Raw genomic sequence first — 55,651 nt, 5'->3', positions numbered from 1 at the left:
CCCCGGCCGTCTCCGGGGCGCCGTCGGAGGTGAGGACGAGCAGGACGCTGTGGCGGGTGGGTTCGTGGCGGGCCTGCAGGTCGTCGAGGAACGCGGCGTGGGCCAGGGCCGCGCGGCGCAGCCCCGCAGGGAGTCGCGGGACGTCGCGGCGCAGCCGCCGGGCGTGCGGGGCCAGGTCCGTGGGGCGCCGCCGGACGAGGATCTGGACGGGTTCGGCCAGGGAGTCGAGCAGGGCGGCGAACGTGGCCAGGGCCCGGCCCTGCTCCTCCCCGGAGAGGAGGTGGAGCGGGACGCTGGTGCAGGCGAGGACGACGGCGGACCTGCCGCCCAGGTCCACCACCCCGTCGGCGCCGACCGCGGGCAATGCCTCGTCCGCCCGCCGCGTGCGGGGGGCGGTCCTCCAACGCAGGGCCGACCAGGCGAGGCGGTCGAGGCCGACGCCGTCCCTGCGGCCGCACGCCAGGGCCCAGGCGGGGCCGAGCAGTACGGCCGCCGCGGTCCCCAGCAGCCACGCCGGCAGGTGTCCGGATCCGGCGGAGAACACGGCCCAGGAGGCCAGTGCCGCGGGGGCCATGAGCAGCAGTTGGCGCGCGGTGAGGTTCCACAGCACGGGTTCGGGGCGGTCGATGTCGGCGGGCACGCGTGCCCGCCAGGTGGAGGCGTCCTGCTCCATGGGGCCGTCCTTCGGTGTCGGTTCAGGTTTTGCGCCGCGGCCGGTGCCGGGGCGGAACGGGTCGGCGGTGCCCGGGCTCGGCCCGGGGCCGTGCCGGCCGGGCGCCGGGGTCCGGAGGGGTCCGCCCGCGCCGCGGCTCGGCGCCGCGGTCCCGTGGCGGCTCCGGCCGGATGGCGGAGGCGTCGGCCCCGGTCGCGGGCGGTGTGCCCGGGCGGCGCGGGACGGCCCGGGGCGTCCCTCCCCGTCTGTCCGGCGGTCCTGCGGGCGGCGGGGCCGGGGCGTTGCGGTGCCTCCGGTGCGCGGCCGCGTCCGCAGGCCCTCCCCGTCCCCGTGGCGGGGCGTGCGCGGGACCCGGTGCGCTCCGGGAGGTGGGGGCGGCGGCCGGCCGGTGCGGCGCGGAGGACGCGGAGCCGGGGGAGGATCCGGAGTCCGGGGTGCCGAAGCGCCAGGTGCGCACGCGCCTGGGGAGGGCGGGGACGCTCGCCTCGGCGCGCGGGCGGCGCTCGACCGCCCGCAGGAGCGCGCCGGTCCGGCCGCCCGTGCTCCGGGCCGCGGCGGCGAGCACCCCTCCCCCTCCGGTGGCGGCCGTGACCCCGACCAGGACCGCGGTCGAGGCCAGGGACCTGGCGGCGTCCGCCGCCGGAGACCTTCCGGCCGGCGGGGACCACACGGCCCTGTAGGCCCACACGGGGATGCGGATCTGGACGTAGACGAGCACCAGGAGCAGGAAGAGGTCGAAGAGGTCGGCCTCGCCGCGCACGATGTGCACGACCCCGAACAGCGCACGGGTGTCGCCCTCGAAGAAGACGCGGGTCAGCGCCACGAACGCGATCGCCTGGGCGACCGGGACGAGGCACACCGCCGCCAGGGTCCGCCACCACATCTGCGCGACCCGGTTGGTCTGCGGCAGCCCGTGGAACATCAGCATGAGCGGGCCGCCGACCATCAGCAGGATCACGATGACCACGCGGACGATCTCCACGATCACCCACAGCACGAGCAGGACCACGAGGACCAGCAGGAACAGCACCACCGCCGAGGTCTCGTCGGCGAGGAAGGGGGTGGACCTGCTGCTCAGGTGGCGGGCGGCGGCGCCGGCGTCGATGCCGTCGTCGCCGACGGCCCGGGCGACGGCGGTGGAGGCCTCCGCCGCCAGGCCCACCACGTTCAGCGACGCGTTGGAGGCGACGAACCCCACCACCAGGCGCGGCAGGACCTCCCTGGCCCCGTACTGGGCCTGGACGCTGTGGTGCGCCATGAGGACGAACCCGGCCGCGAGGACGAGGAGCAGGTAGAGGGCGTTGGCCGTGGCGGACACGCCCTCCCACACGGCGGTCACCCCCGCGGTCGGCCCGGGAGTCGCGAACAGCTTTCCGGCGACCCAGCCCAGCAGGGGGTCCAGGACACCGACGGCCAGCCCGTGGAACCACTGGGTGATGTGGCAGGAGACCTCGAGGGCGCCGCAGTCGAAGACCTCCGCGTAGGTCTCCTCCGTGGCGGCGTCCCCGTGCTCCTCCGGCTCCCCCGGCCTCACCGGCGCCCCCGTCACGAGTCGTAGCCGTTGACGTAGTCCAGGGCCAGGAGGATCACCTCGCCGGAGAAGGCGACGAGGTAGCCCATGCCCGCGCCGGCGAAGGCGCGCTTGGACTTGTCGATCTCCCCCGGCTCGCCGCCCGCCAGGATCCAGCGCAGACCGGCGACCACGGTGAACAGGACGGCGAAGGAGACGGCGATGCTCTGCCCCACCCGGGTCAGGCGCCGGACGACCTCGTTGATGTGGACGGTGTAGGCCTCCACCTCGGCCGCGGCCGGGTCGCCGCCGAGGGCGACGAGCGCCAGGGCCGCTCCCGCCGCGAGGACGCAGGTCCGTGCCGCCGACAGGTGCCGCGTCCGTTTCGTACCGCGCGGATCCCCCATCCCGCCCCCTTCCGCTCGCCTACTGGGAAAGAAGCCGGTGGAGGGGCGGGATTGGACCGGGTAAAGGCGTTCCTTTACCCGGTCCGGACCCTCAGGCCGGCGCCGGGACCGGCGAGCGGGCGGCGACCCGGCCGGAGCGGACCGCGTCCGCCAGGCGCTTCTCGGCGCGGGAGCGCCGCTTGGCGAGCTTCCAGTACGCGGTCCCCCGCTCTCTCGCCAACCGGGCCAGCGGGACGCCCTCCAGCCGGGTGAGGCCGATGACGTACACCTCCGACTCGCTGAGCACGCCCTGGCGGACGGCGTCCCGGAGCACCAGGTCGGGGCTCCCCGGCGGTCGGGGCGCGAGGGCGCCCCGCTCGGGCCCCGCCCCCGCCACCGGGTGGGCGAGGGCGTCACGGCGCGCCCGCAGGCCGGCCCGCTGGGCGCGGCAGCGCAGCATCCACGGCAGCCGGTACCAGCCGGTGTCGATCTCGTGGACGGCGGCGATGAAACCCGCCAGGACCTCCCCCTGGACGTCCTCGGCCGCGCGGCCGTCCAGGCCCTCGCACAGCCGCCGCGCGCACGCCTTCAACCCGGGCACGGCCAGGCCGATGGCGGCGACCATCCACTCCTCCGACAGGCGGGCGTCGGTGATCACCCGCCGCCAGACGGCGTCGCGCACCTGGCGCGCGACCGCGCCCGAGAGCAGGGCCTCGCGCACCTCCAGCAGCGTCGCGGGGCGCGGATCGGTGAACGGTTCGAGCAGGGCGGCGAGTTCTCGCGGGTCCAGGTCCGAACGCAGGAACTCGCGTTCGGCGGTGTGCAGCGGTCCGGTCCACATGGTGTGTCTCCCTCGGTGGGCGGTCGGGACCAGGCCACGAAAGGAGGGGCCGCCCACGCGGGGCCGGCACCGGTCCCGCCGGGCGCACGCGCAGCGCGCACAGCGGGCCGGCCGACCGCTGACACGGGGCCGACCGGGGGCGCACAGAGCCGCGTCGGGCGCCCGTACGGCGGTGAGGCGGCCGGGCCCCGGAACCGCCTCGGTGCGGGGGCTGGGGGCGGGGCGGCCGGGACCGCGCCCGCCGACGGCGGCCGGGGCGACCGGAGTTGGGCAGAACGTGGCCGGGTCTCCCGGAACCCGGGCCCGGGGAGTCACGGTCGCCCCCGCCTGGCCGGCCCCGTCCGGCCCGGGGCGTGCGGGACCCGGGGTGTTTGCCGTACCCGGACGGTCCATGGAACCGGCGGGGACCGCGACCGGGTAAGCCTGGTCCCATGGAAAACCACGACGACCGCATCCGGGTGCGCGGAGCCCGCATCCACAACCTGAAGAACGTGGACGCGGAGCTGCCCCGCGACGCGCTGGTGGCCTTCACCGGCGTCTCGGGGTCGGGCAAGTCCTCGCTGGCCTTCGGGACGCTGTACGCCGAGTCCCAGCACCGGTACCTGGAGTCCGTGGCGCCGTACGCGCGGCGCCTGCTCCAGCAGCTCCCGGCCCCGGAGGTGGACGACATCACCGGCATGCCCCCGGCCGTGGCCCTGGCCCAGCCGCGCACCGCGCCGTCGGTCCGGTCCACCGTGGGCACCCTCACCACGGTCTCCAACACGCTGCGCATGTTGTTCTCCCGCGCCGGGACCTACCCGCCCGGCGCGGACCGCCTGGACTCCGACTCCTTCTCCCCCAACACCGTGGCCGGGGCCTGCCCCGTCTGTCACGGGGAGGGGGTCGAGCACGAGGTCACCGAGGAGTCGCTGGTGCCCGACCCCTCGCTGAGCATCGCCGACGGCGCCGTCGCCTCCTGGCCGGGGGCCTGGCAGGGCAAGAACCTGCGCGACATCCTCGACACCCTCGGGTACGACATCCACCGACCCTGGCGGGAGCTGCCCCGGGAGGAGCGCGAGTGGATCCTGTTCACCGAGGAGCAGCCGGTGGTGACCGTCCACCCGGTCCGGGAGGCGGGCCGCGTGCACCGCAGCTACCAGGGCGAGTACAGCAGCGCCCGGCGGCTGGTGCTCAAGGCGTACGCCTCCTCGGCCAGCGAGGCGCGGCGCCGCCGGGCGGCGGGGTTCATGGTCGACCGGACCTGTCCCGAGTGCGGCGGGAGGCGGCTGCGCCGGGAGGCACTGCGGGTCACCTTCGCGGGCCGCACCATCACCGAGGTGGCGGGGCTGCCCCTGACCGAGCTGGCCGCCCTGCTGCGCCCCTGGCGGGAGGACGCCGGCGCCGCCGGGGCGCTGGCCGGGGAGATCACCGGCCGGGTCGAGGTGCTGGAGGAGCTGGGCCTGGGCTACCTGAGCGTGGACCGCCCGGCCCCGACCCTGTCCACCGGCGAGTTCCAGCGGATCCGGCTGGCCACCCAGCTGGGCACGGGCCTGTTCGGCGTGGTCTACGTCCTGGACGAGCCCTCGGCGGGCCTGCACCCGGCCGACTGCGAGGCGCTGTCGGGGATCCTGCGGCGCCTGCGGGACGGGGGCAACACCGTGTGCTTCGTCGAGCACGACCTGGACATCGTGCACGGGACCGACTGGATCGTGGACGTGGGCCCGGAGGCGGGCGAGCGCGGCGGGAGGGTCCTCTACAGCGGTCCGGTGGCGGGGCTGCGCGACGTCCCCGAGTCGGTGACCCGCCGCTACCTGTTCCACGACGCCCTGCCGGAGAGGCGCCCCCACACGCCCCGCGGACACCTGGAACTGCGCGGGGTCACCCGCAACAACCTCAGGGAGCTGGACGCCGACGTCCCCCTGGGGGTGTTCACCGCCGTCACCGGGGTCTCCGGTTCGGGCAAGTCCACCCTGCTGGCGGCGGTCGCGGACCGCGCCGCCGGGCACGGGCGGGTGGTGTGGGTCAGCCAGCAGCCGATCGGGCGGACCCCGCGCTCCAACCTGGCCACCTACACCGGGCTCTTCGACACGGTGCGCAAGCTCTTCGCCGCCACCGAGGAGGCGCGGGCCCTGGGCTACGGGCCGGGCCGGTTCTCCTTCAACGTCGTGGGCGGGCGCTGCCCGACCTGTGAGGGGGAGGGGTTCGTGTCGGTGGAGCTGCTGTTCCTGCCCACCGCCTACGCCCCGTGCCCGGCCTGCGGCGGGTCCCGCTACAACGAGGACACCCTCCGGGTGCGGTACCGGGGGCGCACCGTCGCGGACGTGCTGGCCATGTCGGTCGAGGAGGCGGAGGGCTTCTTCACCGGGGAGCCGTCGGTGCGGCGGTCGCTGCAGACCCTGGCCGGGGTCGGGCTGGGCTACCTGCGCCTGGGCCAGCCGGCCACCGAGCTCTCCGGCGGCGAGGCCCAGCGGATCAAACTGGCCACCGAGCTCCAGCGCCGCCGGGTCGCCGACTCCGTCTACCTGCTCGACGAGCCCACCACCGGGCTCCACCCGTACGACACCGACGTGCTGATGGGCCGCCTGCACGACCTGGTCGGGGCCGGTGCCACCGTCGTGGCGGCCGAGCACGACATGCGGGTCGTGGCCACCGCCGACCACGTCATCGACCTGGGCCCGGGCGGCGGCTCCGAGGGCGGCCGGATCGTCGCCCAGGGGGATCCGTCGAGGATCGCCGCCGCCCCGGACAGCCGGACCGGCGCCTATCTGAAGGGACTGCTCTGATGCGCCGCGCGCTCTACCTGCCGCCGTTCGGGGAGCTCGCCCACCCGGGCGTGCTCGCCGATCTCGCCGTCCTGGCCGAGGAGGCCGGTCTCGACGGCGTCTTCCTGTGGGACCACGTGGTACGCCCGCTCAACCCCGGTCTGCCCGTCTGCGACCCCTGGATCGCGCTCGCCGCCATGGCCTCGCGCACCGGGCGGATCACCCTGGGCACCCGGGTCACCCCGCTCTCCCGCCGCCGGCCGCAGGTGGTGGCACGGCAGTCGGTCGCCCTCGACCAGCTCAGCGGTGGGCGCTTCGTCCTCGGCGTGGGCCTGGGCGGGGACAACGGCGGTGAGCTGGGACGCCTGGGGGAGGTCACCGCCGCACGTGACAGGGCGAAGATGCTCGACGAGGGCCTGGACCTGCTGCGGCGGCTCTGGAGCGGCGAGGAGGTCCACCACGAGGGTCCGCACTACAGGGTGGACGGGCTGCGCTTCCTCCCGCCGCCGGTACGCCGGACGGGCATCCGCGTGTGGGTCGCGGCCCGGTCCGCGAAGGAGGCCCCGCTGCGCCGCGCGGCCCGGTTCGACGGCCTGTGCCCGGAGGTCCCGCCGGAGGAGCTCCGCGAGATGCTGGCCGTCGTCGCGGAGCACCGGGGCGGCCTGGAGGGTTTCGAGGTCGCCGCGGGAGGCCCGCCCGGTGAGGACCCGGAACCCTACCGGGAGGCCGGGGCGACGTGGTGGCTGCACCAGTTCCCCGAGGTGACCGCGCGCCGCGAGGTGGAGGAGGTCGTCGCGGGGGCCGCGCCCGGCGGAGCGGCCTGACGCCCGCCTCCCGACCGGTCCCGGAAAGGGGAATGCACACGGCATTTCCCTTTCCAAGGACACCGCGTTTCCCGGGGAATGCCCTTCCATTGCCTTCTTTGCCGCCACCCCGGACATTTTTTGCCACCCGTCCATCATTCCCGGCGTGGCCGACACCACCTGCGGGAACGCTGCCCCCATGCCGAAAAGCGCAGTCACCGGTCCGGCCGCGGACGAGGGTACCCCCGTGGACGTCGCAGCCCTCCGGAAGGAGTTGCGCCGCCGCATGGACGGGGAGGCGCGGTTCGGCCCGGGCAGCCCGGCCGTCTGCTCCACGGACGCCTCCGCCTACCACCGGGTGCCCCTCGGGGTGGTGGTGCCCCGCGACGCCGGGGCCGCGCGGGTCGGGCCCGCCTCCGGGGAGCTGGAGGAGCCCCTCCCGGCCGCCGTGTCCGGCACGGCGGCCGACGCCCGGTACCGCGCACGGCGGCGGGCCTGACCGGCGCCCGCGCGCCACCGGTCCGCACGGTCGCGGCACCTGTCCCACCACCAGGAAGACGAGGGAACCCATGGCGGTCAAGGTCTCGGACCACGTCCTGCAGCGGTTGCGCGAATGGGGCGTCGAACACGTCTTCTCCTACGCCGGCGACGGCATCAACGGCCTGCTCGCCGCCTGGGGGCGGGCGGAGGACGAACCGAAGTTCATTCAGGCCCGGCACGAGGAGATGGCCGCCTTCGAGGCGGTCGGCTACGCGAAGTTCTCCGGCAGGGTCGGCGTCTGCGCGGCGACCTCGGGGCCCGGCGCCGTCCACCTGCTCAACGGCCTCTACGACGCCAAGCTCGACCACGTCCCCGTCGTGGCGATCGTGGGGCAGACCGACAGGAGCGCCATGGGCGGCTCCTACCAGCAGGAGATCGACCTCCTGAGCCTCTACAAGGACGTGGCCTCGGACTACTGCGCGATGGTGACCGTCCCCGAGCAGCTGCCCAACGTCCTCGACAGGGCGATGCGCACCGCGTACGCGAGGAGGACGGTGACCGCCGTCATCATCCCCGCCGACGTGCAGGAAATGGACTACTCGCCGCCGACCCACGAGTTCAAGATGGTGCCGTCCAGCCTCGGCCTCTCCTCCCCCGTCCCCGTCCCGAGGCCCGCGGACCTCTCCCGGGCCGCGCAGGTGCTCAACGCGGGGAAACGGATCGCCGTCCTGGTCGGCCAGGGGGCCGCGGGCGCACGCGCCGAGGTCGTCGCGCTCGCGGAGCGCCTGGACGCCGGGGTGGCCAAGGCCCTGCTGGGCAAGGACGTCCTGCCCGACGACCTGCCGTACGTGACGGGCTCGATCGGCCTCCTGGGCACCCGGGCCTCCTACGAGCTCATGCGGGACTGCGACACCCTGCTGGTGGTGGGGTCCAGCTTCCCGTACTCGCAGTTCCTCCCCGGGTTCGACCAGGCGCGCGCTGTGCAGATCGACATCGACCCGCACATGATCGGCCTGCGCTACCCGTTCGAGGTCAACCTCGTCGGGGACGCGAAGGAGACCCTCGCCGCCCTGCTCCCCCAGCTCAAACGCGACAGGAAGCGCAAGGCCTGGCGCAGGAAGGTCGAGAAGGACACGGCACGCTGGTGGGAGGTCATGCAGCGCCGGGCCGCCGTGGAGGCCGATCCCCTCAACCCCGAGTACGTCGTGCACGCCCTGGACGCGCTCCTGCCGGACGACGTGATCCTGACGGCCGACTCGGGTTCGGCGGCGAACTGGTACGCACGCCACCTCCGGATCCGCGGAACCATGCGGGGGTCCCTGTCGGGCACGCTCGCGACCATGGGGCCGGGGGTCCCCTACGCCATCGGCGCCAAGTTCGCCCACCCGGACCGGCCCGCCGTGGCGCTCGTGGGCGACGGGGCCATGCAGATGAACGGCATGGCCGAGCTCGTCACCGCGGCCAAGTACCGGCAGGAGTGGAAGGACCCCAGGCTGGTCGTGGCCGTCCTCAACAACCACGACCTCAACCAGGTCACGTGGGAAATGCGCGCCATGTCCGGCGCACCGCAGTTCCTGCCCTCGCAGTCCCTGCCCGACGTGCCCTACGCCGACTTCGCGCGCCTGATCGGCCTCGACGGGGTGCGCGTGGAGAGGCCGGAGGACGTCCTGGGCGCCTGGCACAGGGCGCTGGGCGCGGACCGGCCCTTCGTCATCGACTTCCGCACCGACCCCGACGTCCCCCCGATCCCGCCGCACGCCACCCTCGAACAGATCGAGGCCGCGGCCTCGGCGGTCCTCCAGGGAGACAGCGAGAGCGCCGGCATCGTCAGGCAGGGGGTCAAGGCCAAGATCCAGGACTTCCTCCCGGGCCGGGGGCGCCACCACAAGCGCGGCTGAACGGCCGGAGGGCCGGCCGGGTGCGGGGGACCGCCGTGCCGGACGCGGCGCCCGGGACGAGGAGACCATGAGGAACGTACACGGGAGGCCCGAGCCGCAGACCCTGCGGGACTACGCGCTGCTCGCGGACGGCGAGCGCGGGGCCCTCATCGGCCTGCACGGGGAGATCGTCTGGATGTGCGCCCCGCGCTGGGACTCCGGCGCCGTCTTCGGCGACCTCGTCGGAGGGCCCGGCCACTACACGGTCACCCCGCGGGGGCGTTTCGTCGGCGGCGGCCACTACGAGCCCGGCACACTGGTCTGGCGCAGCCGCTGGACCACCGCGGCGGGCATCACCGAGTGCCGTGAGGCGCTGGCGTTCCCGGGGGACCCGCACCGGGCCGTGCTGCTGCGGCGCATCACAGCCGTGCAGGGGGACGCCCGTCTCGACCTGCGGCTCGAACCCGCGGCCGACTTCGGCCGGAGCGGCGCGCCCTCGTTCCACCTGGAGGAGGGCGTGTGGACGGCGCGGTCCGGCGACCTGCGCCTGCGGTGGAGCGGGGCGCCCTCCGCGCACCCCGTGCCACGCGGCGGGGAGCCCGCCGGCCTCGCGGCCGAGGTCTCCCTCTCGGCCGGCGAACACCACGACCTGGTGCTGGAGATCTCCGACGGCCCCCTCGGCGCCGTGGTGGACGCCTCCCGCGCCTGGGAGGCGACGACGGCCGAGTGGTCCAGGACGGTCCCCGCCCTGGACCACGGCCTCGCCCCGCGGGACTCCCGACACGCCTACGCGGTCCTGCGGGGGCTGACCAGCAGCACAGGGGGGATGGTGGCCGCGGCCACCACCAGCCTCCCCGAGCGCGCCAGAACCGGGCGCAACTACGACTACCGGTACGTCTGGATCCGGGACCAGTGCTACGCGGGCCTGGCCGCGGCCGCGGCCGGGAGCTTCCCCCTCCTGGACTGCGCGGTGGATTTCGTCTCGGCTCGGCTTCTCGAGGACGGCCCGCACCTGGCCCCGGCCTACACCGTCGCCGGGGAACGGATACCCGACCAGGAGACGCTCGGCCTGGAGGGGTACCCGGGCGGTTTCGACCGCGTCGGCAACTGGGTGAACCGGCAGTTCCAGCTCGACGCCTTCGGTGAGGCGCTGATCCTGCTGGCCACCGCCCACCGGCACGGTCGGCTGGAACCGGAGGGCTGGCTCGCCGCGGACGCGGCGGTCGGCGCCGTCGCCCGGTACAGGAGGAGGCCGGACGCCGGCATCTGGGAGATCGGCGACAGGGCGTGGACCCACAGCAGGCTCATCTGCGCGGCCGGGCTCCGGGCCCTGGCCGGTGCGGCCCCCACCGCGGGCCGCGTGAACGAGTGGACGCGCCTGGCCGACTCCATGGTCGCCGAGACGGCCGCCACCAGCCTGCACCCCGGCGGCCGGTGGCAGCGCAGCCCCGAGGACCCGGGCCTGGACGCCTCCCTGCTCCTGCCCCCGCTCCGGGGCGCCCTGCCGGCCGGGGACCCGCGGACGGTGAACACCCTCCGGGCCTTCGTCCGCGAACTCACCCACGACCACTACGCGTACCGCTTCCGGCACGACGGGCGCCCGTTGGAGGAGGTCGAGGGGGCCTTCCTCCTGTGCGGGTTCGTGACGGCCCTGGCCGAGCACCAGCAGGGCGAGCACGGCGAGGCGCTGCGCTGGTTCGAGCGCAACCGCGCCGCCTGCGGGCCGCCCGGGCTGTTCGCCGAGGAGTACGACATCGGCCAGCGCCAGATGCGGGGGAACCTCCCGCAGGCGTTCGTGCACGCGCTGATGCTGGAGTCCGCCGTCCGGCTGGCCGCCCCCGCCGGGTCCGACCGGGTGTTCCACTGAGGGGGTGCTCCCGCGCGCCTGCCCGGCACTCCGGACGGCCAGGGGACGCAGAGGGCCCGGGACGGGGCCGGGCGGTGTCGGGAACCGGGTCAGCGGGTGGCCGGGGGCTCCTCGGTGGAGAGCCGCTCCTGGTCGGCCGCCCAGGAGGCCAGCAGCTTGAGCCCGTCGGCCGCCGGTGAGTCGGCCGGCGCGGTGTAGACGTTCAGCTGCAGGCCCGGCTCGGCGGGGAGTTCCATCGCCTCGAAGTCGAGTTCGAGCAGGCCGACGGCCGGGTGGAAGAGCCGTTTGCGCCCGGAGCGGTGGAAGCGCACGTCCTGGGAGGCCCACCTCTGCCGGAACAGCTCGCTGCGGGTCGAGAGTTCGCCGACCAGGGCGATGAGCGACTTGTCGTGCGGGTTGCGGCCCGCCTCCAGGCGCAGCATCGCGGCCGCGTCGCGGACGATCTGGTCGTAGTCGACGAAGAACTCCCGGGCCGCCTCCGGCTGGAGGTAGACGAACCGGGCGGTGTTCGCCGGACGCCGCGGGTCCGCGAGCACGGGGGCGTAGAGGGCCCGGGCGAGCCGGTTCATGGCAAGCACGTCGTGGCGGCCGTTGCGGATCCAGGCCGGGGCGTCGGTGATCGCGTCGAGGACCTGTCGCAGCGCCGGTCGGACGGTCGCGGGGGCGCTCCGCCCGCGGCGCCCGCTCCGCGCGCCCGATTCCCGCGCGAGGGAGAAGAGGTGTTCGCGTTCGGCCTCGTCCAGCTGCAGCGCCGAGGCCAGGGCCTCGAGCACGCCCTCGGAGGCGCCGGCCAGGCTGCCGCGCTCCATGCGCACGTAGTAGTCCACCGAGACCCCGGCGAGCATCGCCACCTCCTCGCGGCGCAGCCCCTTGACCCGGCGGTTGCCCCCGTACGCCGGGAGGCCCGCCTGCCGCGGGGTGATGCGCGCCCGCCGCGAACTCAGGAATTCGCGGATCTCGCTGCGCAGGTCCATCGTTGCCATGCCCCCACGGTAGGCGCACCGCCCGCGGCGTGGGAGGTACTGCCGTTACCCGGAACGGCCGCGGGACGGGGACCCGCCCGGCCGGGGACGCGCCGGTCCGGCCGCCGGATCCGGTGCGTGGGGGGCACTGCGGGTACCCGGATCACCAGGTACTCCTCCGCAGGTCACCCCTGATCTAGCGTGGCGTACATGAGCATTCCGAGCGTCACTCTCAACAACGGCGTGGAAATGCCGGTCCTCGGTTTCGGCGTCTACCAGACCCCGCCGGAGCAGACGATCACGGCCGTGGAGACCGCCCTGTCCACGGGCTACCGGCACATCGACACCGCCGCGGCCTACGGGAACGAGCGCGAGGTGGGCGAGGCGGTGCGCCGCTCCGGTCTGGCGCGCGACGAGGTCTTCCTCGAGACCAAGGTCTGGATCACCGACTACGGCTACGACGAGACCCTGCACGCCTTCGACAAGTCCGCCGGCAAGCTCGGCGTCGAGCAGCTGGACATGCTGATCCTGCACCAGGCGCTGCCCGGCGAGTTCGAGCTGACCGTCCAGGCCTACAAGGCCCTGGAGAAGCTCTACGCCGACGGCAGGGTGCGCGCGATCGGCGTCTCCAACTTCATGCCCGACCACCTCGACCGGCTGCTCTCCGGGGCCGGGATCGTGCCCGCGGTCAACCAGATCGAGGTCCACCCCTACTTCCGGCAGTCGGAGCTGCTGGAGTACGACGGCGAGCGCGGCATCCTCAACCAGGCCTGGTCGCCGATCGGGGGCATCACGTTCTACCGCGACGGGTCGAAGGGCTCCACCCTGGAGGACCCGGTGATCGGGCAGATCGCGGACGCGCACGGCAAGACACCCGCACAGGTGATGCTGCGCTGGCACATCCAGCAGGGCCGCCAGGTCATCCCCAAGTCGGTGACGCCGTCCCGGATCGCGGAGAACTTCGACGTGTTCGACTTCGAGCTCACCGGCGAGCAGCTCGCCGCCGTCGACGCGCTGGACACCGGCATCCGCGGCGGCCCCGAGGCCGCCGACATCACCCGCGAGAACTTCGGCATCGAGATCCCCGAGGCCTGAGGAGGCCGCCATGCACACGCGCACGCTCGGACAGGGCCTCGAGGTCTCCGCCGTCGGCCTCGGCTGCATGGGCATGTCCCAGAGCTACGGGCCCAACCCGGGGGACCGCGACGAGATGGTCGGCGTGATCCGGCACGCCGTGGAGGAGGAGGGCGTCACCTTCTTCGACACCGCCGAGGTCTACGGGCCCTACGCCAACGAGGAACTCGTCGGCGAGGCGCTGGCGCCCCTGCGCGACCGGGTCGTGATCGCCACCAAGTTCGGCTGGGACATCCGGGACGGCAGGATGGTCGGGACCGACTCCCGGCCCGAGCAGATCAGACGGGTCGCGGACGCGTCGCTGCGGCGGCTGGGCACCGACGTGATCGACCTCTTCTACCAGCACCGGGTCGACCCCGACGTGCCGATCGAGGACGTCGCGGGGACGGTCGGCGAACTCGTCGCGGCCGGCAAGGTCCGCCACTTCGGGCTGTCCGAGGCGGGCGCCGGGACAATCCGGCGGGCCCACGCGGTCCACCCCGTCACGGCGGTGCAGAGCGAGTACTCGCTGTGGACCCGCGACCCCGAACCGGAGGTGCTACCGGCCTGCGGCGAACTCGGCATCGGGTTCGTCCCGTTCAGCCCGCTCGGCAAGGGCTTCCTGACGGGGACCGTGGGTTCCTCGACCGAGTTCGCCGAGGGCGACATCCGCTCCACCATCCCCCGGTTCGACGCCGGCAACATCGACGCCAACGGGGCACTGGTGGGACACGTCAGCGCCCTCGCCGAGGCGAAGGGGGCCACGCCGGGGCAGGTCGCGCTCGCCTGGCTGCTCGCCCAGCACCCGTGGATCGTGCCGATCCCCGGCACGCGCCGCCGGGGCCGGGTGGCGGAGAACTCCGGGGCCACCCGGATCGCGCTCTCCGCCGACGAGGTCGCCGACCTGGACGCACTCGCCGCACGGGTGGGCGTCCGGGGCGACCGATACAACGCCCGGGGGATGGCGATGGTCGGCCTCTGACGCGCCGGCGGTCGGGCCGGCCGGGAGTCCCGATCGGCCCGACCGCCGCGCGGTGGACGGTCCGGGCGGCGCGGCGCCCCGGCGGGCCCCGTGGCCGGGTCCGGACACCTCTTGCCCTCGCGCGCCGCCGTCCGCCTCCGGTAGCGTCGGCCTGGTCACCCTTCGGGCGAACGGGAAGGCGCGAGCGAAGATCGAGGCACTGGCCCTGAGCGTTCTGGCTTCGTCTTTCCGGAGCCGTCACAGCTGGCGGAGCCTGCCCGGAAACTCGCCCTCCAGCTCGGCCCCGGCACGCTCCTCCAGTTCCTCCTGGTCATCGCCGTGGGCCTGTTCACCTGCAAGGTCGCCGCGGGAACCGCTGACCTCCTCGTGAGGGTCCTGACCCACAAGGCCGCGCAGAGGTGGCCCGGACTGGAGCGGGCACAACCCCGGCGCGGCCCGGCCGGGACGGCGCCTCCCGCCACGGAGCCCCTCGTCAGCCGAAACGGGTTCCACGGCGACGGAGCGGGCACCGTCGTCCAGGCCGGACGGGTAGGCGAGCTGCACATCCACTCCTCCGGGCACGGTGGCGCCGGGGCAGCTGTCGGGGACGGTGGCGGCTGAACGGTCGGGCCCGGCCCCCATGAGCCCTGTCGGCGGCGGAGTGCGCCCGGAAGCGTCCACGGGCGCGGCGGAACCGCACCGGCTACACTCCCCGCGTGCGCAGCGTGTTCGTCTTCCCCCCGGGCGAGCGGTCCGTGACCGTCGCCCTCCTGGACCGGAGCATGCCCGGGCAGCGCGAGCCGTGGATCCTCGACGGCGCCCTCTACATCGACATCGACGACGAGGAGACGGGCCACCTGTTCTCCGACTGGGACCCCGACGACGTGGCGGTCCTCGCGACAGCGGTCGGGCGCCGCCCCGCCTGGGCGGTGCAGATGGACGTCTCCGGGCGCGTGGACGGCATCGCGGAGGTCCACCGGGCCGTCGCACTGCTCCTCGCGCACGGCGGTGTAGCGGTCGACGACCACTCCGCCCACCCGTGGACTCTGCGGGAGATCGAGGCCGGGGCGGTGGTCGACGGCCGCCGCTTCTTCCGCCCCCGCTTCACCCCTCCCGGTCTGCACGGGCGATGAGGGCTTCGCCGCTTCCGCGCCGCAGCTCGGGGGACCCCGTTTTCAGCTGCGCCAGGACCGGGCGTCAACGTCTCTGAAGCCGACCAGCCTCGAACGGTCGCCTTCGATCAGGTCCAGGACATCCAGAGCCCGCTCACCCGTCTTCCATCGACGACCTTGGCGACGAACTGCGGATCGGTGGAGAGCCTGAAGGCATCCTGCAGGTGCGGTTTGAGGTCGAAGCGCTTCCAGATCCGACCGATGGTCGACCTCGACAGCCCGGTGCGCTCGGCCATCGAGGCCCGCGACCAGTGCGTGTCCAATCCGGGTGTGGACTCCAGGGTCGCCACGAGCACGTCCTCGACCTCATCGAGCAGGACCGAGGGCGGCCACCCGGGACGGGGCTCGTCGTGCAGGCCCTCCAGACGCCGGGCGGCGAACTTGCCGCGCCACTTCCTCACCGTGGCTGCCGTGACGCCGACCTGGGTCACCACACGTGCGTTGGGCGCCCCGTCCGCGCACGCCAGCACGATGTGCGCCCGTTCTGCGAACCGGGGCGCCACCGCTCCACTTGCACAACGGAACAACTCCGCGCGTTCTTCAGCGGACAGGACAACTTCAACAGCACGAGGGCCTGGAGACATGACAACAGGGCAACAACTTAGCCTTCAAATTTCAGACGCAGGACACTAGGTCTCGAGATCGGCAGTAACCAAACACGGCCCCCTACCGCGCGTGTCCACTACAACACAAAAATCTTTGCAGCACCAAAAAAGATTAATAGCTAAACAGAAATCATTCCCCTGATTTTCTCAACATCAGCAAGAGCCAAACCCCTCTCCTTTTCATCAATCCAACTATCCCAATACCAGCCAAACTCACGATCGACCAAATTTAACGCCCGAACGGAAAGGGTCTTAAGATCATGCTGCACCCTTCCGCAAAGCCAGGATCTCATTCTTGGATAATCTTCCTCCCCCGAGAACCTGGGACCCTCTGAAACATTGACGGCAATCACCGCAATTCCCGCTAGCACTTCAGCAGGATCAACCTTACGCCTAAGATCATCCTCCGAGGAATCAGGAATCGCGAGCACCCTCCTTAGGACCTCAGTTCTATCTTCAGCCTTCACGGAACCCAGTTCATCCAAGAGATCCTCAGCTGCATCGTTTTCAAAGACTCCAGCACCCCAAGTCCCCAAACCGTCAACCCCCTACAAAAAGTAATCTCCCATTGGAATCTGAATCTCGGGATCTCTTCTGTTCACAACAGTTACACCTCGAGACTTCAGCCCTTCCATGGTCGTCTGCTCCAAACGCCTAGTGGCCTGACTTGACACACCCGACAACAAAGAAACATGAGTAACATTGTTTACATCACCATGCGAATAACCAGCCCTTCGCACAGCATGCTTGGATCGCATAGACTTATTTACTCTTTGCCTCATGCTGGAAGTAGAACTTCCTACATACTTATTCCCGTCTTTAAGGCGGATGGTATAAATACCAGGTTCATCTGGAAGATCAAATTGAGTACCAGGACCACAGTTGGCGTTGTGGTTGAGGACGTTCAGGTCCCCAACGGCCACGTGGAACGTGTGGACGCCCTGGACGGTCAGGTTATGGACCGTCGCGGACTGGGTCCAGGCCCGGACCGCGGAGACCTGCACCCACGTGCCCGACGAGGTCTGCAGCCACGTCCCCGGGGCCAGGTCGACCGCGTCGACCCACTGTCCCAGGTCGGGCACCCAGAACGGGTGCTCGTCGGTCGCGATGACCACGTCCCCCGCCGTTACCGGACCCGGGATCCCTGCCTGCTCGATCTGCTCGCCTTCAGCTTCGGAGCCGGCGTCCTCATCAGCCGCTTCGCGCTCGGTGGTCGGATCCACCATGATCTGCACCAGGTGCTTGGCACCCGACCCGATGATGGTGGCCAGCACCGTCCGCGCGGTCCGCTCACCGGTCTCCGGATCGGTCGCCAACACCTGGTCCCCGACATCGACCTCTTCGATGGGTCTGGGCGACCCGGCGGCCATCACCACCCGTGTACCGGGCACGAAGCTGTTACCGGGTGCGCAGAGGTTGTCGACCTTGCGGTTGGCCCTGATCAGGCCGTTGACCCCGTCGATCAGCTCACCGCCGAGATCGGCGATCCTACGCCCCAGTTCTGCGGCCTTGCCCCATCTGAGCCCGTACTTGACGGCGATCTTGCCCGCCAGGCCACCCACGAACATCGACGCGCCGTTCAGCGCCGTCTCGCCGCACGCCCCCAGATCACCCGTGGTGAAGCACTCCAGGCCGGCTGTGATCCCCAACTCGTCCGCGACCAGCTGCGCCAGCCCCGCCGCGGCAGCGATCAGCTTGTTGCGGGCCTCGACCTTCTCCCCGCGCCCGACGCTTCGGGGGAACGCCGGATCCCGGAGCCGCCGGGTACGCGGTCGGATACCGGAAGGGGGTGGGCCGCCGTCCCGCTCCGGGGACGGCGGCCCTGCGCTCACGCCTCCTGGTTGATGCGGGCGATGAGGGCTTGGAGCTCCTCGCGCCCCACCGGCCCGAAGGACGCGAGGCGGCCCAGCGGGATCGAGGCCATCATGCGCACCATGTCCATGCCCAGCGCGGAGGAGTCGCCGGAGGCCAGCGGCGAGGAGGAGAGGGCCTCTCCGAGAACGGCCGCCACCTTCGGGTCGGCCATGACCTCGCCCAGCGTCGAGTCGAGCGTCACGGGAAGCCGCAGCTCGTCGCCCTCGACGGTGACCGCGGCCTCGGCTCTCAGGTCGCGGCTCGAAGCACCGGCCGACACCGTGTACTCGCCGCCCTCGACCACCCAGCGGTCGGCCCGCACCTCCCAGTACGCCAGGTCCTCACGGGCCAGGAGCACGGAGACCCTCTCGCTCTGTCCGGGCTCCAGGGTCACGCCGGCGAAGCCCTTCAGCTCGCGGGGCGCCCGTGACACGGCCGAGTCGGGCTTGGAGACGTAGAACTGCACGACCTCGCGCCCGGCCCGGTCGCCGGTGTTGGTCACGGTCACGCTCGCCGTGACGCCGGTCCCGTCCTGCTCCAGCCGCAGGTCGGAGTAGGCGAAGCTCGTGTACGACAGCCCGTGCCCGAAGGGGAAGGCCACCTCCGTCTCACGGGCGTCGTACCAGCGGTAGCCCACGTACAGGCCCTCGCCGTAGAGCACCGCGGAGTTCTCCCCGGGGAAGTTCAGGTACGCGGGGGTGTCCTGCAACCGCACCGGCACCGTCTCGGCCAGCCGACCGGACGGGTTGACCCGGCCGAACAGCACGTCGGCGATCGCGCCGCCGCCCGCCTGGCCGAGCAGCGCCCCGTCGAGGATCGCCGGGGCGAGCTCGGCGACCGGGGCCAGGCGCAGCACGCCGCCGTGGGAGAGCACGACGACCGTGCGGGGCTGCGCGCCCACGACGGCGGCGAGCAGGTCGAGCTGCTCGGCGGGCAGTTCGATGTGATCCCGGTCGAAGCCCTCGGACTCCTGGTGCTCGGCAAGGCCGAGGAAGACCACGGCGGCGTCCGCGTTCTCCGCGTCGCGCACCGCCTGCTCGCGCAGGCCCGCGTCGCCGTCCTCCCCATCGGTGTACCCGTGGGAGAAGGTGACCGTGCCGTCCCCCGCCAGGGCGCGGATCTCCTCCAGGGGCACGTCCAGGCGCGTGGGGTTGACGTGGGAGCTGCCGCCGCCCTGGTAGCGCGGGTTCTGGGCGAACCCGCCGATGACGGCGACCGAGGAGCCCGGCGCCAGCGGCAGGAGTCCTCCCTCGTTCCTGAGCAGGACGACGCACCGCGCCGCCACCTCGCGGGCGAGCGCGTGGTGGGCCTCGGCGTCCTGCGCCGTGACCTCGTGGGTCCCCGACTCCCGTGCCGCACGCTCCCCGCGGGCGTGGGCCGCCTTCGCGGCGAGCGCGGCCACGCGGGAGGCGGCCGTGCGGACGTCCTCCGGGGAGCAGGAGCCGTCCTCCACCGCGGCGACCAGCCGCGCGTCGCTCGCCCCGCCGTCGCCGGGCATCTCCAGGTCCAGCCCCGCCGGGACCGAGGCGGAGCGCTCCCGCACCGCGCCCCAGTCGCTGACGACCACGCCGTCGAAGCCCCACTCCTCGCGCAAAACGGTGGTGAGCAGCCAGTGGTCCTCGGAGGCGTAGACGCCGTTGATGCGGTTGTAGGAGCACATCACGGTCCACGGGGCGGACGTGCGCACGACCTTCTGGAAGGCGCGCAGGTAGATCTCGCGCAGCGTGCGCGGGTCGACGTTCGAGCTGGAGCGCATCCGGTCGTGTTCGGCGTTGTTGGCGGCGAAGTGCTTGAGCGAGGCGCCCACGCCGGCGCCCTGGAGCCCGGTCACCCAGGCGCCGCCGAGGACGCCGGCGAGGAAGGGGTCCTCGGAGTAGTACTCGAAGTTGCGTCCGCCGCGCGGGTCGCGCTTGATGTTGATCCCCGGGCCCAGGAGCACGTCGACCCCCAGGGCGCCGGCCTCGGTCCCGAGGGCGGCGCCCACCCGCCGGACCAGGTCGGGGTCCCAGCTCTGGGCCAGGCCTACGGCCGGCGGGAAGCAGGTCGCGGGAAGGCTCTCGGCGAGCCCGAGGTGGTCGGTGGCGCCGGCCTGGCGGCGCACCCCGTGCGGCCCGTCGGTGAGCACGAGGGAGGGGACCTCCCCCACGGCCTTGGTGCTCCAGAAGTCGGCGCCGCCGCTCAGCGAGGCCAGCTCCGCGAGAGTGAGCCCGCTCAGGTCGGGGACGGGTCCGGGGTGTGCGTTCAAGGCGCGAGCTCCTTCGTGTCGGTCATGGGTCCCCTCGCGGGGCGCCGCCCGGACCGTGCCGGGGCCGGACGTCGGGCCCGGACCGTCCCGCGCTCCGCGGGCGCGGGACGGCGGTGCCGCCGCCGTGCGGTGGACGCCGCGGGACGACCCACCAAAACTGAGTGAATATGTGTTTTCGCGAGAGATCCGCAGCATACCGACCTGATCGAAGTCGAGACAAGGGCAATGCTTCGAGTAAATTCGAGTCGACACCGGTTTTGGGGGAAGCCTAGAGTGATCACCATGAGCACCACCTCCACCGGGTCGCGCGGCCCCTACGCCCGTTCGACCGAGCGCCGCAGGAGCATCGCCCGAGCGGTGCTCGACACCGTGCTCGAGGAGGGCCACGAGCGGGTCACCACGGCCGGGACCGCCCGGCGGGCGGGGACCAGCGAGGCCACCGCGCTGTACCACTACCCCACCAAGGAGCACCTCCTCGTCGCCGCCCTGGAGCTGTCCGACGAGGAGACCGCGCTGCGCCCCTTCACGTCCGACCCCGCCATGGGCCTGGACGACCTGCGCGCGTTCGTGGACACCACGGCGGAGCGGACACACGTCATGCGCCTGCACACCGCGCTCCTGGGCCGCGCCACCTCCCCCGACCACCCGGCCCAGGAGTTCCTCTCCCGCCACAACCGGGAGGCCGTGGCGCACTTCGCCCGGGTGGTGCGCCACCGCCAGCGCGAGGGCACCGCCCACCCCGGCCTCGACGCCGTCGGGGTCGCGCGCCAGTTCCTCGCGACCTGGGACGGCCTCCAGGCCCAGTGGCTCCTGGACCCCTCCTTCGACTTCGGCGACCACCTCGTCCAGGCGTTCCGCCGCCTCACGGGACAGAACTGGATGGAGGGCCGGGCCGTGCTCCTGGACCCCTCCGTCGGCGTGTGACGCGGGAGGACACGCCGACGCCCCGGTGACCGGGGCTGCGAACCTCCTGCGACCAGGCGCCCGTCCCCCACGCAATGGCCCGCCTCACCCACCCGGTAACTCGAGGCCCCTCTTCCCGACCTGCCCGCCCCGCTCCCCTCCACAGAGACCGCCGGACACCCGTTTTTCCGTGGATTTGTCCTGCCCTGCCCCGACCTGGGACAACACCCGCCCGCCGGCGGAGCCGACGGCCCGCTTCGGATCCTCTGCCGTTGACATCACCCACTCTTTGGTATCTACTTTCCAAAAGGAAAGTAGATACCAAAGAGGAGACAGACATGGCCAGCACGCCCGAGCTCGACCAAGTCGCCGAGGCCCGTCGCAGGATCGCCGCCCACACCTCGCCTCCCGGCTCCTACTGGGTGGTCTTCGCGGTGGTGTGCGTACTGCTCGCGGGCCTTCCGATCTGGAGGACGCTCCTCCCCGCCGAAGGCGCCTACCTCGACTGGACCCTGGTCGCCGTGGCCGCGGCGTCGGCGGTCTACGCGATCGTCCGGCGGCGGCGCACCGGCGTGTACCTCCCGCGCCACGTCGCCTCCTACCCCGGCGCCCGGACCCTGTGGATCGCCGTCCTGGCCGCCACCGCCGCCGGCTTCCTCGGCATCCGGGCCCTGGTCGACCACGGACACACCGGCCTCGCGCTCGCCGCGCTGCTACCGGTCGCGGCCGTCCCGCTCGTGGGGTACATGCGCGTCCGCGCGGCCATGCGCCGGAGCATCGAGGCCGGCCGGGTCAAGCCGTGACCGAGCCTGACCACCCCGGCGACAGCGAACCGGGCGCGAGCGCCACCGGTCGCCGACCGATCCTGGAGACCGGCCCCCGGCTGGCGATGTGCGCGCTCCTGCAGAGCGCCGACTGGGTCGACTTCGCCACCGTCCGCGACCTGCTCGGCGTCAGCGACCCGATGGTGTCGAAGCACAGCCGCACCCTGGAGACCGCGGGCTACCTCGACGTCCGCAAGGGAGCGGTCGGGCGCCGTCCCAAGACGTGGTTCCGACTGACCCCCGAGGGGCGCACGGCCCTGCGGAGCCACCTGGCCTGGCTGGCCGAGCTGGCCTCGGCCGTCGACCGGACGCTCAACGGGGGCCCCTCGGACGCCTCCCCGGCCGAACCCGCCCGCGAAGAGGACCCGAGTCGGCGGTGACCTCCCCCGCGGCCCGGCCCGACCGGTAGGGCCGCCCGGCCCGCCGCACCCGCACGAGAAGCCCCCGCTCCCCACAGGACCCCCGGTCCGGAGCGGGGGCTTCGTGCTGCACGCCGCCCCCGGACCGGCGCGGGCAGCGGAGGGCCCCGGCGTCCGGACCCGGCCGCACAGCACCGACGAACCACCCCACCCCCGCAGACGGGGCCGTGGACGCACCCCTCCGAACACCCTGTAGACTTTCGGAAACGATAATCGTTTTCACTTCCTTGGTGGAAGCCCCTACGGGAAGGAGGGCACATGCGCGTGGTCCTGGTCACCGGTCTGCACCGGTCGGCACGTGGACTCTCGGTCGACGAACTGCTCGCCACGTCCCCAGGATCGGTGTCCGTGCACCACGACCTGGAGGAGATCGGGGAGGGGATCGTTCACCGCGTGGTCCGGGACGCCACGGGACGGGTCGAACGCGAGCACGTCGACCTCGTCCACGCCTGCGCCTCGTGCACGCTGCGGGAGGACCTGATCCCCTACCTGCTCCGCATGGCGGCGGAGGATCCGCCCGGCCTGTGCGTCGTAGAGGCCTGGGACGGCGTCGAACCGAAGCTGATCGCCGAGGCGATCGCCCACGAGGGGGCCCTGCGCCTGGTCGCCGTCGTCGGCGCGGTGGACTCCGGCCGCCTGGTCGAGGACCTGCTCAGCGACGACGACCTGGGCGACCGCGGCCTGGACATCGCCGAGGACGACAACCGCACCGTGAGCGAGGTGCTCACCAGGCAGATCGAGTACCCCTCGGTGATCGACCTGTACGGGACCGACGCCGGGAGCGAGGCGCACGTCCTGGTGGAGCACCTCAACCCCGCGGCGGTCGTCGCGCTCCCCGGGTCCCGGGCGATCGACCCGACACGGGGCCTCTTCGACCCGGGGGCCGCCCACGCCCGGTCCAACCCGGCCTGGGCCCAGTACGGCGACCGCCTCGACGGGCGCGTGCGCACCTTCACCTGGACACGCACCCGCCCCCTGCACCCCCAGCGGTTCGCCGACGCCCTCGAACAGGTGCTGTCCACGAGCGTCCGCGGCCGGGGGCGCTTCTGGCTGGCCAGCCAGGCCGACTCCCTCCTCGTCTGGGAATCGTTCGGGGCGCTGCTCCTGGTGGAGGACGGCGGCCCGTGGATGGACGCCCTGCCCCCGGCCGCCATGGACCTCGCCCCCGAGGCCAGGCGCGTCTCCGCGCTCCTGGACTGGGACCCCGAGGCGGGCGACCGGCGCCAGCACCTCTCCTTCGTCGGTGTCGGCCTCGACACCGCGGCCCTGGAATCACTGCTGGACTCCTGCCTGGTCACCGACGAGGAGACGGGCCAGGAATTCAGCACCGACCCCTTCGCGGAGTTCTCAGAAAGGTGAGCATGCCCGCTTCAGCACGCCGTTCCGACAAGCGCAAGACGTCGCGGACCTTCACGAACCCCCTGGGCGAACAGGACTACGTCGACTACAAGGACACCGCCCTCCTGCGCAAGTTCATCTCCGAGAAGGGGAAGATCCGCAGCCGCAGGGTGACCCGGGTCACCGCACGCCAGCAGCGGCTGATCGCCGCGGCGGTCAAGAACGCTCGCGAGATGGCCCTGCTGCCCTACCCCTCCAACACGCCGACGCAGAAGGCCTGAGAAGGACCGGAAACGGTCCTGGAAAGACAAGGAGTCACCATGTCCCGCGTATGCCAGGTCACGGGGAAGTCCCCGTCCTTCGGAAACGCCGTCTCCCACTCCCACAGGCGGACCAAGCGCAGGTTCGACCCCAACATCCAGAGCAAGCGGTACTGGCTGCCCGGCGAACAGCGCTTCGTCAAACTCCGGGTGAGCACGAAGGGCATGAAGGTCATCGACGCGCGCGGGATCGAGCGCGTCGTCGCGGACATCCGCGCCCGCGGGGAGAAGGTCTGAGATGGCGAAGAAGAGCAAGATCGCCCGCAACGAGCAGCGCAAGGCCGTCGTCGCCCGCTACGCGGAGCGCCGCGCCGAGCTGAAGCAGCTCATCAAGAACCCCCGCACCGACGAGGACGTGCGCGCCGCGGCCCTCGCCGAACTGCGCCGCCAGCCCCGCGACGCCAGCGCGACCCGGGTGCGCAACCGCGACTCGGTGGACGGCCGCGCGCGGGGACACCTCCGCAAGTTCGGCCTCTCCCGCATCCGCTTCCGGGAGATGGCCCACCGCGGGGAGCTGCCGGGCATCACCAAGTCCAGTTGGTAGCGGAGAACCCGTGGGCGTCCCCGCTCCGGCTGTCCGGCCGGAGCGGGGCGCCCGGCCCCGGCCGGGCCCGCCGGAAGGGCCGCGGGCCCTCGGGAGCGGCCACGACCACCACCCCGACCAGGGCGCACCACTTCGGCGAGGAGACGCACCGTGCCTGAACACAACGACCCCTACGCCCGTTCCGGGCAGTACATCGACATCATGATCGCAGGCTGGTGGGAGCACCACGGGGACACCCTCGTCGAGGCTCTGGGGGAGCTCCCCTCCGACGCCGGCCCCGTGGTGGACGCCGGCGCCGGAGGGGGCCACGGGACCCGCCTCGTGGCCGCCGCCCTGCCCGGGGCCCGGATCCTGGCCGTCGAGCCCTCCCTCCCGCTGAGGACGGTGCTGCTCTCCCGGATCGCCGAGGACGCCGACCTGCGCGACCGGGTGACCGTGGACGGCGACGACCTGCTCTCGGCCCACCTGCCCGACCGGATCGGCGGGATGGTGATGGCCAACCTCATCGGGCACTTCAGCCCGCACGAGCGCGACCGGCTCTGGGAGGACCTGGCCCCGCGCCTGGCCCCCGGGGCGTTCATCCTGCTCAACCTCGCCGCACCGCTGAAGCCCGAGCGGGTGGAACGGGCGCGGATGAGCGAGGTCCGCCTCGGCGACCGCTCCTACGTCGGCTGGGCCGCCGCCGAGCCCAGCGGCCCGGAGCGGGTGAACTGGCACATGACCTACGAGGTCCACGAGGGCGGGCGGGTCCTCGCCTCCGACGACGTCCGCTACGACTGGTGGACGATCACCGAGGACGCGCTGCGCGCCGAGACCTCGCCCCACCGCCTGCGGGCCGTGCCGCACGGCCCCTCCGAGGCCGGGCTGTACAAGCTCCTCCCGGAGGGCTGAGGCCATGAGCGCACCCGACGGGCTCCCGGTGACCGTGCTGTCCGGTTTCCTCGGCGCGGGCAAGACGACCCTGCTCAACCACCTCCTCGGCAACCTGGACGGCCTGCGGGTGGCGGTGATCGTCAACGACATGAGCGAGATCAACATCGACGCCGAACTGGTCCGGGGCGAGGGCCACCTGTCCCGGACCGACGAGCGCCTGGTGGAGATGACCAACGGCTGCATCTGCTGCACCCTGCGCGACGACCTGCTGGAGGAGGTCTCCCGTCTCGCGGAACAGGGCCGCTTCGACCACCTGCTGATCGAGTCCAGCGGCATCTCCGAACCGATGCCGGTGGCGGCGACCTTCGCCGTCCCCGGCCCGGACGGACGCCCCCTCCTGGAGGGGGCGCGGCTGGACACGATGGTGTCGGTGGTCGACGCAGCGAACTTCCTCACGGAACTCGACAAGGGCGACGACCTGGTCGAACGCGGACTCGACGCCTACGAGGACGACGAGCGCACGGTCAGCGACCTGCTCGTCGACCAGGTGGAGTTCGCCGACCTCCTCCTCGTCACCAAGACCGACCTGGTCACCGCGCAGGAGGCCGAGCGGGTGGAGGCGGCCGTGCGCAGGCTCAACCCCCTCGCCCGGGTCCTGCGCGTCACGCACGGCCGCGTCGACCCGCGCGAACTGGTGGGGGCGGACCGGTTCGACCTCGAACGCGCCTCCCGCGCGCCGGGGTGGGTGGCCGAGCTCAACGGCGACCACGTCCCCGAGACGGAGGAGTACGGGATCTCCAGCCTGGTGTTCCGCGCCGACCGCCCCTTCCACCCCGGACGGCTCTGGGAGCTGGTCTCGGCGGGCTTCGACGGGGACCGGCACGGCACGATCCTGCGGACCAAGGGCTTCTTCTGGCTGGCGACCCGCGCCCGGACCACGGGACTGTGGTCCCAGGCGGGGCCGGTGGCCCGGTTCGAGCCCGCGGGGGTGTGGGACCCGGCCGACGGGGCCGCCCTGGGCTACGCGCCCGAGGACCTGGCGGACAGCGAACCGGTGGAGCCCCGCCAGGAACTGGTGTTCATCGGCACCTCCCTGCGGCGCGACTCCCTGGACCGGGCCCTGCGCTCCTGCCTGCTCACCGACGACGAGCTCGCCGCGCCCTGGGAATCGCTCCAGGACCCCTTCCCCGAATGGGACGTCCACGGCCTGCACGACCACGCGCACGCCCGCGCCTGAGGCCCCCGGGACCGCCGTCCACGGGCACACGCCGTGCCCCGTGGGCGGCCCCGGGCCGCCCGACCCGGGTCCGAGGGAGTTCCGGCCGCGTTCCGGAACGCCTCCCGGCGATCCCGCTCCTCCCTTCCGCCCCTACCGGAGAGGCAGAGGGAGGCCCTTTCCCGACGTCGTCGGGGCGTCGCGCACATCCCGGCCGTTTCGGCGGCTCCCTGCGGGGCAGTTACATGCACGACCGCCCCCGGGCGCGCCGGCGCCGGGGGCCGGAGGCCGGACGGCGCGACCGGTGCGCGCTCCCCCGCCCTGCCTCCGAAGAACCGGGAGAACCCCGTGCCGCGCGGGCCCGCTCTCCGCAGGGCCCGACATGGCGTCGGCCGTTCCGTACGAACCGAGGGGGAGGATGTGCGAGGAGACTTCCTGAAGAGGGCCGTGGGGGCGAGGGGCTCCGGCGAGCGGGCGGGATCCGGGACGGACCGGTACACACGGGTCCGGGTATGGCTGTCCAGGTCCGCGGCCTCGGGGAGCTACGAGCGGCACACCCTGGCCCTGGTGGCGAAGGGCGCCCTCGCCGCCACCCTGGCGTGGCTGGTCGCCCACCACCTCATGGCGGCGCCGAGCCCGGCGTTCGCCCCGTTCTCCGCGGTGCTGATGGTGCAGGTGACCGTCTACCAGTCCGTCGTGCAGTCCCTGCGCTTCGTCTGCGCCATCGTCCTGGGGGTCGCCCTCCAGGCCGTGTCCGCGCTGACGGCGGGCCCGGACATCCTCACGTTCGTCCTCGTGGCGCTCGTCGCCCTGGGCGTGGGGCAGTGGCGTGCCCTCGGCCAGTACGGGACCCAGGTCGCCACCGCCGCGTTCTTCGCCTTCGCCACGTACGTGTCCGCCTCGGGAACGGTGGAGCGGCTCTCCCAGCTCGGCCAGATCGTGCTGCTGGTCCTCGTGGGGAGCGCGATCGGCGTGGCCGTCAACCTCCTCGTGTTCCCGCCCCTGCGGTTCCGCAGCGCCGAGTCCGCCCTGCAGACCCTGGTCGGCTCCTTGCGCCACCTGTGCGCGGACATGAGCCGGGGCCTGCTGGAGGGGCAGATCGACGAGTCCACGACCGCGTGGTGGAGGCAGCGGGCCAACGCGCTCGAACCGGCCGTCCGGCAGGCCCGGCTGGCCGTCGGGACCGCGCGGGAGAGCGTGTACTACAACCCGCGCCGGGTCCTGGGCGGGCGGGGGCGCTCGGAGCCACGGCCGCAGTTCTACGAGCAGCTCGTCGACAGCCTGGAGAGGGCCGTCAGACAGGTCGAGTCCCTGGCGCGGGCCCTGGACCGGTGGCAGAAGGACGATCGCACCGATCCCCACTGGGAGTTCCTGGTGCGGTGCGGCGAGCTCGTGCAGGCCGTCGCCTCGGCGCTGCGCGTGCTGGAGGAGCCGGACGGGTTGCGCACGCGTGCGCACGCGGAGCGGTTCCACGAGGCGGTCGAGGGCGTCCGGCGGCACGAGTCCGCGCTGGAGGGCGTCTGCGCGGACGGCGGCGACCGCACCCCGCCGCTGGGCGACCCGACCCGGCCCTACGGGGTGTTCCTCATCGAGACACAGCGCCTGCTCGACGAGTTCGAGTACGTCGACGAGCTCCTCGGCGGGACCCGGCTGCGGGCGTCGGGCTGAGGGCGCGGTCCGAGGGGGCCGCCCCCGGACGGCCCCCTCCCGCGCACCCCCGGTGGAGGGGCGCCCGCATCCGGCCCGCGCCACGGTCCCCTCATCCGACGTGGCGGCGGGCTCTCGCGCACGGTCCCCTCACCCGACGTAGCGGCGGGCCCGGGAGCGGCTGCGCGGGCCCTGGAGCAGCCGGAGCCCGCTCTCGACCTCGGCGGGCAGCACCTTCCGCTCCCGGGCGACCCATCCCGCTCCCCCCGCCGCCGCCAGGACCGCCCTCAGGGTCGAGACGTCGAACGGGGCCGACCGGAGCACCCACCACGTGTGGCGCAGGGCCCCGCCGGCGGGGCGGCGCAACCATGCCGTCCACAGCGTGTTGCGCAGCCCCAGGCGGCGTCGTGCGGAGGAGTCGCGCACCGGTGAGGCGGCGTGGTGGACGACCATGCCCTCGTCCCAGCACATCCACCACCCGTCCGCGGCCATGTCCAGTGCGAGGAGCTCCTCCTCGCCTCCCAGCCACAACCGCCGCGAGAAGCCCCCGGCCCGCCGGAACGCGATGGTGCGGAAGACCGTGGCGCCGGCGAGGACGCCCAGGAGCGCCGGTCCCGGGAGCCAGGCGGGCGCCGGGACCGGAGAGTCGCGGAGCTCGGCCGTGATGGGGTCCTCCCGCCCCCCGGGTTCGACCAGGATGCGCGCGGTCACCGAGCCCAGGCCGGGGTGCGCGTCCAGGAGGTCCGCGGCGCGCCCCAGGGAGCCCGGCTCCCACCACGTGTCGTCGTCGCAGAACGCCACGTAGGGCGTGTCCAGGGCCTCCACCCCGATGTTGCGCCCCACCCCGCCCAGGTTCACCCGGGCACGGACGAGCACCGCCCACGGGTGCTCCCGGGCGACGGCGTCCGGGGACCCGTCGGCGGAGGCGTTGTCGACGACCACGACGGGAGGCCTCGGCTCCAGCTCCTCCAGGCGCCGGAGGGTGTGGAGCAGGGTGTCGCGCCGGTTGTGCGTGATGACGACGACCCCGATCCGGGGCAACCCCCCGCCCGTCATGCCCGCTCCAACAGGGCCAGGTCGCGTTCCACCCGGACCGGCAGCGGTCGCCGCCGCCTCACCGCGGAGGGCAGCCGCGCCACGGCGCCGGCCAGCCCCCGGCGGCAGGCGGGGTCGCGCAGTGAACGCGCCGCCAGGCGCGCGGTCCGGGCGAGCACGGTCCCCGGGCTTCGGCGCAGCCAGACGGTCAGCAGCGCGTTGCGCTCCTCCAGGGACCTGCGCCACACCCCCGGCGGCCGGACCGCCGAGGGGTGGTGGTGGACGAGCACGTCCCGGAGGTGGCACAGCTCCCAGCCGGCCGCCGCCAGGTCCTGGGCCAGCAGCGCCTCCTCCCCTCCGAAGAACAGGAGCGCGTCGAAACCGCCGACCTCCTCGAAGGCACTGCGCCGGACCACCGCGGCGCAGGCCAGGAAGCCCAGGATCCTGGGGCCCGGCAGGCCCTCGGACCGCGGCAGCGGGCTCCGCAGCAGGTCCTGGTTGACCGGGTCCGGCCGCTCCTCCTCCCCCACCGCCACCGAGGCCGCGACGAGTGCCAGGCGGGGATGGGCGTCGAGCGCATCGGCGGCCCGCTCCAGCGCTCCCGGGGCCCACCAGGAGTCGTCGTCGCAGAAGGCCACATAGGGCGTGTCCGCGTACAGGACGCCCGTGTTGCGGGCGACGCACCCCGTGTTGTGCGGTCTCCTGACGAGCAGGACGTCCGGGAAGGCGGAACCGACGGCCTCGGCCGTGCCGTCGGTGGAGGCGTTGTCCACGACCACCACGGCGGGCCGCGGGTCCAGCTTCTCCAGGTGGCGCAGTGTGCGCCGGAGTTCGTCGACACGGTTGCGGGTGGCCACCACGACGGTGACCCGCCCCCCTTCGGCGTTGCCCATCGCCGTTCACCTCGCCCGGTCCGTCTCGTTGACGGGCATGGCCCGCTCGACCCAGCCCGCCACGCGGACGTCCTTGTCCAGGAAGTAGGCGATGGTGCGTCTGAGCCCCTCGTCCAGCCGCAGGAGGGGACGCCACCCCAACAGGTCACCGGCCAGCCGGATGTCGGGGCGCCTGTAGTGCGGGTCGTCCTCGGGGAGGTCGACGAAGGTGATCCGGGACCGTGCCCCCGTGAGGTTCAGGACGGCGAGCGCCAGGGACTTGACGGTCAGCTCCTCGTCGCTGCCGATGTTGACGGGCCCCGTGGCGTCGCTCTCGGCGAGGGCGATCAGGCCGCGCACCGTGTCGTCCACGTAGCACAGCGACCTCGTCTGGTGCCCGTCCCCGGCGACGGTCAGCGGGCGCCCCTCCAGCGCCTGGTTCACGAAGGTCGGCACCATGCGCCCGTCGTCGGGGCGCATGCGGGGCCCGTAGCAGTTGAAGATCCGCGCGATGCCCACGTTGGCCCCGTAGGCCCGGTGGTGGGCCATCGTCAGGGACTCGGCGTAGCGCTTGGCCTCGTCGTACACGCTGCGCGGTCCCACGGGGTTGACGTTGCCCCAGTAGGTCTCGCGCTGTGGATGCTCCAGCGGATCGCCGTAGACCTCGCTGGTGGAGGCGAGGACCAGTCGCGCTCCGTGCTCCCGCGCCACCGCCAGGGCGTTGCGGGTGCCCAGGCTCCCCACCTCCAGTGTCTCCACCGGCATGCTCAGGTAGTCGGGCGGCGAGGCCGCCGAGGCCAGGTGGAAGACCGTGTCGACGGGTGTGTCGAGGGTGAACGGCTCCGTCAGGTCCGCCTCCATCAACTCGAACCAGGGATGCCCGGCCAGGTGCTCCACGTTCTCCGCGCGCCCTGTGGCGAAGTTGTCGAGGCACACCACGCGTGTCCCCCTCTCCAGCAACCGGTCGCACAGATGGGAACCGAGGAATCCGGCTCCACCGGTGACCAGGGCCGTCTTTGTCGATACGGGCTCTCGCATTGCTGCCCACCTCCTCGAAGGGTCGGCCCCGCCGTCATGCGCGGCGGGGAGCCAGGCACTGCTCCCGGGGTCCCGCGGCCGGTCCGGCGGCGCCCGCCGCACCCGGTCGGCGGCGGGGCGCCCCCTGCGCGGACGTCCGGCACGGTCCCGGAACGGTCCGCGGGGCGCGGTCCGCGGATGTCCCCGGCCGGTCCGGCGCCCGCGTGGGCCGGCGCGGTCCCGGGAAGATCCGCGGAACACGTCCTAGGGCCACGAGGACTCCTCGGAGGAGCACACGACCATCTCGCGGACCTCGCAGCCGGGCGGCTGGCGAAGCGCGAACAGCACCGTCCGGGCCACGTTCTCCGGGGTGTTGAGCTTGGCGTCCGGCCCCGGCTTGTACTGGTCGGGGCGGTCGTCGAAGAAGGAGGTGCTCATGCCGCCGGGCACCAGGAGGGTCACCCCCACCTGTCCGGCGAGTTCGGCGGCCAGCGCCCTCGTGAAGCCCACGACCCCGAACTTGGAGGCGCAGTAGGCGGTGGCGTCGCTGAGCGCGCGCAGCCCCAGCGTGGAGGCGCAGTTGACCACCGTCCCCCGGGAGGCGCGCAGGTGCGGCAGGGCCGCCCTGGTCACGGAGGCGGTGCCGATCAGGTTGACCTGGACGACGCGTTCCCAGTCCTCGGCCGACACGTCGAGGAGGGTGCCGCAGGCGTCGGTCCCGGCCGCGTTGACCAGTGCGTCGATGCGTCCGTGCTGGACGGCGACGCGGTGGACGGCGCGTTCGACGCCCTCGCGGTCCGCCAGGTCGACCTGCTCGAAGGGCAGGTCGTTGCCGGGGTGCTGCCTGTCGAGGACGATCGGGCGGCCGCCCTCGGCCGCCACGGCCTCGGCCGTCGCGGCTCCCAGGCCGGACGCTCCTCCGGTGATGAGGGTGTTTCCGAGTGGACGCATCTCCTGATCCCGTTCCTTTCCTGTGGGTGCTCCGTCGTCGCCCTGTCGGGCCGTGGCGCGGCCCGTCGCGGCCGGCCGCGTCAGCGGACGGCGGCGCCGTCGCGGCCGCCTCCGCGTATACGGGTGATCAGCTCCGTCGTGGAGTGCCCCGGCACGAGCGGGACCGTGACCACCTCCCCGCCGAGGCTCCTCACCAGGGGTGTCTCCGGCAGGTCCTCCACCTCGTAGTCCCCTCCCTTGACCCAGGTGTCGGGCCGCAGCCGCTCCAGGGCCCGCAGGGGCGTGCTCTCGGAGAACACGACCACCTCGTCCACGCAGTCGAGCGCCGACAGGACCCTGGCGCGGTCGTGCTCACCGACGACCGGCCTCCCCGCGCCCTTGAGGCGCCGCACGGAGGAGTCGCTGTTGAGCAGGACGACGAGCCGGTCCCCGAGTGCGCGGGCCCTGTGCAGCAGGTCGATGTGGCCCGCGTGCAGGACGTCGAAGCAGCCGCCGGTGGCCACGACGCCCCCGCCCCGGCGGTGCGCCGTCCCCGGTCCGGGAGCGGTCCCCGGTCCGGGAGCGGTCGGCTCCCGCAGCGGCGCCCCCGGGCCTGCGGCGGGCACCGCGCAGGAGGAGGCCCCGCCCCCGCTGACGAAGGCCGACGCGGCCAGGACCGCCTCCCGTACCGCGTCCCCGGGGCCCGCCCCGGCGGCGAGGGCGGCGGCGCACGCGGCGGCGAAGGCGTCCCCGGCGCCGCAGGTGTCGGACGGCGCGCGCACCGGCGCACCGGGCACGAGGGCGCCGGACCCGTCGCCCCCGGCCCAGACCGCTCCGTGCTCGCCGAGGGTGACCGCGACGGCGCGCGCCCCCCACCGCCGGGCCAGTTCCGCGGCCCTGCGCAGCGCGTCCCCTCCCGCGGCCTCGGCAACCCCCGCCTCGGCGGCGTTGGGAGTGACCAGGCGCGACCCCGCCAGCGGCTCGGCCCCGCGCGGGTGCGGGTCCCACACGAGCGGGACGCGCTCCGCGCACGCGGCCAGGGCCGCGCGCACCGCGCCCTGGCGGGTGAACCCGTGGCCGTAGTCCGCCACCAGCACCGCGGAGGCCCCCTCCAGCGCCCGAGCCACCGCCCGGGCGGACGCCACCCCCTCCACGCCGTCGCAGCCCTCGTCGATCCTGGCCACGGTACGGCCGTCGGCCCGGACCCGCGTCTTGGTGGGCGTGCGCTCCATCAGCGGCAGTCCGAGCAGGGTGACGCCGTCGCCCAGGAGCGCGGCCAGGTCGCCGGCGGCGGCGTCGCGGCCCACCGGTGTCAGCAGGACGACGTCGCGGCCGTGGTCGCGGACCCGTGTCGCGGCCAGGGCGGCGCCGCCCGGACGGTGCCAGGCGGAGACGCCCTCCAGCACCGGCGCGGGCGCGTCGGGGCAGTCGCGTCCGGACGAGCCCCTCAGGTCGACGTCCAGGAGGGCGTCCCCGACCACGACCACGGGGCCGGTGGCGGGGCTCACGTGGCCGCCCTCCCCTCCGGGACGAACACGGTGTGTCCGGCGACGCGGAACTCCGCGTCCACGGACGCGCAGAACACGTGGACCAGCGCCAGGTGCACCTCCTGCACGGTCGAGGTGCTCGGCGCGGGCACCGCCACCGTCTCGTCGCTGAGCGCCTCCAGGGCGCTGGGCCCGGGGCCGGTCAGCGACCAGGAGACGACGCCGAGCTCCCGCGCCGCCTTGGCGGCGGCGACGACGTTCTCGCTGTCGCCGCTGGTGGAGAGGCAGACCAGGAGGTCTCCCGGTCGGGCGTGCGCGCGCAGCTGGCGCGCGTAGACCTGTCGGTAGCCGTAGTCGTTGGCGATCGCGGTGACGCTGGACGTCTCCGCGTGCAGGGCGATGGCCGACAGCGGGGCCCGCTCGTCCTCGAAGCGCCCCGTCAGCTCGGCGGTCAGGTGCTGCGCCTCCGCCGCGCTGCCGCCGTTGCCGCAGGCGAACAGGCGCTGCCCGTCGCGCAGCGCGCGGGCCGCCCGGCGCCCCCACGCCTCGACGCGGGCCGCGTCCGTGCGGTCCAGGACCGCGCTCAACTGCCTCAGGTGCGTGTGCATCACTTCTCGCCTCCCAGTGCCGTGGTCCCGACCGGGGCGGTGTCGGCCTCACGCGGCGCCGGCACCGCCGTCCGCCTCCGTGCGACGGCCCCCAGGTAGCACTCCTCGGTGCGCCGGGCGACCTCCTGCCACGAGTACCGCTCGCGGGCCCGCTCCGCGGCGGCCTCCGCGAAGGCAGCCCTGGCCGCGTCGTCCGACAGCACCCACCGCGCGGCGGCGGCCAGCCTCCCGGGGGACCTCGGAGGCACCAGGAGCCCCGTCCGGCCGTGGTCGACCGTGTCCATGTGCCCGCCCACACGGGAGGCGACCACCGGGACGCCGCAGGACATCGCCTCGACGGTGGAGATCCCGAAGGGCTCGTACCAGGGCACGTTGACGGCGACGTCGGCCGACCTGAGCAGCGCGGGGACCTCCTCCCGGGGGACGCACCCCAGGAAGCGGACGCGGTCGGCGACGCCCATCCGCTCGGCGACCATGCGCAACCGGACGGCCTCGGGCTGGGTCCACAGCCGTTCGGCGTCCGCGCCGCCCGCGATCACCAGCTCGGCGCCGGGGATCTCGGCCAGGGCGCGGACCACCGTCTCGATGCCCTTGCGCTGGACCAGGCGTCCCAGGCTCAGCAGCCGCGGTCCGTCACCGCGCGGCGCGCTCGGCCCCCCGGGTGTGAAACGCTCCGTGTCGACCCCGCAGGGGACGACCTCCACGCGCTCCGGCCGGACCCCCCATCCGCCGAGCTCCTCCCGCTCGTCGGTGGAGGTGGCCACGACCAGGTCGCACCGGTGGGCCACCGCGCGCTCGGTCGGTATCCGCTCCCCGGGGCTGGTGTCGGCCGCACCCTGGTGGCGGCGCTTGACGGTGCCCAGGGCGTGGAACGTCTCCAGGACGGGGACGTCGAGGCCGTGGGCGGCCCGCAGCGCGGCGAACCCGCTCATCCAGAAGTGGGCGTGGACGACGTCGGGCCGGTCGGTCCGCCAGTGCGCCCGGAGGTTCCTGGCGAACTCGGGCATGTACCGGGGCAGCTCGTCCTTGCTGATCGGGCCGGCCGGCCCCGCGCGCAGGTGCGTCACGTACACCCCCGGGCCCAGCGGGACGGTGTCCGGGAGCCCGCCGTCGGTGCGGCGCGTGTGGACGACGACCTCGTGACCGCGTGCGGCGAGCGCCGTGGCGAGCTCGGCCACGTGCACGTTCTGGCCCCCGGCGTCCTCTCCGCTGATCGCCGCCAGCGGACTGGCGTGTTCCGAGACCATGGCGATCCTCATGACGTCACCTCCTGTAGCACGCGGTCCCAGTCGTCCAGGAACCGTGTGAGCCCGTAGCGGTCCAGAGCGGCCCTCCGGGCCGCCGCACCGGTGCGGGCGGCCAGGGCGCGGTCCCCGTTGAACGCGCGCAGGGCCTCCGCGAGCACTCCGGTGTCGGTCGAGACGACCCCCGCCCCGGACGGCACCGCCTCGTACGCCTCGGTGGTACCGAGGGCCACCACGGGAAGACCGAGCATCATGGCCTCGATGAGGGAGAGCCCCAGCGAGGTCCACCGCAGCGGGTGCGCGTAGGCGCGGCGCCGCGCGAGCTGCCCGTGCATGGCGGACTGGGGCAGGTCCTCGTGGGCCCGGAGCCGCGACTCCGGGAGCCCCAGGCGCCCGGGCACGTCCGCCACGCCCATGCCGTACAGGTCCAGGGGCGCGGCCTCCGCGAGCCGCGGGAGCAGGTCGGTGCCGGTGAAGCGCCAGCGGCGCAGGGGTTCGTTGAGCACCACCCCCGCCCGCGGCACCTCTCCGGTGTAGCGGTGGCCCGGGTCCGGGACCCCGTGCTCGACCACCCTGGTGGGCGCGCGCCCGCAGTCCCAGAACAGGTCGTTGAAGCGGGTGACGTGCACGACCGGGATGTCGTCGCGGTCCGCGAGCGGGTGCCGGCTGACCGGCACGTCGTCGCGCGGGGTGTTGTGCTCGACGTAGACGGCGGGCAGTCCCCTGCCGATGGGGCGTCCCAGCAGCCGTGCCGCGAGCTCCACCTCGTGGGGGCGCTGGAGCACGACCAGGTCCGGTTCGCAGCCCCGGATCTCGCCCCAGGGCAGTTCCACGGCGTTGGAGGGCCAGTCCCATGTGCGGGCCCGCCCGCGCCCGTCGGGCCCCCGGTCGGGCGTCACGGGCAGCAGGCAGGTGTGGCCCCCGCGCAGGAAGGCCGTCGTCCACGACCCGTGGACGTGCCACATCAGCACGCGGAGCGTCCTCCGCGGGACGCGGACCCCCTCGTCCGCCCCGTCCGGGGCGCGACGGGAGAGGTGCTCGTCTACGGTCATCACTCTTCCCCTTCCTCGAGCAGGTCCTCCACGGCGGCCAGGACCTCGTCGGCCGTGACCGAGGTCAGACAGGGGTGCCCGGGCACGGGGCACACGCGGGCCCGCGTCCCCGCGCAGGCCTCCCCCTGGTCCCCCAGGACGCGGACCCGCGGGCCGTGCGGCGCCCAGGCCGAGGCGGGGACGACCGGGGAGAAGAGCGAGACGACGGGCGTGCCCACCGCAGCGGCGAGGTGGGCGGGGCCCGTGTTGCCCGCGACCAGGACGGATGCGCGGTCGAGCACGTCGGCCAGTTCCGCCACGGTGGTGCGGCCGGCCAGGCTCGGACCGCCGGGGCCGGCGACCTCCTCCGCCCTCCCGGCCTCCCCCGCGCCGCCCGTGACCAGGACCCGGTGGCCGTGCCCGGCCAGGGCCGCGACGGTCTTGGCGGCCAGCGCGGGCGGTATCTCCCGTGAGGGCGCGTCCGCTCCGACGTGCACCACCGCGTAGCCGTCCGGCCCCGTCAGGCGGCGCGTGTCGGGCAGGGGCCGCCGCACCGCGAGGAGTCCGCGGTCCTCCGGGGACGGGGGGAACCCCGCGGCCCGGGCCAGGGAGACCATCCTCTGCGCCTCGGGGCCGCCGTGTCCGACGCGGTGGCGGACGTCGAGCAGGCTGCCCGGGTAGTCCTCGCTCGTCGCGCAGACGCGGGGGACCCCCGCCATCCGCAGCAGGAGCGCCAGCGGCAGCGGCGACTGGTGGAAGGACGTCAGGACGACGGCCTCGGCCACGTCGAGGGCGGCGATCCGCCGGACCAGGCGGGTGACGTCCTCCGCGTCGACCGGCGGCGGGTCGGCGGCGATCCAGGGCGCGCACCAGGTCAGGACGCGGTCCACGCCGGGGAGCAGTGCGGCCGCGTCGGCGCCGCGCGGACCGGCGAGGTAGACCACCTCGCGTCCCCCTCGGGCGACGGCGCGCACGGCCGGCCCCGACAGCAGGACGTCGCCCATGCTGTCCAGGCGTGCCACGAGCACGCTGCGGCCGCTCACCGGGGTGCCCCCGCCAGGAGCCGGAGGACGGCCGACTCCAGGTCGGGGGCGGTCTCCGCGGCGGCCTCCGTCTCGTCCTCCCGCGTCTTCGCGGTGGGGACGAGGATGCCGCGCGCCCCTGCGGCCGACGCCGCGTCGGTGTCGGCGCCGATGTCGCCGACCAGGGAGCACTCGCAGGGGAGGACGCCCAGTTCGGCGGCGGCCGAGAGGACCATGCCGGGTTCGGGCTTGCGGCAGTGGCAGCCGTCGTCCTCGCCGTGCGGGCACACCCTCCACAGGTCGAAGGGGCCCAGCAGTTCGTCCACGCGCCGGTTGACCGCCTCCACCTGTGCGGCGGAGAGCAGGCCCCGGGCGACGCCGGACTGGTTGCTGACCACGCCGACGGCGAGCCCGGCCCGGCGGGCCAGGGCGACGGCGCGGGCGGCGGTGGGCATGGGGCGCACCTTGTCGGGGTCCCCGTTGTAGGGGACGTCCTCGACCAGCGTCCCGTCCCGGTCGAACAGGACGGCCCGGACCGCCGGTCCCGGCCCCGCGCCGGCGTGGCGGACCTCGCCGGTGAGGCGGTGCCAGCAGGCCAGCGGCGGCACCAGCGCGCTCGTCAGGGCCATGTCGGCGACCTCCTCCGCGGTCCACGGGCCGGGAGCCAGTCGGCGCAGGGCGAACAGGGCGGTGCGGGCCGTCCAGGCCGCTCCGAGTACGCCCGCGGCGGCACGGCGACCGGTCAGCCAGGACAGGATCGCGGCCAGGAGCACGCCCGTGGTCACCGCGTGGGCGCGCAGTCCTCCGGGGTGCTCACCGGTCCGGCGCCGCCAGCCCGGGCCGTGGACGCGGCGCATCAGGGCGTTGTCGGCGTTGCCGCGCTGGGCGGTGAGGCTGAGCCTGCGCTCCCCCTCCCGCAGGGGGTGGACGCACTCCCGGTCGCCGCCGACCAGGACGAACCCGGCGTCGATCATCCGCAGGGCCAGGTCCGTGTCCTCCCGGTAGGCGCGCGGGAAACGCGTGTCGAACCCGCCGACCGCCTCCAGCGCGCTCCTGCGGTAGGCCATGTCCGCCGTGATCCAGCGGGCGTCCTCCAGGGCGACGGTGGCGCGCTCCGCGTCCGTGGGCGCCCGCCCCTCCGGCCTCGGCACGGTGATCCGGCCCTGGCTCCCGGCGACCTCCGCGGGAAGCGCGGCCAGGTCGGAGCACAGCCGGGCCGGCCAGTCGGCGGGCGGCGCGACGTCGTCGTCCAGGAAGGCGATCCACTCGCTGCGGCAGGAGTGCCATCCGGCCTGCCGGGCCGCCGCGGGACCGCCGCCGCCCGTGCGCAGGACGCGCACGCGGGCGTGGTCGGCTCCCGGGAGCGGGCCGTGGGAACCCGGTCTCCGGTCGTCGGCCACGACGATCTCCTCCGGCGCCGCTTCCGGCGGCGCGTCGAGGAGGACCTCCAGCACCCGGGCGAGGCTGGGGCGGCCCACCGTGGGGATGACGACCGCGTACCCGGGGCCGCTCACCGCTGCCCCGCCCGGGCGTGGCGGCGCACCAGGAAGGGGCCGATCGCGAGGATGTCCACCGGCGCCGACCCGAAGCACTCCAGGGCGTCGCGCGGTGAGTCGACCATGGGCCGCCCCGCCGTGTTGAGGCTCGTGTTGACCAGGACGGGGAGGCCGCTGCGCTCCTCGAAGCGGTCCAGCAGCCGCGCGGTGAGCGGGTCGTCCTCGGGCGAGACCGTCTGCACCCTGGCGGTGCCGTCCACGTGGACCACCGCCGGCAGGCGCTCGCGCCAGGAGGGCTCCACCTCGTGGACGAAGAGCATGTAGGGGCTCGGCAGGGGGCCGCCGGAGAAGATCTCCCCCGCCCTGCGCTCGGCCACCATGGGTGCCACGGGCCGGAACTGCTCGCGCCCCTTGACGTTGTTGAGCCGTTCGAGGTTGCCGGCGTTGAGCGGGTTGGCGAGCAGGGACCGGTGGCCCAGGGCCCGCGGGCCGTACTCCGACCCTCCCTGGAACCAGGCGACCAGGGCGTCGGCGTCCAGTTCCGCGGCGACGGCGTCGGCGAGGTCGGAGGGGCGCTCGAACTCGACGTCGGCCTCGTCGAGCAGGGCCCGCAGCTCCTCCTCGTCCCAGGAGCGGCCCAGTTCGGCCCCGGGCATGGGCTCGACCGCCTCCCCTGCCAGCGAGGCCAGGTGCATCGCCCCGCCCAGGGCCGTGCCCGCGTCCCCGGCGGCGGGCTGGACCCACACGCTGTCGAAGGGCCCCTCGGCGGCGATGCGGCTGTTGGCGACGCAGTTGAGCGCGACGCCCCCGGCCATGGTCAGGTGCCTCTTCCCCGTCCGCAGGTGCAGCCAGCCGAGGACGCCGAGCAGCGCCTCCTCCATGGCGGCCTGGACGCTCGCGGCCAGGTCCGCGTGCTCCCGGGTGGGTTCCTCGCCCTTGCGACAGGGCTCGGTGAGGGACTTCCAGTCCACGCCCGACGCCCGGACCAGCCCCTCCCCCTCGTAGCCGATGCGCTCGCGCACGCGGTCGAGCATGGTCGGCGAACCGTAGGAGGCCAGGGCCATGACCTTGTACTCGTCGCTGGAGCGGTGGAACCCCAGGTGTTCGGTGAGTTCCTCGTAGACCAGTCCGAGGGACTCCGGCAGGGGCTGGCGCGCCAGGACCTCCAGGCGCCCGTCCGTGTAGGAGCCGGCCAGGTGCGAGGTCGCCTCGCCCCGGCCGTCCGCCACGAACACCGCGCAGTCCCCGCCCCCCGCCTCCGGTGGGGCCGCGAGCCCGGCGGAGGCGGCGTGCGCCACGTGGTGGGGGACGTACACCACCTTCGCCGGGTCCAGGCCCGGCAGCTCCGAGGCCAGGAAGTGGGGCGCCCGCTCGACGTAGAACAGCCGCAGCTGCTCCCAGCCCACGTCCTGCCCCGGCCCGGAGGGGTCGGCCAGGGCCGGGTCGTAGGAGTAGGAGACCGCGTCCAGGTCGGCGGGGCGCAGTCCCGCCCGCTCCAGGCACCACCGCATCGACGCCGACGGCAGCTCCCAGGTGGAGAAGGGGACGGCCTCCTTGCCGTGCTTGCGCCGGGAGAACCTCTCCTCCTCCGCGGCGGCGACGGTCCGCCCGTCCACGACGAGCGCGGCGGCCGGGTCGTGGAACACGGCGTTGACCCCGAGGATTCGCATGCGACCGCTCCCTCCGAGACTGGGGTGTGATGGCGAACGCATCCTGTCGACTACCGAAGGCGGTCACCGGTAAACATGGCCGCGAGGCGGGTCCGCGCCCGGTCGGCTCCGCAACCGCGCGGCCGCAGCGCCTCCGGCCCTCCATGTTTGTTCTCGCGCCGACGGGTTAGTGGCGGTGCGGCCGGGAGGCGCGGGTACGCGGACGAGGGGAGTGCGACCGTGGTGGGATCCGTGGGCGGGAGGACCGGCGGGCAGCCCTCCGGGGGCGCCCGTCGGCGGACTCCGCGTGCGGAGGGGGGACCCGGTTCCGGCCGGAGCCGGCACAGCGCTCCCCCGTCCGGGCGGCCGCCGGTGAACGGGCTCCCGTTCCCGCCCGGGCGGAAGGAGGCGGACGGGCACGGCCCCGTGCTGCTGGCGCTGAGGGCGCTCGGCCTGGGCGACTTCGCCACCGCAGTGCCCGCGCTCCGCGCGCTGGAGAGGTCCGCCCCCTCCTGGCGCCGCGTCCTGGCCGGCCCCCCGTGGTACCGCGACCTGCTCGCCCTGGCCGGGCTCTCCTGGGAGGTCCTGCCCACGGAGCCTCTGGCCGTGCCCGGGTGGGGCTCCGCGTCGCCGCCGGACCTGGCGGTGAACCTGCACGGGCGCGGCCCCGAGAGCACGGCCGCCCTGGCCGCCCTCTCACCGCGCGTGATGTGGGCCTTCGGGCACCGAACGGCGGTCGACCGGGAAGGCCCCGACTGGCCGCCCGGCGTCCACGACGCGGAGGTCTGGTGCCGTCTCCTGCGGGAGCACGGGACGGCCGCCGACCCCACCGACCTGCGGTGGCCCCGGCCCGTGCGGACGACGCGCCTGCCGGACACGGTGATCGTGCACCCGGGGGCGGCGGCGCCGTCCCGCCGCTGGCCCGTGGAACGCTTCGCGCGGGTCGCCCGGCGCCTGGCCGGCTCCGGGCTGCGGGTACTGGTGACGGGTTCGCGGCAGGAGCTCTCCCGGGCGGAGGCGGTGGCGGTGGAGGCGGGGCTCGGCCCCGGATCGGTCCTGGCCGGCCGCACCGGTCTCGTCGAGCTGGCGCGGCTGGTCGCCGGCGCCGGACTGCTCGTGTGCGGGGACACGGGCGTCGGACACCTGGCGACCGCCTACTCGACCCCGTCGGTCCGCCTCTTCGGCCCGGTCTCCCCGGAACTGTGGGGGCCGCTCGTCGACCGGGACTCCCACCGCTGCCTGTGGGCGGGACGCCGCGGGGACCCCCACTCCGAGCACCTCGACCCGGGCCTGGAGTCCATCGGGGTGGAGGAGGTCCTGGCCGCCTGTGCCGCCGCGCTCGACGCCCCCGCGCCGTCCCCGGTGTACGGGGAGGGACCGGGCGGGTAGCGCCCGGCGCCGTTCCCCCGGCCCGCGTCAGGGCGCGGGGTAGGGGTTCTCGTGCAGGCTCCGTGCCAGGTGGGCCGCGTTGCGGGCCAGGGTGGCCGTCGTGGAGGCGACCGCCTCCGGGGTCTGCTCCAGGTCCTTGTAGTCCTTGGGGTTCATGGCCTCGTTGTTCCAGTAGGTGCCGCCCTGGGCCGGAATGGTGAAACCCGTGTCCCCCAGGGCCTGGAACAGGTCCGCGGTGATCTTGTGCGCGCCGTCCTCGTTGCCGACGACCGCCGTCACGGCGACCTTGCCGAACATGGACGGCCGCCCCTGCTCGTCGGTCTCGCTCAGTTCGGCGTCGAGCCGCTCCAGGACCCGCTGGGCGACGCTGGACATGTGGCCGACCCACGTCGGCGTCGACATCACGAGTATGTCCGCGGCCAGGATGCGCCGCCGGATGTCCGGCCAGGCGTCGCCCGGGCCCATGTCGGTCTCCACGCCGGGGCGGACGTCGTGGTCCACGACCCTGACGAGGTCGCCGGCGACACCGTGGTCGGCCAGGGCGTCGAGGACCTGCCGCGCCATCAGTTCGCTGCTCGACGGGGCGGGCGACGGTTTGAGGCTGCACACGAGAGCCAATGCGTTCATGGGGACCATGCTGGGCGAGTCCCGGTGCCGGCACACGCAGGCGCGCGGGCCGGGTCTGCCCCGGGGCCGGATCGCCCCCGCGGGGCTCAGCGCTCCGGCTCGGCGGTCCTGCGCGGATCGTCCGCCAGGACGAGGGCCGCCAGTCTCCGCACCTGCTCCGCCACGGGGCGGTCACGGTCGACGAACAGCGTGTACCGGTAGGCGTCCGTCCGCTCGCCCGCCGCCCCGGCCCGGTGGAACCCGACGTCCACGCCCTCGGGTTCCCGGAGCTCCTCCGGCAGACCTGGCTCCTCGCGCCGCGGTGAGACATCCGTGAGGACGCAGCCCCAGCGCTCGAACCAGCGGCTCTCCGCGAGGGTCCGCCCGAGGAGCCGGGCGGCGGTGTCCACCGGTTCCTCCCAGCTGCGGTCGGCGGCGGCCCGTGCGAGTTCGGCCTCGTACCGGGCGGCGTCGAAGCGGAGGTCCGCCGGCACTGCGGAGCTGTTGCCCGTGTTCTCCCACGAGTCCCAGACCACCCGGCCCCCCTCGCGGCGCATGGTGGCGTACAGGGCGCCGCAGCAGCCGGCCGTGCAGGTCGGCTCGGTGATCATGGTCCTGCGGGGTTCCTCCGTGACCGCCAGCGGCCATCCGGCGGCCGGCCCGGTCCAGAACCGGCAGCTGCGCGCCCTGCCTTCCGGGTGGACCTCCGCCAGGACGTCGACGCCGTCGACGAGGGGCCGCACCTCGGCCCAGGGGTCCGCCGCCCAGTCGTCCGGGATCCTGTGGCGCAGGGTCAGGGTGCTGACCGCCGGCTGATCGCTCATCGCCCCATGATCGGCTCCCTCCGCGCGGCGGTCCACTCGTTTTTCGGTCCCGGGGGATCCGCGCCGCAGGAGCGGATCCCCCGGGACCGGGGCTGCGCCGCCCTCCGTCAGCGCCCCCCGGACAGGGCCGTGTCGACCGCCCGCGCCACCTGCTCGGCGGCCTTCTCCGGGCGGTAGGAGGAGTCGTAGAGTTCGTGGGCGCGGTCGGCCATGGCGCGGGCGGCGGAACGGTCGGAGAGCAGCCGCACGCACTCGTCGGCGATCGCCTCCGTGGTGTCGGCGATCCCGCAGTGCTCGCCGGCCCGGACCTCCAGCCCCTCTGCCCCCACGGTGGTGGAGACCACCGGCACCCGGTGGGCGAAGGCCTCCAGGATCTTGATGCGCGTGCCCCCGGCCACGCGCAGGGGCGCGACCACCAGGTCCGCCCGGCGGAGGTGGGGCGTCATGCTGGGAACGGTGCCCGTGACCTCGACCCCCGGGGACCGGCCGAGTGCGTCGATGCGCGGCGAGGACTGGCCGGCGAGCAGCACGCGCAGGTCCGGGAACTCCTCCCGGACCAGGGGCGCGATCCCCTTCACCAGCCATGCGGCCGCGTCGGCGTTGGGGGCGTAGGACAGGACCCCCTGGAAGAGGAGGGTGGGCCTTCCCGGCCCCTTCTTCTCCGCCGCTTCCGCCCCGCCGTCCCCGGCGGGAGGCGTGTACGTGTTGGGGACCACCAGCGAGTTCGGGAAGCCGGAGCGCAGGAGGTCGCCCTGTCCCGAGTAGATGAGCACGTCCGCCCCCTGCGCGGCCTGGCGGTGGATACGCCGCCAGCGCGCGATGACCCGGTGCATGTCCAGTCTGCGGACCGGGGTGAGCTCCATGCCCCGGTCCGCCTTGCCGATGGAGAGCCAGCGGGCCAGCAGCACGTCCCTCAGGTCGTCCACGTCGATGACGGAGGGCGCGGAGACCAGGCCGCGGGTCATCAACCAGACGTGTTCGCGCATGTACCAGACGAGGTCGTACCGGGTACCCGCCAACCAGTCGGGAGCCTTCTCCAGGACGGCCTTGCGCGTCTTACCGATCTGCGCGGCGAGGGTGCCCCTGAGGAGTTCGGTGACCCGTCGCGCCGGTGACCTGGCCTGGTCCAACGGGGAGAACTCCTGCGGCACGGTGAGCACCCGGTCGAAGACGGAGTCCGCGGGCGGCTCCTCGTGCTTCCCGTCGAGCGGCAGCACCAGCAGGTCCACGGTGCCGAGCCCGGCGAGGGCGCCGGCGATCACCTTGGTCCGCATGGCCCCGCCGAACGGGTCCCAGGGCCTGATCCCGCTCACCAACAGAATCCGCAACGCCATCCGCCCTCCGCTCCTCCTTCGGCCACCGCCCATCCTCCACCCGTCCGGGCACGGCCCGTCGGCAGCGGGGGCACGCCGGCCGGCGCGGGCGGCCGACCGGGGGCGGACCCCCGTCCCGCGACGACCACGGGGAACACGGCACCCGTCCCGGTCCCTCGCGTCCGCCACCGGCCCGGCCCCTGGCCGGACGCCCCGCCCCTGGCCGGATGTGGCCAGGGTTTCCTTCTGTTCACCCTGGGATGGAAGCGCTCCCACGTCAAGCGGGTCCGGTCGACCGGAACGGACTCCGACGGCGGTCCTCCACCGGGGACGGACCCCGGACACACGGTGATCTGTGGCCTACGATCTGGAGCCGTCGGCCGGAAAGAGGCCTGCCGCGCGCCCCGCAGACCCCACGGGCAGGAGCACGCCGTCTCCTCCAGCTCCCCACATCCGTCGACCCGACGACGCGGGCCCCGAGGCCGCAGACCCGGGCCCCGTCCGCGCCACCCCCGTCTGGAGCCGCCCATGAGCAGTGGGAACCGAGAGCACGCACCCCCCTCCCGCACGTCCTCCCCGGCCGGGACCCGCGACCGGCGTCCGGGCGTGGAACGCTGGTGGGACGAGGCCGTCCTGGCCCGCGTCCGCATCATCCGGGCGATCCCCTCGACCGGCCCGGCACTGGCCTCGGCACTGCTCCTGGTCAACGTGGTCCTGGGCGTGCTGCCCGTCGCGTTCGTCGTGGCCACCTCGGTCGTGATCGGCCAGGTGCCCGCGGCGGTGGCGGCGGGGGTGGGGTCACAGGCCTGGTCCGCGCTCGTGCGGGCCTTCCTGGCCGCCGCCGCGCTCTTCGCCCTCCAGACCCTCCTCACCCCCGTGCAGCACATGCTGGGCGAGCTCATGACCCGGCGGATGGACGGCCTCCTGCAGCAGCGCCTCATCCGGGCGTCGCTGCGCAGCACCGGCATCGGCCCGCTGGAGGACCCGGCCGTGCTCGACTCCCTGGACGAGGTGAACCGCTGGTTCGAGGCCCGTGCGCACACCCCGGGCGGCGCCTGCGCCGGAATGCTGGCGCTCGTGGCCCGCTACGTGCGCCTCGCCGCCCTGACCGCCCTCCTGGGGGCCGTGGCCTCCTGGGCGATGGCGGTGGCGCTCCTGGTGGCGGTACTCGTCTTCCGGACGGGGCAGCGCGGCGGCCTGCGGGTGCTGTCCCGTGTGTACGACACCGGGGTGGGCGCGGTGCTGCGCCGCGCGAACCACCTGCGCGGGGTGGCCATGGGCTCCCGCGACGCCAAGGAGCTGCGGCTGTTCGGGCTCACAGCCTGGTTCACCGACCGCTACGTCGACGAGCACACGAGGGCGCACGACCGCGTGTCCCGGGCCAGGCGCCGGGTGTTCCTCGTCCCGTACCTCGGCTACACCGCCCTGGGGCTGCTCGCGGTCTGCTCCGTCCTGGCCCTGCTCGCCTCCGACGCCGCGCAGGGGGCCGTCTCGCTCACCGGGCTGGCGCTGGCGCTGCAGGCGACCGCCGCGATGGTGATGTGCGGCGCCAACTACCCGGAGGCCGACCTCCAGACCTCCCTGGGCATGCGGGCCTGGCAGTCCCTGGACACCCTGGAGGAGCGCATGTCGCGGGCCGAGGGGCAAGCGGCGCCCCCGGAGGCCGCGGGCGCCGTGGAGGAGCCCGTCACCGGCCCCGCGCCGGTGTCGGTGGAGCTGAGGTCCGTGCGCTTCTCCTACCCGAACGCGGGAGGGCCGGTCCTCGACGGCCTGGACCTGTCCCTGGCCCCCGGCCGCTGCACCGCCGTCGTCGGCGTCAACGGGGCCGGCAAGACCACGCTGGTCAAGCTGCTCACCCGGCTCCACGAACCCGACGCGGGCGACATCGTGGTGGACGGGCGCGACGTCCGCCGGACACCGGTCGAGATCTGGAGACGGCAGGTGAGCGTCGTGTTCCAGGACTTCGTGCGCTACGAGTTCTCCGCCGCGGACAACATCGCCTGCGGGGCGGTCCACCTCCCCGTCGACCGGGAGGGGGTGCGCGACGCCGCGCGGCGCGCGGGCGTCCTCGACACCCTGGAAGCACTGCCGCACGGCATCGACACCGTGCTCTCCCGCAAGCACGAGGGCGGGGCGGAGCTCTCCGGCGGGCAGTGGCAGCGCGTCGCCATCGCCCGGTCCCTCTACGCCCTCGACGCCGGCGCGAGGCTGCTGGTCCTGGACGAGCCGACGTCGGCCCTGGACGTGCGCGCGGAGGCGGCCTTCTTCGACTCCTTCATCGAACTGACCGCGGGGGTCACCTCGGTCCTGATCAGCCACCGGTTCTCCAGTGTCCGCAGGGCGGACGGGATCGTCGTGGTGGAGGGCGGGCGCGTGGTCGAACAGGGCACGCACGAGGAGCTCATGGCTTTGGGGAACCGCTACGCGCACATGTTCCGGCTCCAGGCCGAGCGCTTCGACCCCGCCGGCCGCGGCGAGGGAAGGAGCGTGGCGCGATGAGGGACACCTTGTGGGCCGTGTGGGAGCTCACCCGGCTGTCGTGGTCGGCCGACCGGGCGCGGTTGCTGGGAGCGGCGGCGCTGATGCTCGCCGCCGCGGTGGCCCAGCCGCTCACGGCTCTCGCCCTGGGGGTGCTCACCGACGCCGCCGTGGCCGGGGAGGCTGCCCGGGCCGGGTGGACGGGCGCCCTGGCGGGCCTGCTGATGATCGTCGCGTTCGTCGGCGCCCACTTCGCCCACGTCCTGTACATGGAACTGGGCGACAAGGCCTTCCTGCGGCTGGACAGGGAGCTGATCGGCCTGTCGAACGGCTCCGAGGGACTGGAGCACCACGAACGGCCGGAGTACGCCGACCGGATCACGGTCCTGCGCCAGGAACTGAGCAGGGTCTCCACCAGCGGGATGACCGCGCTGATGTCGGGCCTGAGCCTCATGTGCGGCCTGGTGATCACCGTCGTGCTCCTGGTCGATCTCAGCCCCTGGCTCCTGCTGCTCCCCCTGGCGGCCGTGCCGCCCCTGCTGACCGGCCGGTACGCCGAGTCGCTGATGGGGGAACGTCGGCGCCGGGCCGCTCCGCACACCAGGGGCGCGCAACACGTGCTGGAGCTGACCGGGGACACCGCGACGGCCAAGGAACTCCGCGTCCTGGGCATGCGCGACTTCGTCCAGGACAGGCACGCCGAGCACTGGCGGGCCGCCACCCGGCTGCTGTGGGGCGGGGAGACCAGGGCCGTCCTCGTGCGTATCGCCGGCCAGCTGGTCTTCGCCTCGGCCTACCTCGCCGGCACGCTGCTGGTCGTACGGGAGGCCGTCGCCGCCGAGCGCACCGTGGGCGACGTCGTCCTGGCCGTCGTGCTCGCGGCCCAGGTCAGCCAACAGGTGTCCGGGGTGGTCGCGCTCCTCCAGGAGCTGCAGCGGCTCTCCCGGACGCTGGCGGACCTGCGCTGGGTCAGAGCCCTGATCGGACGCCGGGAGCACCGGGGCGGGCAGCCACCGGCCGAGGTGCCCGCCCGGCTGTCCGGCGGCATCCGCTTCCGGGGGGTCTCCTTCCGGTACCCGGACCGGGAGAAAGCGGTCCTGGACGGCGTGGACCTGTGGATACCCGCCGGGTCCGTGGTGGCCGTCGTCGGGGAGAACGGCGCCGGGAAGTCCACCCTGGTCAAGCTGCTGAGCCGGTTCTACCTCCCCACCGCGGGGACGATCGAGATCGACGGCACCGACCTGCGCCGCCTGCCGGTGGAGCGGTGGCGCGCGAGGATCACGGCGGGATTCCAGGACTTCTCGCGCTTCGAGCTGACCGCAGGGGAGACCGTCGGCGTCGGGGACCTGCCGCGCCTGGCGGACGCGGACGCGGTGGACGCCGCCCTGCGGCGGGCCGGGGCCGGGGCGGTGGTCCGTGACCTGCCCTCCGGAGCGGCCACACCCCTGGGGCACAGCCTGCCCGGAGGGGTGCAGCTGTCGGGCGGGCAGTGGCAGAAGCTCGCGCTGGGCCGGACGATGATGCGGGAGGGACCGCTGCTGCTGATGCTCGACGAACCGACCGCGGCCCTGGACGCCCGGGCGGAGCACCAGCTCTTCGAGGGCTACGCGCGGGCCGCGAGGGCCGAGGGGCTGCGGAACGGCGCCGTCACCCTCCTGGTCAGCCACCGCTTCTCGACCGTGCGCACGGCCGACCTGATCCTCGTGCTGGCGGACGGGCGGATCGCGGAGTCCGGGAGCCACGACGACCTGATGGGGAGGAGGGGGCTGTACTCGGAGCTGTACCGGCTGCAGGCCGAGCAGTACCGCCAGGGCCCGCCGCCCGGGGCGCCGGGGCCGGGCGGGCTCCGGCAGCCGGAGCGATGACCGCGTCCTCCCCGCGCCGGTGTCCCCGCCCTACCGGGTGTACCGCGCGGCTGCGGACGACCGCGGGATCCCACGACCACACCGTCATCCCCGGGTCCGGGGATGCCCTTCCTTCCACCCATCGGGGGCACTGATGTCCGGCGTCCACCTCTCCTGCGCGATCATGGCGCACCCGAAACGCTCCGCGGCGGCCCACCGCCTGGCGGCCTCCCTCCCCGGGCTCTCCCCCCGGGTCGTCCTCGACCCGGAACCGGACGGCCCGCCGGCGACCCTGCGGACGGCACGTGCCGCCTGGGCGGCGGCACCGCCGGGGTCCACCCACCACCTGGTGCTCCAGGACGACGCCGTACCGGTGGCCGGTATGGCGGACGTCCTGGCCGGGGTCCTGTCCGCCCACCCGGACCTTCCCGTCGCCCTGTTCTGCGAATGGGGGTCGGGGACGGGGTCGATGGCGCGGTGGGCGTCGATGGGCGGGTTCGGCCTCGCCGAGTGCGTCGACGCCTTCGTGCCCACCGTCGGCCTGGCCCTGCCCGCGGCGACGGCCTCCGCCCTGGTCAGGGCGATCGACTCCCACGATCCGGCCGAACACGACGACGAGGTGGTCGCCCGGTTCCTGGAGGAGCGGGGCCGGAGCGCGTTCGTCACGGTGCCCAACCTGGTCCAGCACGACGGCGACACGAGCCTGGTGGGCAACGACCACGCGATGGGCGCCCGGCGGTCCGCCCTGCTCGCGCGCCCCGGGGAGGCCGTGGCCGGGGACGTCCTTCACGCGCCCGGGCTGGTGCCGTTCGTGAGCTGGCGCCGTGCCCGCGCCGCGGCGATCCGCTGGGACACCGCGGCGCACCGCTACGAGAGCCACGTGGCCCTGATGCGGGAGGAACTGCGACAGGCGGGGGTCGAGCACGCGGACCTGTGCGGGGCGCTGGACCGGTGGGCGGCCTCCCCCACGGGCCGCACCCTGGAGGGGGCGCTGGGCTACGGCCTGCTCCACGAGCTGTGGACGGTGGCCGCGGCCCTCGCCGTGTTCGCGCCGTTCCCCCTCGGGACTCCGGCGTCCCCTCCGTCCCCGGACCTGACGAGGGCGCTGGCCTCCCTGGGGCCGGGAGGGCTGCGCACCGTCACCCCGGACGCGGCCCAGGACCCCCGGACGGTCGAAGCCCTCGGGGAGCTGGCGGCCGCGGGCTTCGCCTTCGGGGCACGGGCGGCCGCCACCGCCGCCGGGGGCGCCGCGGCCTCCCACTCCTGAGCGCGCCGAGGCGCCCCGCTCACCGGAACGCGTCGGCCCCGACCGGCAGGGGTCTGCCGCCGCCCACGGGACCGGCGCGCCCCCCGGCCGTCGAACCGGTCCTCTCCGGCGGCACGGCCTCCACCTGCGGGCCCGCACCAGGTATCGCCCGGCCCGCGCCCTCCCGGGCGTCGGAGCCGAGCCCGGGACACGCGAGGAAGGAGGGACGGGAACGTTTAGGCGTCGGGAAGTCGGCTAGGGCCCTGTGCGAGGCCGGTAATCGTGAGAGGAGCTGACCATGGCGGACAGTATCGCCGAAGTGATGAGCGAGACCGTTCACACGGTCGCACCGGAAACGACCCTGCGCGAGGCCGCCAGGATCATGCGTGACGAGGACGTGGGCGATGTCGTGGTGACCGACTCCGGGAGGATCCGCGGGGTGCTCACCGACCGGGACATCGTGGTGCGCTGCGTGGCCGACGAGGGGGACCCGGACAGGGTCACGGTCGGCCAGGTCTGCAGCGCCGAGGTCGTGACCGTTCCGCGCCAGAGCAGCCTCCGGGACGCCGTCCACGCCATGCGCACGTCCAGCGTGCGCCGCCTGCCCGTCGTCGACGGGCCCGAGGTCGTGGGCATCGTGACCATGGGCGACCTGGCGCGGGTGGTCGACGAGGACTCCGCGCTGGCGGACGTGAGCGCGGCCCCGCCCAACCGCTGACCGGACCATCACAGGAGAGAAGCCCCGCCCGGGTTGGGGAGCCCGGGCGGGGCTCGTCCGTGTCCGGCGGCGCGTCGGGGGCCTCCCGTGCCGTCGGCGGCAGGCGGCCCCGGGGTGCGCGGCGACCGGGAGCCGCGGGCGGAGCGGCCGTACCGCCCGGAGCGGTTCGGGGCTCCGGACCCCAGGTATGACAGGATCACCGCGTCCCACCCCGCTGCCGCGTGCGCCACGGACACCGCCGTCCTCCGCGTGCCCGGTCCGGCCGCTCCCCGCGGTCCGCGGAACACACCCGGGACGCACCGACCCGAGAACCCGGAGACGGCATGACCCTCGACCCCTACCTCGCCGGCAGGCTGCACCACCTCGAAGGCCTCGGCGACCGCGCCATGGCGCGCTCGGACCCCGAGGCGGCACGGTGTTTCGCCGAGTACCACCGCGACCCCGCCGAGTGGCGGATGCCCGACGTCTCGGTCGAGGACCGGACCGTCCCGGGCCCCCACGGGGAGGTCCCCGTACGGATCTACCGGCCGCGGGAGCAGAGCGGCCGCGCGCTGCTGTGGCTGCACGGCGGCGGGTTCATGGCCGGGGACCTGGACATGCCGGAGGCGCACACCGTCGGTTCGGAGCTGGCCGCCCGCGCACAGGCCCTGGTCGTCTCCGTCGGCTACCGCCTCGCCGTGGACGGCGTCCGCTATCCGGTCCCCGTCGACGACGCGTACGCGGCGTGGACGTGGCTCGCCGGAACGGGCTGGGCGGAGGCCGGCGCCGTCGCCCTCGGAGGGGCGAGCGCGGGTTCCGCGCTGGCCCTGTCCACGGCGCTGCGGCTGCGCGACCGGGGCCTCCCCCTCCCCCGCTCGGTGCTGCTGGCCTACCCCTTCGTCCACTTCCCGACCCCGGCGCTGGACGCGGACGGCGCGGCCCGGATGGAGGTCCTGCCGCCGGTCCTGCGGTTCACCCCCGAGTCGATCGAGGCCATGGTGCGCAACTACGTGGGCCGCGTGGGCGGGCTCCCGGCCGACGCGATGCCCGGGGCCGCGGACCTGACCGGCCTTCCGGCGACCAGCATCGTGCTGTCCGAGTACGACGACCTGCGGCCCTCCGGAGAACTGCTCGCCAGGCAGCTGGAGGAGTCGGGGGTTCCCCACAGGACCTACCTCGCGGCGGGGATGCCGCACGGACACCTCAACCGCGGCCCCTCCCTCGGCGAGGTAGACCGCTCGCTCGCCTTCTTCGCCGACGCCCTCACGGACTGACCCCGTGCCGCGGGGCCCGTCCGGGGGCGGGCCCCGCGCGCGTCAGTCCCCGGGGACCGACGCACGAAGGGCCGCCACGATCCAGGGCCAGGGCACCGGGCCCTCCTCCCCGCCGGGCGGGCCCCCGTTGATCACCGCCACCAGGCCCATGTACCTGCCGTGCGTGCTGTCGAACCAGGGGTCCTCCAGCGGCTCCTCCTCTTCCAGCCTGACCATTTCGACCAGGTACGACGCCAGGTTGTCCCGGTACCCGGCGGTGGACCGGGCGCCGCCGAGCGCGGCGGCGGCGTCGGCCAGGCGGACGACCGCCTCCTGGGCGCGTGGGGACTCCGCGGGCTCCCCGGAACGGTGAAGGGCGAGGATGTCCTCCATGATCGGTACCCCCGTCTCGTACATGAACTCCTGCACCGGTGAGGCGGCGAAGAGCTTCCCCGGCTCGGTCGTGTAGGTGACCTGGAGGTAGTCGTGGACCGCTGCGCGGAACTCCTGGTCCCGGACCAGGTCGGCCAGCTCGATCCAGGCCTCGAGCTGGGCGGCGGTGGGGTCCTCCGGCAGCTGGGGCCGCAGCTGCCGCAACCGCTCGACGAACGCGGGGGGCACGTCGAGGCCGGCGCCGACCTCGTTCCAGAAGTCGTCGACGAGCCGTTCGCGCTCCTCGTCGGTCATCGAGACGAGTTTGTGCAGGAGCGCCGCCTGGGCGGCGGTTCCCTCCTGCCGGACCAGGGTCCTCAGAACGGCGCGCTTCGCGCGCAGGCCGCGCTCCTGGCGTTCGACGATCCCCAGGTGGGCGGTGAGGAGGTCGTGCAGGGTCCTCTCTCCGTCGAGCACCTGGCGGATGTCCTCCAGGCCGGCGTCCAGCTCGCGCAGGGTCCGCACGAGCTCCAGCCGGGCGATGGCGTGGACGTCGTAGAGCCGGTAGCCGGCCCCGGTCAGGCGTGTGGGGGGAATGACCCCGGCGTCGGAGTAGAACCGGACGGCGCTGACGCTCAGGCCGGATCGGCGCGCGGCGTCCCCGATCGGGTACAGGTCGTTGTCGTGCATACCGCCACTATCGGGTCTCGAGCGGCTTGAGACTCAACCGCCGTGGAGCACGGGACCGCCGTGCTGTCGGAGCCTCCCCGGGGCGGGGGCGGGGTGGCTCCGGGCGGACCTGTCGGCGGACCTGGACGGCCGGCCCACCGCCGCCACCGCCTCCCTCCCGCTCGGCCCGGCTGCCCTGCCCTCGACCGCGGCTTCGGGACCACCGGCCCGAGCAGGCGCGGTGCGGGCCCGGCCACCGTCACTCACCGCCGCCGTCACCGCCGTCCCCGCCGGTGCTGCCGCCGTCACCGAAGAGGGAGAGCGCGAACCCGACGCCGCCCGCGCCCATCGCGTAGGGGGCGAGCCAGGAGGCCGCCTCGAACGACGCGAGGAGGAACAGGACGGGGAACATGCCGATGAACAGGACGAGCCCGGCCCTGGCCACGCGGTTCCGGACCACGCGGTTCCGGACACGGCCACCGCCACCGCGTTCCCGGTCGCCGTTCCCGCCGTCCTCGGCACCCTCGGCACCGTCGTCGCTGCCGTCGCTGCCGTCGCTGCCGTCAACGGCAGCGGCGGCGACGGACGTGCTGCCGTCATCCGCTGCCCCCTTCCGCCGCGTGCGGATGAACAGGACCAGACCCGCGGTCGCCGCCGCCAGTGCGGTGAGCGGGAGCAGTGCGGACAGGTCGCCGCCCGCCACCCTTCCCACCAGCGGGTAACCGATGCCGCCCGCGATGCCCAGAGCCAGGAAGACGAGACAGCCTCTCATGGGACCTCCGAAGTAGGGGCCACCACGGTAGGCGTTCGCGGGACCGCCGCGGAGGGAGATGGCCCCATCCGGCCACGGGTCCGAGCGGTCGAACCCGGTGGCCGACCCTTCCGGCCGGAGCCGATGCCTACGGGGAGGCCCGTCGGCGGCCACGGGGCCGCCCGCACGGCCGACGGCCGCCCCACCGGTGCGGTGGGACGGCCGTGCGGGTGCGCCTCCGGACGGGGTGCGCGGGAGGCCGGGATCAGCCGGCGGTGACGGGGATGACGCTGCCGGCGTACTCCTCCTCGATGAACGCCGCGGTCTCCTGCGAGGTCAGCAGCTCCACGAGGGTGGCCACGCGGGGGTCGTCGGCGTTGTCGGCGCGGGCGGCGAGGACGTTCACGTACGGGTTGCCCTCGACCTGCTCCAGGAGGATGCTGTCCTCCTCGAAGTCCAGGCCCGCCTCCTGGGCGTAGTTGTTGTTGACGATCGCGGCGTCCACGTCGTCCAGCGAGCGGGGCAGCTGAGCGGCCTCGACCTCGCGGAACTCCAGGTCCTTCGGGTTCTCCTCGATGTCGGAGAGCGAGAAGGTGGCCTCGTCGACGCCCTCGGCCAGGGTGATCAGGCCGCCCTCCTCCAGCAGCAGGAGCGCCCGGAACTCGTTGGTCGGGTCGTTGGGCAGTGCGACCTCGGCGCCGTCCTGCAGGTCCTCGACCGCGTCGACCTTGTTGGAGTACAGGCCCAGCGGGGGCAGGTAGATCTCCTGGACGGAGACGAGGTCGGTGCCGTTGCCCTCGTTGAACTCGTCGAGGAAGGGGGCGTGCTGGTAGAGGTTGGCGTCCAGCTGCCCCTCGTCGAGGGCGGCGTTGGGGGCGATGTAGTCGGAGAACTCGACGATCTCCAGGTCCAGCCCGGCCCCGGCCGCCAGTTCCGCGTCGACGAACTCCAGGATGTCCCCGGCGGGGACCGCCGTCGCGCCGACCACGAGGGTGTCCTCGCCGGAGGCGGCTTCGGAGGCGTTCTCGGACGGGGCGCCACAGGCGGCCACCGCCAGGAGTACTGCGGTGGCGGGGACGGCGATGGCGGTGCGGCGCATGAAGGGGATCCTCACGGGTGCGGTGCGGTGGAGGGAACGGGACGGACCCGACCTGCCACCAGAATTTCCTATTTTCCCGATCTTAATTGAGGATTACCCCCGCCGGCGCCCGCCAGTGACAAACGGCACATGATGGGATCACTCGCCTGACCTGCCCGAACCGCTCGTCTCCGGGGCCGGGGCCGCGGTGTTCGCCCCCCTCGCCCCGTGCCGGGACAGGAGTCCCGCCGTCGGGCTCCGCCCCCAGGCGGGGAGGGACCGGGGGCCGCGCACCGCCCGCTCGCACGGGCCCTGTCCTCCCAGGTTAGCGGCGCCGGCCACCGCGCTCCCCGCCCGCTCCCGGCGGGGCCGGGCGCGCACCCCGCCGCAATCCTCCCGGTCAGATCGCCTCACGGCGCTGGAGGTGGCTGAAGGCCGCCCAGCCCGGCAGGACCGGGAACCAGAAGGTCAGCAGCCGGAACAGCAGCACCGCGGGAAGCGCCACGGCCGCGGGCACGCCCGCCACCGCCGTGAGCCCTCCGATCAGCGCGGCCTCGACCGCACCC

General features: G+C 74.2%; 52 protein-coding genes (2 of these 52 running past the window's edge). 24 read left to right on the top strand and 28 right to left on the bottom strand.

Translation table 11 applies throughout. The features are described from left to right. The 4 genes from ABZ234_RS11990 to ABZ234_RS11975 form a co-directional block, all read right to left on the bottom strand. Positions 1-673, bottom strand: partial view of a PrgI family protein gene (locus ABZ234_RS11990; RefSeq protein WP_355011996.1) — the 5' portion only. It extends 143 nt beyond the left edge of the window; the window shows 673 of its 816 coding nt (coding positions 1-673); it begins with the start codon at positions 671-673; its stop codon lies beyond the left edge, outside the window. A 22-nt stretch (positions 674-695) separates the two neighbouring features. Then, on the bottom strand, positions 696-2,207 hold the full coding sequence (locus ABZ234_RS11985; RefSeq protein ID WP_355011995.1) for a hypothetical protein: 1,512 nt from the start codon (positions 2,205-2,207) through the stop codon (positions 696-698). An 11-nt stretch (positions 2,208-2,218) separates the two neighbouring features. Continuing rightward, on the bottom strand, positions 2,219-2,590 hold the full coding sequence (locus ABZ234_RS11980; RefSeq protein WP_355011994.1) for a hypothetical protein: 372 nt from the start codon (positions 2,588-2,590) through the stop codon (positions 2,219-2,221). 91 nt (positions 2,591-2,681) lie between these two features. Beyond that, the gene (locus ABZ234_RS11975; protein ID WP_355011993.1) at positions 2,682-3,410 is read right to left on the bottom strand and encodes a hypothetical protein; all 729 of its coding nucleotides are present in this window, start codon (positions 3,408-3,410) and stop codon (positions 2,682-2,684) included. Positions 3,411-3,841: 431 nt separating this feature from the next. Here ABZ234_RS11975 and ABZ234_RS11970 point away from each other — a divergent pair, with 431 nt between their 5' ends. The 5 genes from ABZ234_RS11970 (at position 3,842) to ABZ234_RS11950 (ending at position 11,178) form a co-directional block, all read left to right on the top strand. Next, complete coding sequence (locus ABZ234_RS11970; protein WP_355011992.1) at positions 3,842-6,172, top strand: excinuclease ABC subunit UvrA; 2,331 nt, start codon at positions 3,842-3,844, stop codon at positions 6,170-6,172. After that, positions 6,172-6,975 (top strand): LLM class flavin-dependent oxidoreductase, encoded by an 804-nt coding sequence (locus ABZ234_RS11965; protein ID WP_355011991.1) that lies wholly within the window; start codon positions 6,172-6,174, stop codon positions 6,973-6,975. Before ABZ234_RS11970 ends, ABZ234_RS11965 begins: the two co-directional genes overlap by 1 nt. 178 nt (positions 6,976-7,153) lie before the next feature. Then, complete coding sequence (locus ABZ234_RS11960; RefSeq protein WP_355011990.1) at positions 7,154-7,453, top strand: hypothetical protein; 300 nt, start codon at positions 7,154-7,156, stop codon at positions 7,451-7,453. Positions 7,454-7,523: 70 nt separating this feature from the next. Further along, on the top strand, positions 7,524-9,332 hold the full coding sequence (locus tag ABZ234_RS11955; RefSeq protein ID WP_355011989.1) for a thiamine pyrophosphate-requiring protein: 1,809 nt from the start codon (positions 7,524-7,526) through the stop codon (positions 9,330-9,332). 67 nt (positions 9,333-9,399) lie between these two features. After that, complete coding sequence (locus ABZ234_RS11950) at positions 9,400-11,178, top strand: glycoside hydrolase family 15 protein (protein ID WP_355011988.1); 1,779 nt, start codon at positions 9,400-9,402, stop codon at positions 11,176-11,178. 89 nt (positions 11,179-11,267) lie between these two features. Here the strand turns inward: ABZ234_RS11950 and ABZ234_RS11945 are convergent, their stop codons facing one another. Further along, entirely contained in the window at positions 11,268-12,152 is an 885-nt protein-coding gene (locus ABZ234_RS11945; RefSeq protein WP_355012021.1) for a helix-turn-helix transcriptional regulator, read from the bottom strand. Between the two features lie 198 nt (positions 12,153-12,350). On the opposite strand from ABZ234_RS11945, the gene ABZ234_RS11940 reads away from it, so the two are divergent. Next, on the top strand, positions 12,351-13,235 hold the full coding sequence (locus ABZ234_RS11940) for an aldo/keto reductase (protein ID WP_355011987.1): 885 nt from the start codon (positions 12,351-12,353) through the stop codon (positions 13,233-13,235). 10 nt (positions 13,236-13,245) lie between these two features. Then, entirely contained in the window at positions 13,246-14,235 is a 990-nt protein-coding gene (locus ABZ234_RS11935; RefSeq protein ID WP_355011986.1) for an aldo/keto reductase, read from the top strand. A gap of 237 nt (positions 14,236-14,472) precedes the next feature. Here the strand turns inward: ABZ234_RS11935 and ABZ234_RS11930 are convergent, their stop codons facing one another. Continuing rightward, the gene (locus ABZ234_RS11930; RefSeq protein ID WP_355011985.1) at positions 14,473-14,778 is read right to left on the bottom strand and encodes a hypothetical protein; all 306 of its coding nucleotides are present in this window, start codon (positions 14,776-14,778) and stop codon (positions 14,473-14,475) included. A 152-nt stretch (positions 14,779-14,930) separates the two neighbouring features. Between ABZ234_RS11930 and ABZ234_RS11925 the strand changes: the two genes are divergently transcribed. After that, complete coding sequence (locus ABZ234_RS11925; RefSeq protein WP_355011984.1) at positions 14,931-15,347, top strand: hypothetical protein; 417 nt, start codon at positions 14,931-14,933, stop codon at positions 15,345-15,347. A 107-nt stretch (positions 15,348-15,454) separates the two neighbouring features. Here ABZ234_RS11925 and ABZ234_RS11920 read toward each other — a convergent pair whose 3' ends face one another. The 4 genes from ABZ234_RS11920 to ABZ234_RS11905 form a co-directional block, all read right to left on the bottom strand. Beyond that, on the bottom strand, positions 15,455-15,889 hold the full coding sequence (locus ABZ234_RS11920; protein ID WP_355011983.1) for a helix-turn-helix domain-containing protein: 435 nt from the start codon (positions 15,887-15,889) through the stop codon (positions 15,455-15,457). Positions 15,890-16,110: 221 nt separating this feature from the next. Further along, positions 16,111-16,527 carry a DUF4259 domain-containing protein gene (locus ABZ234_RS11915; protein ID WP_355011982.1) on the bottom strand — a complete coding sequence of 139 codons (417 nt, stop codon included), beginning with the start codon at positions 16,525-16,527 and terminating at the stop codon, positions 16,111-16,113. Positions 16,528-16,539: 12 nt separating this feature from the next. Beyond that, positions 16,540-17,823 carry a polymorphic toxin-type HINT domain-containing protein gene (locus ABZ234_RS11910; protein ID WP_355011981.1) on the bottom strand — a complete coding sequence of 428 codons (1,284 nt, stop codon included), beginning with the start codon at positions 17,821-17,823 and terminating at the stop codon, positions 16,540-16,542. Beyond that, complete coding sequence (locus tag ABZ234_RS11905) at positions 17,820-20,090, bottom strand: glycoside hydrolase family 3 C-terminal domain-containing protein (RefSeq protein ID WP_355011980.1); 2,271 nt, start codon at positions 20,088-20,090, stop codon at positions 17,820-17,822. The genes ABZ234_RS11910 and ABZ234_RS11905 overlap by 4 nt, the downstream gene beginning before the upstream one ends. A gap of 282 nt (positions 20,091-20,372) precedes the next feature. On the opposite strand from ABZ234_RS11905, the gene ABZ234_RS11900 reads away from it, so the two are divergent. The 10 genes from ABZ234_RS11900 to ABZ234_RS11855 all read left to right on the top strand — a co-directional run bounded on the left by ABZ234_RS11900 (position 20,373) and on the right by ABZ234_RS11855 (position 28,195). Next, entirely contained in the window at positions 20,373-21,014 is a 642-nt protein-coding gene (locus ABZ234_RS11900; RefSeq protein WP_355011979.1) for a TetR/AcrR family transcriptional regulator, read from the top strand. Positions 21,015-21,331: 317 nt separating this feature from the next. After that, positions 21,332-21,796: a hypothetical protein gene (locus ABZ234_RS11895; protein ID WP_355011978.1), complete on the top strand. Its 465-nt coding sequence runs from the start codon at positions 21,332-21,334 to the stop codon at positions 21,794-21,796. After that, positions 21,793-22,197: a transcriptional regulator gene (locus ABZ234_RS11890; RefSeq protein WP_355011977.1), complete on the top strand. Its 405-nt coding sequence runs from the start codon at positions 21,793-21,795 to the stop codon at positions 22,195-22,197. The genes ABZ234_RS11895 and ABZ234_RS11890 overlap by 4 nt, the downstream gene beginning before the upstream one ends. Before the next feature lie 297 nt (positions 22,198-22,494). After that, positions 22,495-23,595: a GTP-binding protein gene (locus ABZ234_RS11885; RefSeq protein ID WP_355011976.1), complete on the top strand. Its 1,101-nt coding sequence runs from the start codon at positions 22,495-22,497 to the stop codon at positions 23,593-23,595. A gap of 2 nt (positions 23,596-23,597) precedes the next feature. Next, positions 23,598-23,855 (top strand): 30S ribosomal protein S18, encoded by a 258-nt coding sequence (gene rpsR / locus ABZ234_RS11880; protein ID WP_267945220.1) that lies wholly within the window; start codon positions 23,598-23,600, stop codon positions 23,853-23,855. Positions 23,856-23,894: 39 nt separating this feature from the next. Beyond that, the gene (rpmB, locus tag ABZ234_RS11875) at positions 23,895-24,131 is read left to right on the top strand and encodes a 50S ribosomal protein L28 (protein WP_267945221.1); all 237 of its coding nucleotides are present in this window, start codon (positions 23,895-23,897) and stop codon (positions 24,129-24,131) included. 1 nt (position 24,132) lies between these two features. Beyond that, positions 24,133-24,438, top strand: a complete 306-nt coding sequence (rpsN, locus tag ABZ234_RS11870; RefSeq protein ID WP_352986653.1) for a 30S ribosomal protein S14 — start codon at positions 24,133-24,135, stop codon at positions 24,436-24,438. A gap of 150 nt (positions 24,439-24,588) precedes the next feature. Beyond that, positions 24,589-25,329, top strand: a complete 741-nt coding sequence (locus ABZ234_RS11865; protein ID WP_355011975.1) for a class I SAM-dependent methyltransferase — start codon at positions 24,589-24,591, stop codon at positions 25,327-25,329. Between the two features lie 4 nt (positions 25,330-25,333). Further along, a complete protein-coding gene (locus tag ABZ234_RS11860) occupies positions 25,334-26,548 on the top strand; it encodes a GTP-binding protein (RefSeq protein WP_267945224.1) in 1,215 nt (404 codons plus the stop codon). A gap of 399 nt (positions 26,549-26,947) precedes the next feature. Continuing rightward, positions 26,948-28,195, top strand: a complete 1,248-nt coding sequence (locus tag ABZ234_RS11855; RefSeq protein WP_355011974.1) for an aromatic acid exporter family protein — start codon at positions 26,948-26,950, stop codon at positions 28,193-28,195. A gap of 129 nt (positions 28,196-28,324) precedes the next feature. Here the strand turns inward: ABZ234_RS11855 and ABZ234_RS11850 are convergent, their stop codons facing one another. The 11 genes from ABZ234_RS11850 to ABZ234_RS11800 all read right to left on the bottom strand — a co-directional run bounded on the left by ABZ234_RS11850 (position 28,325) and on the right by ABZ234_RS11800 (position 40,586). After that, positions 28,325-29,230 carry a glycosyltransferase gene (locus tag ABZ234_RS11850; protein WP_355011973.1) on the bottom strand — a complete coding sequence of 302 codons (906 nt, stop codon included), beginning with the start codon at positions 29,228-29,230 and terminating at the stop codon, positions 28,325-28,327. Beyond that, positions 29,227-30,102, bottom strand: coding sequence for a glycosyltransferase family 2 protein (locus ABZ234_RS11845; RefSeq protein ID WP_355011972.1), 876 nt, complete (start codon positions 30,100-30,102; stop codon positions 29,227-29,229). The genes ABZ234_RS11850 and ABZ234_RS11845 overlap by 4 nt, the downstream gene beginning before the upstream one ends. Positions 30,103-30,108: 6 nt before the next feature. Further along, complete coding sequence (locus ABZ234_RS11840; protein ID WP_355011971.1) at positions 30,109-31,119, bottom strand: UDP-glucuronic acid decarboxylase family protein; 1,011 nt, start codon at positions 31,117-31,119, stop codon at positions 30,109-30,111. A gap of 243 nt (positions 31,120-31,362) precedes the next feature. Next, positions 31,363-32,049, bottom strand: coding sequence for an SDR family oxidoreductase (locus ABZ234_RS11835; protein WP_330157124.1), 687 nt, complete (start codon positions 32,047-32,049; stop codon positions 31,363-31,365). Between the two features lie 80 nt (positions 32,050-32,129). Next, positions 32,130-33,536: a D-glycero-beta-D-manno-heptose 1-phosphate adenylyltransferase gene (gene rfaE2, locus ABZ234_RS11830; RefSeq protein ID WP_355011970.1), complete on the bottom strand. Its 1,407-nt coding sequence runs from the start codon at positions 33,534-33,536 to the stop codon at positions 32,130-32,132. Next, positions 33,533-34,123 (bottom strand): SIS domain-containing protein, encoded by a 591-nt coding sequence (locus ABZ234_RS11825; RefSeq protein WP_355011969.1) that lies wholly within the window; start codon positions 34,121-34,123, stop codon positions 33,533-33,535. Before ABZ234_RS11825 ends, rfaE2 begins: the two co-directional genes overlap by 4 nt. Beyond that, positions 34,123-35,382 (bottom strand): glycosyltransferase, encoded by a 1,260-nt coding sequence (locus ABZ234_RS11820; protein WP_355011968.1) that lies wholly within the window; start codon positions 35,380-35,382, stop codon positions 34,123-34,125. Before ABZ234_RS11820 ends, ABZ234_RS11825 begins: the two co-directional genes overlap by 1 nt. Next, entirely contained in the window at positions 35,379-36,332 is a 954-nt protein-coding gene (locus ABZ234_RS11815; protein ID WP_344183934.1) for a glycosyltransferase, read from the bottom strand. The genes ABZ234_RS11820 and ABZ234_RS11815 overlap by 4 nt, the downstream gene beginning before the upstream one ends. A gap of 86 nt (positions 36,333-36,418) precedes the next feature. Next, positions 36,419-37,441 carry a glycosyltransferase family 9 protein gene (locus ABZ234_RS11810; RefSeq protein ID WP_355011967.1) on the bottom strand — a complete coding sequence of 341 codons (1,023 nt, stop codon included), beginning with the start codon at positions 37,439-37,441 and terminating at the stop codon, positions 36,419-36,421. Next, the gene (locus tag ABZ234_RS11805; protein ID WP_355011966.1) at positions 37,438-38,934 is read right to left on the bottom strand and encodes an HAD-IIIA family hydrolase; all 1,497 of its coding nucleotides are present in this window, start codon (positions 38,932-38,934) and stop codon (positions 37,438-37,440) included. Before ABZ234_RS11805 ends, ABZ234_RS11810 begins: the two co-directional genes overlap by 4 nt. Beyond that, a complete protein-coding gene (locus ABZ234_RS11800) occupies positions 38,931-40,586 on the bottom strand; it encodes a carbamoyltransferase C-terminal domain-containing protein (RefSeq protein WP_355011965.1) in 1,656 nt (551 codons plus the stop codon). The genes ABZ234_RS11805 and ABZ234_RS11800 overlap by 4 nt, the downstream gene beginning before the upstream one ends. A 351-nt stretch (positions 40,587-40,937) precedes the next feature. Here ABZ234_RS11800 and ABZ234_RS11795 point away from each other — a divergent pair, with 351 nt between their 5' ends. Continuing rightward, positions 40,938-41,954 (top strand): glycosyltransferase family 9 protein, encoded by a 1,017-nt coding sequence (locus ABZ234_RS11795; RefSeq protein ID WP_355011964.1) that lies wholly within the window; start codon positions 40,938-40,940, stop codon positions 41,952-41,954. Positions 41,955-41,981: 27 nt separating this feature from the next. On the opposite strand, the gene ABZ234_RS11790 is transcribed toward ABZ234_RS11795, so the two are convergent. The 3 genes from ABZ234_RS11790 to ABZ234_RS11780 form a co-directional block, all read right to left on the bottom strand. Continuing rightward, positions 41,982-42,581: an NAD(P)H-dependent oxidoreductase gene (locus tag ABZ234_RS11790; RefSeq protein WP_355011963.1), complete on the bottom strand. Its 600-nt coding sequence runs from the start codon at positions 42,579-42,581 to the stop codon at positions 41,982-41,984. Positions 42,582-42,667: 86 nt separating this feature from the next. Further along, positions 42,668-43,384 carry a hypothetical protein gene (locus tag ABZ234_RS11785; RefSeq protein WP_355011962.1) on the bottom strand — a complete coding sequence of 239 codons (717 nt, stop codon included), beginning with the start codon at positions 43,382-43,384 and terminating at the stop codon, positions 42,668-42,670. Positions 43,385-43,491: 107 nt separating this feature from the next. After that, positions 43,492-44,718, bottom strand: a complete 1,227-nt coding sequence (locus tag ABZ234_RS11780) for a glycosyltransferase family 4 protein (RefSeq protein WP_355011961.1) — start codon at positions 44,716-44,718, stop codon at positions 43,492-43,494. A gap of 507 nt (positions 44,719-45,225) precedes the next feature. Here ABZ234_RS11780 and ABZ234_RS11775 point away from each other — a divergent pair. The 5 genes from ABZ234_RS11775 to ABZ234_RS11755 all read left to right on the top strand — a co-directional run bounded on the left by ABZ234_RS11775 (position 45,226) and on the right by ABZ234_RS11755 (position 52,236). Beyond that, the gene (locus tag ABZ234_RS11775) at positions 45,226-47,196 is read left to right on the top strand and encodes an ABC transporter ATP-binding protein (RefSeq protein WP_355011960.1); all 1,971 of its coding nucleotides are present in this window, start codon (positions 45,226-45,228) and stop codon (positions 47,194-47,196) included. Continuing rightward, a complete protein-coding gene (locus tag ABZ234_RS11770; RefSeq protein WP_355011959.1) occupies positions 47,193-49,040 on the top strand; it encodes an ABC transporter ATP-binding protein/permease in 1,848 nt (615 codons plus the stop codon). The genes ABZ234_RS11775 and ABZ234_RS11770 overlap by 4 nt, the downstream gene beginning before the upstream one ends. Positions 49,041-49,173: 133 nt before the next feature. Next, positions 49,174-50,286: a hypothetical protein gene (locus ABZ234_RS11765; RefSeq protein ID WP_355011958.1), complete on the top strand. Its 1,113-nt coding sequence runs from the start codon at positions 49,174-49,176 to the stop codon at positions 50,284-50,286. A gap of 277 nt (positions 50,287-50,563) precedes the next feature. Continuing rightward, on the top strand, positions 50,564-50,983 hold the full coding sequence (locus ABZ234_RS11760; RefSeq protein WP_344183921.1) for a CBS domain-containing protein: 420 nt from the start codon (positions 50,564-50,566) through the stop codon (positions 50,981-50,983). A 323-nt stretch (positions 50,984-51,306) separates the two neighbouring features. After that, positions 51,307-52,236, top strand: coding sequence for an alpha/beta hydrolase fold domain-containing protein (locus ABZ234_RS11755; RefSeq protein ID WP_355011957.1), 930 nt, complete (start codon positions 51,307-51,309; stop codon positions 52,234-52,236). Positions 52,237-52,278: 42 nt separating this feature from the next. Here the strand turns inward: ABZ234_RS11755 and ABZ234_RS11750 are convergent, their stop codons facing one another. The 4 genes from ABZ234_RS11750 to ABZ234_RS11735 all read right to left on the bottom strand — a co-directional run. Then, positions 52,279-53,277, bottom strand: coding sequence for a MerR family transcriptional regulator (locus tag ABZ234_RS11750; protein WP_355011956.1), 999 nt, complete (start codon positions 53,275-53,277; stop codon positions 52,279-52,281). Positions 53,278-53,515: 238 nt separating this feature from the next. Further along, positions 53,516-54,028, bottom strand: a complete 513-nt coding sequence (locus ABZ234_RS11745) for a hypothetical protein (RefSeq protein ID WP_355011955.1) — start codon at positions 54,026-54,028, stop codon at positions 53,516-53,518. A gap of 244 nt (positions 54,029-54,272) precedes the next feature. Next, on the bottom strand, positions 54,273-55,106 hold the full coding sequence (locus tag ABZ234_RS11740; protein WP_267945236.1) for a MetQ/NlpA family ABC transporter substrate-binding protein: 834 nt from the start codon (positions 55,104-55,106) through the stop codon (positions 54,273-54,275). A 379-nt stretch (positions 55,107-55,485) separates the two neighbouring features. Beyond that, positions 55,486-55,651, bottom strand: the final stretch of a protein-coding gene (locus ABZ234_RS11735; RefSeq protein WP_355011954.1) for a lysylphosphatidylglycerol synthase transmembrane domain-containing protein. 2,228 nt of this gene lie beyond the right edge of the window; 166 of the gene's 2,394 nt are visible here — the last part of the coding sequence; the start codon falls outside the window, past its right edge; it ends in the stop codon at positions 55,486-55,488.

Origin of the sequence: Nocardiopsis sp. NPDC006198 (genome assembly GCF_040613895.1) — a bacterium.
Taxonomy (GTDB): Bacteria; Actinomycetota; Actinomycetes; order Streptosporangiales; family Streptosporangiaceae; genus Nocardiopsis; species Nocardiopsis tropica.
Note: the sequence above shows the minus strand (reverse complement) of the source record. Positions and strands in the feature narration are given on the sequence as shown.

What these genes read in the sequence shown, in the direction of transcription:
- ABZ234_RS11980 (WP_355011994.1), bottom strand. Translation starts at nt 2,590, where the DNA reads ATGGGGGATCCGCGCGGTACGAAACGGACGCGGCACCTGTCGGCGGCA.
- ABZ234_RS11975 (WP_355011993.1), bottom strand. Translation starts at nt 3,410, where the DNA reads ATGTGGACCGGACCGCTGCACACCGCCGAACGCGAGTTCCTGCGTTCG.
- ABZ234_RS11970 (WP_355011992.1), top strand. Translation starts at nt 3,842, where the DNA reads ATGGAAAACCACGACGACCGCATCCGGGTGCGCGGAGCCCGCATCCAC.
- ABZ234_RS11965 (WP_355011991.1), top strand. Translation starts at nt 6,172, where the DNA reads ATGCGCCGCGCGCTCTACCTGCCGCCGTTCGGGGAGCTCGCCCACCCG.
- ABZ234_RS11960 (WP_355011990.1), top strand. Translation starts at nt 7,154, where the DNA reads ATGCCGAAAAGCGCAGTCACCGGTCCGGCCGCGGACGAGGGTACCCCC.
- ABZ234_RS11955 (WP_355011989.1), top strand. Translation starts at nt 7,524, where the DNA reads ATGGCGGTCAAGGTCTCGGACCACGTCCTGCAGCGGTTGCGCGAATGG.
- ABZ234_RS11950 (WP_355011988.1), top strand. Translation starts at nt 9,400, where the DNA reads ATGAGGAACGTACACGGGAGGCCCGAGCCGCAGACCCTGCGGGACTAC.
- ABZ234_RS11945 (WP_355012021.1), bottom strand. Translation starts at nt 12,152, where the DNA reads ATGGACCTGCGCAGCGAGATCCGCGAATTCCTGAGTTCGCGGCGGGCG.
- ABZ234_RS11940 (WP_355011987.1), top strand. Translation starts at nt 12,351, where the DNA reads ATGAGCATTCCGAGCGTCACTCTCAACAACGGCGTGGAAATGCCGGTC.
- ABZ234_RS11935 (WP_355011986.1), top strand. Translation starts at nt 13,246, where the DNA reads ATGCACACGCGCACGCTCGGACAGGGCCTCGAGGTCTCCGCCGTCGGC.
- ABZ234_RS11900 (WP_355011979.1), top strand. Translation starts at nt 20,373, where the DNA reads ATGAGCACCACCTCCACCGGGTCGCGCGGCCCCTACGCCCGTTCGACC.
- ABZ234_RS11895 (WP_355011978.1), top strand. Translation starts at nt 21,332, where the DNA reads ATGGCCAGCACGCCCGAGCTCGACCAAGTCGCCGAGGCCCGTCGCAGG.
- ABZ234_RS11885 (WP_355011976.1), top strand. Translation starts at nt 22,495, where the DNA reads ATGCGCGTGGTCCTGGTCACCGGTCTGCACCGGTCGGCACGTGGACTC.
- rpsR (WP_267945220.1), top strand. Translation starts at nt 23,598, where the DNA reads ATGCCCGCTTCAGCACGCCGTTCCGACAAGCGCAAGACGTCGCGGACC.
- rpmB (WP_267945221.1), top strand. Translation starts at nt 23,895, where the DNA reads ATGTCCCGCGTATGCCAGGTCACGGGGAAGTCCCCGTCCTTCGGAAAC.
- rpsN (WP_352986653.1), top strand. Translation starts at nt 24,133, where the DNA reads ATGGCGAAGAAGAGCAAGATCGCCCGCAACGAGCAGCGCAAGGCCGTC.
- ABZ234_RS11860 (WP_267945224.1), top strand. Translation starts at nt 25,334, where the DNA reads ATGAGCGCACCCGACGGGCTCCCGGTGACCGTGCTGTCCGGTTTCCTC.
- ABZ234_RS11850 (WP_355011973.1), bottom strand. Translation starts at nt 29,230, where the DNA reads ATGACGGGCGGGGGGTTGCCCCGGATCGGGGTCGTCGTCATCACGCAC.
- ABZ234_RS11845 (WP_355011972.1), bottom strand. Translation starts at nt 30,102, where the DNA reads ATGGGCAACGCCGAAGGGGGGCGGGTCACCGTCGTGGTGGCCACCCGC.
- ABZ234_RS11840 (WP_355011971.1), bottom strand. Translation starts at nt 31,119, where the DNA reads ATGCGAGAGCCCGTATCGACAAAGACGGCCCTGGTCACCGGTGGAGCC.
- ABZ234_RS11835 (WP_330157124.1), bottom strand. Translation starts at nt 32,049, where the DNA reads ATGCGTCCACTCGGAAACACCCTCATCACCGGAGGAGCGTCCGGCCTG.
- ABZ234_RS11825 (WP_355011969.1), bottom strand. Translation starts at nt 34,123, where the DNA reads ATGCACACGCACCTGAGGCAGTTGAGCGCGGTCCTGGACCGCACGGAC.
- ABZ234_RS11820 (WP_355011968.1), bottom strand. Translation starts at nt 35,382, where the DNA reads ATGAGGATCGCCATGGTCTCGGAACACGCCAGTCCGCTGGCGGCGATC.
- ABZ234_RS11815 (WP_344183934.1), bottom strand. Translation starts at nt 36,332, where the DNA reads ATGTGGCACGTCCACGGGTCGTGGACGACGGCCTTCCTGCGCGGGGGC.
- ABZ234_RS11800 (WP_355011965.1), bottom strand. Translation starts at nt 40,586, where the DNA reads ATGCGAATCCTCGGGGTCAACGCCGTGTTCCACGACCCGGCCGCCGCG.
- ABZ234_RS11790 (WP_355011963.1), bottom strand. Translation starts at nt 42,581, where the DNA reads ATGAACGCATTGGCTCTCGTGTGCAGCCTCAAACCGTCGCCCGCCCCG.
- ABZ234_RS11785 (WP_355011962.1), bottom strand. Translation starts at nt 43,384, where the DNA reads ATGAGCGATCAGCCGGCGGTCAGCACCCTGACCCTGCGCCACAGGATC.
- ABZ234_RS11780 (WP_355011961.1), bottom strand. Translation starts at nt 44,718, where the DNA reads ATGGCGTTGCGGATTCTGTTGGTGAGCGGGATCAGGCCCTGGGACCCG.
- ABZ234_RS11775 (WP_355011960.1), top strand. Translation starts at nt 45,226, where the DNA reads ATGAGCAGTGGGAACCGAGAGCACGCACCCCCCTCCCGCACGTCCTCC.
- ABZ234_RS11770 (WP_355011959.1), top strand. Translation starts at nt 47,193, where the DNA reads ATGAGGGACACCTTGTGGGCCGTGTGGGAGCTCACCCGGCTGTCGTGG.
- ABZ234_RS11765 (WP_355011958.1), top strand. Translation starts at nt 49,174, where the DNA reads ATGTCCGGCGTCCACCTCTCCTGCGCGATCATGGCGCACCCGAAACGC.
- ABZ234_RS11760 (WP_344183921.1), top strand. Translation starts at nt 50,564, where the DNA reads ATGGCGGACAGTATCGCCGAAGTGATGAGCGAGACCGTTCACACGGTC.
- ABZ234_RS11755 (WP_355011957.1), top strand. Translation starts at nt 51,307, where the DNA reads ATGACCCTCGACCCCTACCTCGCCGGCAGGCTGCACCACCTCGAAGGC.
- ABZ234_RS11750 (WP_355011956.1), bottom strand. Translation starts at nt 53,277, where the DNA reads ATGCACGACAACGACCTGTACCCGATCGGGGACGCCGCGCGCCGATCC.
- ABZ234_RS11745 (WP_355011955.1), bottom strand. Translation starts at nt 54,028, where the DNA reads ATGAGAGGCTGTCTCGTCTTCCTGGCTCTGGGCATCGCGGGCGGCATC.
- ABZ234_RS11740 (WP_267945236.1), bottom strand. Translation starts at nt 55,106, where the DNA reads ATGCGCCGCACCGCCATCGCCGTCCCCGCCACCGCAGTACTCCTGGCG.